Source organism: Neisseria sicca, assembly GCF_014054945.1.
GTDB classification, from domain to species: domain Bacteria; phylum Pseudomonadota; class Gammaproteobacteria; order Burkholderiales; family Neisseriaceae; genus Neisseria; species Neisseria sicca.
This window is the reverse complement of record NZ_CP059566.1, coordinates 2,700,786-2,758,456: the sequence shown is the minus strand read 5'-3', so window position 1 is coordinate 2,758,456 and position 57,671 is coordinate 2,700,786. Positions and strand designations below refer to the sequence as shown.

The following is a 57,671-nucleotide window of genomic DNA, read 5'->3' as shown; positions in this document are numbered from 1 at the left end:
CAGGGTGAGGATTTTGCCTTTGGGCGTCAGGATGTAGACTTCGTTGGGGAACAGGTCGACTTTGACGTGTTCGAGGAATTCGATGGCGTTCGCGCTGCTGGCTTGCAAATCAAGGATGTTTTTGAGCCATTGGTTGGTATGGAGGACGGCTTGATCGACGGTATTTTCGCCGGATTTGTATATCCAGTGGCCGGCAATGCCGCCTTCGGCTACGGCATCCATTTCACGCGTGCGGATTTGGACTTCAATGGGCAAGCCGTAAGGACCGACCAAGGTCGTGTGCAGGCTTTGGTAGCCGTTGCTTTTCGGGATGGCGATATAGTCTTTGAAGCGGCCGGGTTTGGGTTGATAAAGATTGTGCAGCGCGCCGAGTGCGGCGTAACACGCGGGAATGCTGTTGACGATGACGCGGAAGCCGTAAATGTCCATGACTTCGGCAAAGCGCAATTTTTTCGCCAACATTTTTTGATGGATGCTGTACAGGTTTTTTTCCCTGCCTTTGATTTTGGCTTCGATGTTCGCGCCGACCAAACGCTGACTGAAGGCGCGCAAAACTTTGCCGACGACGTCGCGGCGGTTTTTGCGGCTGTTGTCCATCGCTTTTTTAAGGGTTTCGTAGCGGTTCGGGTGGAGGTTTTGAAACGATAAATCCTGAAGTTCTTGGTAGGCGTTGTTCAAGCCGATGCGGTTGGCGATTTGGGCGTAAATTTCGAGGGTTTCTTTGGCGATGCGGCGGCGTTTGTCGGGACGCATGGAGCCGAGCGTGCGCATATTGTGCAGGCGGTCGGCGAGTTTGACGACGATCACGCGCACGTCTTTGGTCATGGCGAGGATGAGCTTGCGGAAACTTTCCGCCTGATGCTCGGCATGATCTTCAAATTTGAGTTTTTCGAGTTTGGAAAGCCCGTCCACCATCTCGGAGATGGTTTCGCCGAATTCTGCCGCCATTTCGATTTTGGATACGCCCGTGTCTTCGAGTACGTCGTGCATCACGCCCGCGCACAAGCCTTGTATGTCCATGTGCCACAATGCAAGTTGCGTGGCGACGGCAAGGGGGTGGGTAATGTAGGGTTCGCCGCTTTTACGGGTTTGTCCGTCATGGGCGTGAAAGGCGTAGGCGACGGCTTTTTCAAGCTCGGCCTGTTCGGATGGGCTGAGATAGGAGGCGGTACGGAACAAAAGTTCGCGGGCTTCGGCAGTCAGCGCGTCGTAGGGGGCAGTGGGCTGGGGGGCGGGCATTTCAGACGGCCTTCGGTGTGTGTTTTGTTTTGAGCCGTCAGACTGTATCGGTCGGATGTCGCGCCGATACAATCCGCGCGGCGGTTGGGCAGATTTTGCCTGCCGGTATTATTTGTTGCGGGTCAGCAGTTCGGTACCGATTTGACCGGCGGCGATTTCGCGCAGGGCGGTAACGGTCGGTTTGTTGTTGCGGATGTCGTCAACCATAGGAGCGTTGCCGTTTTCAAGCTGGCGCGCGCGGCGGGCGGCGACGAGGGTCAGGTCGAAATGATTGGGGATTTTGCCTGTGCAGTCTTCAGTGGTGATACGGGCCATGTTTGCTTTCTTTCTATTAATTTGTGATGGAATGTAAATGCGTATTTTCGCTGTTTTTCAGGAATTTTCCAACAGGTTTGAGATAAATCCTTGCTGGGAAGATTTTTTCAGACGACCTGCTTTGATGATGTGAAGCAGATCGGCTTCTGCCCTATCCAAATCATCATTGACGACAATATAGTCAAACAGGACGGATTGTTCGATTTCGTGACGCGCTTTGGAGAGGCGGGTTTGGATGACTTCCTCGCTGTCGGTGCCGCGTCCGATAAGGCGTTCGGCAAGAACTTCGAACGAAGGCGGCAGGATAAAGATGCTGCTGGCTTCGGGCAGCGATTTGCGTACCTGCGCCGCACCTTGCACGTCAATTTCCAAAATCACATCGTAACCCTCTTCGCTAAGGGAATTGACCCCCGCGATGCTGGTTCCGTAATAGTTGCCGAAAACGTTTGCGTGTTCGAGGAAGGCTTTTTGTTTGATTAAAGACTCAAACTCCTCTTTGGGAACAAAATGATAATGCACGCCGTGCTGCTCGCCTTCGCGCGGCTGGCGGGTGGTGTGCGATACGGAGACGCGCAAATCGGCGTTGTTTTTCAAAAGACGGGAAACCAGCGTGGTCTTGCCCGTGCCGGAAGCGGCGGAGATGATGAAAATATTGCCTTTTTTATGGGGTTTCATGATGTCGGTACCGATGGGATTATCTGTTGATTGTAGCATACGGGGCGTGTAATTTCATGTTCAGACGACCCTTACACACATTCCCAAACGCCTCTTTTATCAGCAGGCAACGGCTTAACGGCGATACCCGACCTCCGGCAGGAAACCCACGTCTTTCTAAACTCTTGCTATAATTGCCCGCTATACACAAATAAGCCTGCAAAGACACACCATGAGCCACACTCCGCTACTCGATACCGTCGACAGCCCGCAAGATTTGCGCCGTCTGGATAAAAAACAGTTGCCCCAAGTCGCCGCCGAGCTGCGGGAGTTTCTGCTGGATTCGATAGGCAAAACCGGCGGGCATTTCGCCAGCAATCTGGGCGCGGTCGAGCTGACCATCGCCCTGCACTATGTGTACGACACGCCCGAAGACAAGCTGGTTTGGGATGTCGGCCATCAAAGCTATCCGCACAAAATCCTCACCGGCCGCAAAAACCAGATGCACACCATGCGCCGCTACGGCGGTTTGGCGGGTTTCCCCAAACGCAGCGAGTCCGAATACGACGCGTTCGGCGTAGGGCATTCCTCCACCTCCATCGGCGCGGCTTTGGGCATGGCGGCGGCAGACAAACTCTTGGGCAGCGACCGCCGCAGCGTCGCCATTATCGGCGACGGTGCGATGACGGCGGGGCAGGCTTTTGAAGCCTTGAACTGCGCGGGCGATATGGACGTGAACCTGCTGGTCATCCTCAACGACAACGAAATGTCGATTTCCCCCAACGTCGGTGCGCTGCCGAAATACCTCGCCAGCAACGTCGTGCGCGATATGCGCGGCGTGTTGAGCACCATCAAGGCGCAATCGAGCAAGGTTTTGGACAAGCTGCCCGGCGCGATGGAGCTTGCCCAAAAAGTCGAGCACAAAATCAAAACGCTGGCGGGCGAAGCCGAACACGCCAAGCAGTCGCTGTCTTTGTTTGAAAACTTCGGTTTCCGCTACACCGGCCCCGTTGACGGCCACAACGTCGAGCATCTGGTTGACGTATTGAAAGATTTGCGCGGCCGCAAAGGCCCGCAACTGCTGCACGTCATCACCAAAAAGGGCAACGGCTACAAACTCGCCGAAAACGACCCCGTCAAATACCACGCCGTCGCCAACCTGCCCAAAGACGTTTCAGACGACCTCAAAACCGCAATGTCGTCTGAAAAAGAAAACAAACCCGCCGCCAAACCGACCTATACGCAAGTGTTCGGCAAATGGCTGTGCGACCAGGCGGCGGCAGATTCCCGATTGGCGGCGATTACCCCCGCCATGCGCGAGGGCAGCGGACTGGTCGAATTCGAACAACAATTCCCCGACCGCTATTTCGATGTCGGCATCGCCGAGCAGCATGCCGTGACCTTTGCCGGCGGCTTGGCTTGCGAAGGCATGAAGCCCGTCGTCGCCATTTATTCCACCTTCCTCCAGCGCGCCTACGACCAACTGGTGCACGACATCGCCCTGCAAAACCTGCCTGTTTTGTTTGCCGTCGACCGTGCGGGCATCGTCGGTGCGGACGGCCCGACCCATGCCGGTTTGTACGATTTGAGCTTCTTGCGCTGCGTGCCGAACATGATTGTTGCCGCGCCGAGCGATGAAAACGAATGCCGCCTGCTGCTTTCGACCTGCTATCAGGCAGACGCCCCCGCCGCCGTCCGCTATCCGCGCGGCACGGGAACAGGCTCGCCCGTTTCAGACGACCTCGAAACCGTAGCCATCGGCAAAGGTATCGTCCGCCGCCAAGGCGAGAAAACCGCATTCATCGCCTTCGGCAGCATGGTCGCCCCCGCATTGGCGGTTGCCGAAAAACTGAACGCCACCGTCGCCGATATGCGCTTCGTCAAACCGATAGACGAGGAACTCATCGTCCGCCTCGCCCAAAGCCACGACTACATCGTTACCGCCGAAGAAAACGCCGAACAAGGCGGCGCAGGCAGCGCGGTGCTGGAAGTGTTGGCGAAACACGGCATCTGCAAACCCGTTTTGCTTTTGGGCGTTGCCGATACTGTAACCGAACACGGCGATCCGAAAAAACTTTTGGACGATTTGGGTTTGAGTGCCGACGCGATGGAAAAACGCATACGCGGATGGCTGTCGGCGGCTTGAGCTGAAGCTGCAATAAATATAGTGGATTAACTTTAAATCAGGACAAGGCGACGAAGCCGCAGACAGTACAGATAGTACGGAACCGATTCACTTGGTGCTTCAGCACCTTAGAGAATCGTTCTCTTTGAGCTAAGGCGAGGCAACGCCATACTGGTTTAAAGTTAATCCACTATAAATAACGCCGCCGGTGCAAGCAATGAATAAAGGTCGTCTGAAAACGGATTTTCAGACGACCTTCAATGTATGAACCCCTACCCTTTTGAAAGGCGTTTCAGTGCCAGACTCAAAGCATTACCGCCAAACGAAAAACCGCCCAGCCCGCGACCAATAGTCCGGCGCACAAACGGATGGCTCTGCGTTGTAAAAGTGTTTTCAATTGCGCTGCAAAAATCCCCATTGCCAACAAATTCGGCAACGTTCCCAGCGCAAAAGCCAACATATACAGCCCGCCCTGCACCGCATTACCGCTGCCTAAAGCATACAATGAGGCGCTGTACACCAAGCCGCAAGGCAGCCAGCCCCACAACATGCCTACGCCGAAACAAGCCGGAACGGATTTAATCGGCAGCAGTCGGTTCAAAATCGGATTCAAACGTTTCCATATCGGTCTGCCTATGCGCTCAATCTGCGTAGCCGCCGTAGAAAGACCCGCCAGATACAGCCCCAACAGCAACAGCAAAATATTCGCCGCAATATACAGACCGTTTTGCAGCCAGCGCGTATCATCCAAAGAAATACCGATTTGTCCGACCAGCCCGACAATCAAACCTATCAATACATAGCTGCTGATGCGTCCCAAATTCAATAGGACAATCAGTCCCAGCCGATTAAGATGCGGTGGAAGCTGCAACGCAAACGCACTACTCAACCCGCCGCACATTCCGACACAATGCGTACCGCCGAAAAAGCCGAGTAGAAACAGAGTGAAAAAGGTGATGTCGTAATTCATTATTGGAAAGGCGATGTGTCGATAGAAGTATGATTTGTCAGAAAAACGGAGAACGATATAATGAAAGCCATATCTTTAAATATTTTCAAGAAGTTGCCATCTTGATTTTCGCGTTGATTTTAAACCCATCCATGACTATCTGTCCGCTTTTGCACTGGCTTTCTTGTGATACCGATTTTATCGATGACTTCAGCCATCTTTCATTTTCTGCCCAACAAAATTACCCAGTCTGACTGTCCACTTATATAAATAATTCCAAATCTCAAAAGGTCGTCTGAAACGCTAGATGAAGCATTTTCAGACGACCTTTTTCCATTCGAATCAAACACGGATGTCGGGTACTTTATTGAACAGACGATAGAAATTGTCGCTAGTGTAAGCGGCAAGCGTTTCTACGGGTTCGCCGCGCAGTTTCGCCACAAACTCGGCGGTGTAACGGACATAGGAAGGTTCGTTAGGCTTACCGCGTTTGGGGACCGGGGCGAGGAAGGGGGAGTCGGTTTCGACCAGCATTCTGTCCGCGGGGACGTATTTGGCTGCTTCCTGAATTTGCGGGGCATTTTTGAAGGTAACAATGCCGGAGAAGGAAATGTACAGCCCCAAATCCAAAGCGGCTTTGGCAAAAGCGGTATCTTCGGTGAAGCAGTGGATAACGCCGGAATTGGTTTGACCTTCTTTCAGAATCGCCAAAGTATCGGCGGCGGCATCGCGGGTGTGGACAATCACGGGCAAACCGCTTTCGTTGGCGGCTTGGATGTGTTCGGCGAAGCGGCGGTGCTGCCATGCCAAATCGCCTTTGCACCAGTAATAATCCAAACCCGTTTCGCCTATGCCGACGACTTTCGGGTGTTTTGCCGCTTCGACCATTTCAGCGACGGTAAATTCTTCGGCTTCTTGGCTGTCGGGGTGGATGCCTATGGTGCAGTAAACCTGCTCATTGGCTTGGGCAATGTCGAAGACTTCGGCGAAACTCTGTTTGCTCACGCTGATGGCAAGCGCCTGCTTGACGCTTTGTTCTTCCATGTTGGCGAACACTTCAGGCAGGCGATTGCTTAAGCCTTCGAAATTGAGGTGGCAGTGCGAATCGATTAAATGCATGATTTTAAAGCGTGAAGGTAACGCGGTCGCTGCGCAGTTTCGGTCCCAGCTCGCCTTCAATCAGGGTTTTCGCCTGAAGGCAGCTTTCGTGTTCGGAAAATGCCAGCCCGACGCCTTTGGGACGGTGTGCCGAAGTACGGGCGGGATTGATCCAGACGACTTTGGTAGGCAGGAAGCGTTTGGGGTAATCGGCGATTTCAACGGCGAGCAGGATGTCTTCGCCCAATGAAAATACGTCTTCGGTCGGAACAAAAAGTCCGCCGTGTTCGAGGAACGGCATATAGCAGTTGTAGAGCAGGGTCGGGTCTTTAAGCTGCAACGCCATCATTTTCGCCGGAATGTCTTTATTGTTGTTTACCATTTTGTTTTACCTTATCTGATTATTTGTTTTGCCAAAATTCGAGATATTCAGTCAGCAGATACTCAAGCTGCATTTTAACACTCAAGGTGTGGTATCCGTAAGGGCTGAGTGCGTTCAGACGACCCGTCAGCGCAAACAGGCGGCGCGGATCGGTTTTGGAAGCCGTCTGCGACAATGCCTGCGCGTAATCGGGATAATAAAGCGGCGGCATTTGTTGTTGCGCCAAGCCGACATCCAACAGCCATTTCTGCATCCAATCGATGAAGACTGCCAACGGCTGCTTGTGTTTGTCAAACGCAGCGGCATAGTCGAGTATCGTCAACAGTCGCGGGGCGGCAAGCAAAGTGAGCAATTCTTCGCGCAAGTCATCCATTTCAGGCGCATGGGCAAACAAAGGCGCACCGCTGTGAAAAGCCAGCAGCGATTCCGCATCGTCTACACCTTCTTCGCGAAGATACGCCAAAGCTTCGTCGCGCGAAGGTGCGGGCAAAACCATCTGGCGGCAACGGCTTTTAATGGTCGGAAGAAGCTTGTCGCGCGCATGCGTAACCATCAAAAAAACAACATGTTGCGGCGGTTCTTCCAAAGCCTTAAGCAAGCCGTTTGCCGCCTGCACGTTCATACTTTCAGCGGGATGCACCAATACCACCCGCAATCCGCCGCGCACAGCCGTCAGATAAATGTTTTCCACAATATCGCGCACGGCATCGATTTTAATCTGCAACAATTTTCGCCCGACCGCACCGTCTTCGGGGATTTCAGGAGTGAGTTCGTAAAAATCGGGATGGCTGTTTTGCAAAAACAAATGACACGAAGCGCATACGCCGCAAGGCTGATGATCTTCCCGAGGCGATTCGCACAGCAAAGCTTGTGCCACAAACCGTGCAAACGCTGTCTTACCGGTGTTTTCCTTGCCGGTAAACAGCCAAGCGTTCGGACGGTTTTCCCAATGGCCGGCAAGCTGCCGCCACTGGTTTTGATGCCACGGATAAATCATATCGGGAAGTACAAGCGTTTGAACAAAAGCGTGATTATACAGGGAAATGTTAGAGGCCGTCTGAAACCGAGAATACAATTCGAAACGTTTATAACATCGTTTCTATCCTCTTTCCGCCTCTTCTCAGCCTTCTTGATTCTCCCTTCTTCCCCAAAGGCTCCCTACCCCTATTCCACTAACAAATCCACCTTAACGGACGTGAACGCGCTATTTGGTGGAGACGTAGTCGGCATAGTGCGCCAGCAAGGCAGTCGTTTCCAATAACGAACCTTCTCACTGCACACACTAAGGCAGTATTGCAGCCCGCCACCTTTTCAGACGACCTTTCCACATAGGTCTCCCCATACATCCTGATCTGACGGCCGAATGAAGCGGGACAGACATGGCAGCCTTACCCGCCCGATACAAAGACCGTCCGACTCCGGACTGGATTCGGACGGCCTTTTCATTACCGGGTCTGCAGCTGCGCACATTCCCTATTCGGGAGGGCGCACCCGGGTTTATTTTTTAGCGGCGGGGGTGGCGGCTTTGTTTTGAGCGGCCGGGGCGACGGTTGCTTCCGCCTTCAGTTTGGAGAAGATGCCCTCACCGATACCTTTGACGTTTTTCAACTCCTCGACCGATTTGAAGGCACCATGTTGTTGACGGTAGTCCACGATGGCTTTGGCTTTGGCAGGGCCGATACCGGGCAGGGCTTCCAACTCGGACGGGGAAGCGGTATTGATGTTGACGGCGGCCAGCGACAGCGAAGCGGTCAGCAGGGAGAGGGCGGCAAAGAGGAATTTTTTCATAAGAAGATACTCCATAGTTTGTGAATGCGGATGATGCCTGTGTGTGCGGCACCGTAAAATAGTTGGCTATCATATCCGTCTTACCGTTTCCGTTCAAACGATACCTGAAGATTTCTTGGTTTACTATCTCTTTATGTATTGATTCTGCAACATCCCTATTCTACCCGCACCCTCCCTATCCGTCACATTTACCTGCTGCGCTATCGTCGCACCCGCCTATCTCCACTCGTGAGCAGTCAGCCATAGCAAGAAGGCAAGGAACGGCAATGACGAGTTTCAAGTAAAGGTATGAATAAAATATGGGGTAAAAGTAAAAGCCCCCGACATCTGTCAGGGGCTTAGAATAGGTGTTTGGCAGTGACCTACTTTCGCATGGAAGAACCACACTATCATCGGCGCTGAGTCGTTTCACGGTCCTGTTCGGGATGGGAAGGCGTGGGACCAACTCGCTATGGCCGCCAAACTTAAACTGTACAAATCGGCAAAGCCTTAATCAATATATTTGGTGATGACTGAATCAGTCAGTAAGCTTTTTATTTGAAGTTCTTCAAATGATAGAGTCAAGCCTCACGAGCAATTAGTATGGGTTAGCTTCACGCGTTACCGCGCTTCCACACCCCACCTATCAACGTCCTGGTCTCGAACGACTCTTTAGTGCGGTTAAACCGCAAGGGAAGTCTCATCTTCAGGCGAGTTTCGCGCTTAGATGCTTTCAGCGCTTATCTCTTCCGAACTTAGCTACCCGGCTATGCAACTGGCGTTACAACCGGTACACCAGAGGTTCGTCCACTCCGGTCCTCTCGTACTAGGAGCAGCCCCCGTCAAACTTCCAACGCCCACTGCAGATAGGGACCAAACTGTCTCACGACGTTTTAAACCCAGCTCACGTACCACTTTAAATGGCGAACAGCCATACCCTTGGGACCGACTACAGCCCCAGGATGTGATGAGCCGACATCGAGGTGCCAAACTCCGCCGTCGATATGAACTCTTGGGCGGAATCAGCCTGTTATCCCCGGAGTACCTTTTATCCGTTGAGCGATGGCCCTTCCATACAGAACCACCGGATCACTATGTCCTGCTTTCGCACCTGCTCGACTTGTCGGTCTCGCAGTTAAGCTACCTTTTGCCATTGCACTATCAGTCCGATTTCCGACCGGACCTAGGTAACCTTCGAACTCCTCCGTTACTCTTTGGGAGGAGACCGCCCCAGTCAAACTGCCTACCATGCACGGTCCCCGACCCGGATTACGGGTCTGGGTTAGAACCTCAAAGACACCAGGGTGGTATTTCAAGGACGGCTCCACAGAGACTGGCGTCTCTGCTTCAAAGCCTCCCACCTATCCTACACAAGTGACTTCAAAGTCCAATGCAAAGCTACAGTAAAGGTTCACGGGGTCTTTCCGTCTAGCAGCGGGTAGATTGCATCTTCACAACCACTTCAACTTCGCTGAGTCTCGGGAGGAGACAGTGTGGCCATCGTTACGCCATTCGTGCGGGTCGGAACTTACCCGACAAGGAATTTCGCTACCTTAGGACCGTTATAGTTACGGCCGCCGTTTACTGGGGCTTCGATCCGATGCTCTCACATCTTCAATTAACCTTCCAGCACCGGGCAGGCGTCACACCCTATACGTCCACTTTCGTGTTAGCAGAGTGCTGTGTTTTTAATAAACAGTCGCAGCCACCTATTCTCTGCGACCCTCCGAGGCTTACGGAGCAAGTCCTTAACCTTAGAGGGCATACCTTCTCCCGAAGTTACGGTATCAATTTGCCGAGTTCCTTCTCCCGAGTTCTCTCAAGCGCCTTAGAATTCTCATCCTGCCCACCTGTGTCGGTTTGCGGTACGGTTCGATTCAAACTGAAGCTTAGTGGCTTTTCCTGGAAGCGTGGTATCGGTTACTTCATGTCCGTAGACACTCGTCGTCACTTCTCGGTGTTAAGAAGACCCGGATTTGCCTAAGTCTTCCACCTACCGGCTTAAACAAGCTATTCCAACAGCTTGCTAACCTAACCTTCTCCGTCCCCACATCGCATTTGAATCAAGTACAGGAATATTAACCTGTTTCCCATCGACTACGCATTTCTGCCTCGCCTTAGGGGCCGACTCACCCTACGCCGATGAACGTTGCGTAGGAAACCTTGGGCTTTCGGCGAGCGGGCTTTTCACCCGCTTTATCGCTACTCATGTCAACATTCGCACTTCTGATACCTCCAGCACACTTTACAATGCACCTTCATCGGCCTACAGAACGCTCCCCTACCATGCTAGTAAACTAGCATCCGCAGCTTCGGTTATAGATTTGAGCCCCGTTACATCTTCCGCGCAGGACGACTCGACCAGTGAGCTATTACGCTTTCTTTAAATGATGGCTGCTTCTAAGCCAACATCCTGGCTGTCTGGGCCTTCCCACTTCGTTTACCACTTAATCTATCATTTGGGACCTTAGCTGGCGGTCTGGGTTGTTTCCCTCTTGACAACGGACGTTAGCACCCGCTGTCTGTCTCCCGAGGAACCACTTGATGGTATTCTTAGTTTGCCATGGGTTGGTAAGTTGCAATAACCCCCTAGCCATAACAGTGCTTTACCCCCATCAGTGTCTTGCTCGAGGCACTACCTAAATAGTTTTCGGGGAGAACCAGCTATCTCCGAGTTTGTTTAGCCTTTCACCCCTATCCACAGCTCATCCCCGCATTTTGCAACATGCGTGGGTTCGGTCCTCCAGTACCTGTTACGGCACCTTCAACCTGGCCATGGATAGATCACTCGGTTTCGGGTCTACACCCAGCAACTGTTCGCCCTATTAAGACTCGGTTTCCCTACGCCTCCCCTACTCGGTTAAGCTCGCTACTGAATGTAAGTCGTTGACCCATTATACAAAAGGTACGCAGTCACACCACAAGGGTGCTTCCACTGTTTGTATGCATCAGGTTTCAGGTTCTATTTCACTCCCCTCCCGGGGTTCTTTTCGCCTTTCCCTCACGGTACTGGTTCACTATCGGTCGATGATGAGTATTTAGCCTTGGAGGATGGTCCCCCCATATTCAGACAGGATTTCACGTGTCCCGCCCTACTTTTCGTACGCTTAGTACCACCGTTGAGATTTCGAATACGGGACTATCACCCACTATGGTCAAGCTTCCCAGCTTGTTCTTCTATCTCGACAGTTATCACGTACAGGCTCCTCCGCGTTCGCTCGCCACTACTTGCGGAATCTCGGTTGATTTCTTTTCCTCCGGGTACTTAGATGGTTCAGTTCTCCGGGTTCGCTTCTCTAAGTCTATGTATTCAACTTAGGATACTGCACAGAATGCAGTGGGTTTCCCCATTCGGACATCGCGGGATCATAGCTTTATTGCCAGCTCCCCCACGCTTTTCGCAGGCTTACACGTCCTTCGTCGCCTATCATCGCCAAGGCATCCACCTGATGCACTTATTCACTTGACTCTATCATTTCAAGAACTTCTCTGACTTTGCCTGACATTCCGTTGACTAGAACATCAAACTTGAATTTCCTACTCTGATAAAGCTTACTGCTTGTTGTGTCTTAATCCCGCCTTTTGTCTTTCGGGATTAAGTCGATACAATCATCACCCAAATACTGCACCTGTTTTTCTTTTCCTATCCAGGAGACAACTGACCGTTTGCAATCGGTCAATCATCAAAAACAGACACATTGTCTTTGTTTGTTGATTTCGGCTTTCCAATTTGTTAAAGATCGATGCGTTCAATATTGCTATTTACTTCGCAAATCAAAATGAGCTGATTATTATAGCAGCCTTTCTTTTTCCGTCAAACTGATTCGTCAGCAGACTTCTCTTTGGAAAAAAAGAAAGCAGTTACACTGCCTTTTTAACTCGCTTTGATTTGGAAAGTATTGGTGGAGGCAAACGGGATCGAACCGATGACCCCCTGCTTGCAAAGCAGGTGCTCTACCAACTGAGCTATGCCCCCCGTTCTTGGTGGGTCTGGGAGGACTTGAACCTCCGACCCCACGCTTATCAAGCGTGTGCTCTAACCAGCTGAGCTACAAACCCGGATTCTCTTCTTAAGCGAACCTTGTCTTCACTCAAGCATTTTTCCGCATCTTCTACAGTTTACCGATAAGTGTGAATGCAACAACCTCTTCTTTCTCTAGAAAGGAGGTGATCCAGCCGCAGGTTCCCCTACGGCTACCTTGTTACGACTTCACCCCAGTCATGAAGCATACCGTGGTAAGCGGGCTCCTTGCGGTTACCCTACCTACTTCTGGTATCCCCCACTCCCATGGTGTGACGGGCGGTGTGTACAAGACCCGGGAACGTATTCACCGCAGTATGCTGACCTGCGATTACTAGCGATTCCGACTTCATGCACTCGAGTTGCAGAGTGCAATCCGGACTACGATCGGTTTTGTGAGATTGGCTCCACCTCGCGGCTTGGCTACCCTCTGTACCGACCATTGTATGACGTGTGAAGCCCTGGTCATAAGGGCCATGAGGACTTGACGTCATCCCCACCTTCCTCCGGCTTGTCACCGGCAGTCTCATTAGAGTGCCCAACTTAATGATGGCAACTAATGACAAGGGTTGCGCTCGTTGCGGGACTTAACCCAACATCTCACGACACGAGCTGACGACAGCCATGCAGCACCTGTGTTACGGCTCCCGAAGGCACCCCTCCGTCTCTGGAGGGTTCCGTACATGTCAAGACCAGGTAAGGTTCTTCGCGTTGCATCGAATTAATCCACATCATCCACCGCTTGTGCGGGTCCCCGTCAATTCCTTTGAGTTTTAATCTTGCGACCGTACTCCCCAGGCGGTCGATTTCACGCGTTAGCTTCGCTACTAAGCAGTCATGCTGCCCAACAGCTAATCGACATCGTTTAGGGCGTGGACTACCAGGGTATCTAATCCTGTTTGCTACCCACGCTTTCGGGCATGAACGTCAGTGTTATCCCAGGAGGCTGCCTTCGCCATCGGTATTCCTCCACATCTCTACGCATTTCACTGCTACACGTGGAATTCTACCTCCCTCTGACACACTCTAGTCACCCAGTTCAGAACGCAGTTCCCAAGTTGAGCCCGGGGATTTCACATCCTGCTTAAGTAACCGTCTGCGCCCGCTTTACGCCCAGTAATTCCGATTAACGCTCGCACCCTACGTATTACCGCGGCTGCTGGCACGTAGTTAGCCGGTGCTTATTCTTCAGGTACCGTCATCAGACAGGGGTATTAACCCCGCCCTTTTCTTCCCTGACAAAAGTCCTTTACAACCCGAAGGCCTTCTTCAGACACGCGGCATGGCTGGATCAGGCTTGCGCCCATTGTCCAAAATTCCCCACTGCTGCCTCCCGTAGGAGTCTGGGCCGTGTCTCAGTCCCAGTGTGGCGGATCATCCTCTCAGACCCGCTACTGATCGTCGCCTTGGTAGGCCTTTACCCCACCAACTAGCTAATCAGATATCGGCCGCTCAAACAGCGCAAGGCCAAATGGTCCCCTGCTTTCTTCCTCAGAAGATATGCGGTATTAGCTAATCTTTCGATTAGTTATCCCCCACTGCTCGGTACGTTCCGATATGTTACTCACCCGTTCGCCACTCGCCACCCAAGAAGCAAGCTTCTCTGTGCTGCCGTCCGACTTGCATGTGTAAAGCATGCCGCCAGCGTTCAATCTGAGCCAGGATCAAACTCTTATGTTCAATCTCTAACTTTTTAACTTCTGGTCTGCTTCAAAGAAACCAACAGGACAATGTCTAAAACATCATCTTGTCTGTCTTTCAAACAGTGTGAGGCTGTCGCACTCACACTTATCGGTAATCTGTTTTGTTAAAGAGCGAAAACGAATTATAAAGCATTTCATCTCATTGTCAATCAAAACTTTTCTTAAAACCTCGAAAAATCAGACCAACTGTGATATACTTACCTGTTCGTTCAATCACCGCCGAAGCAGCGAAGAACCGAACTATACCCCCCTCCTCAAAAACCGTCAACTCCCAAACAACAAAAAATCCCACAAAACTAAACAACAACCTGAAATACAAAGACTTTTATTTCAAAATATTCTCAAACCAAACTCAATCAACAGCAAAGGTCGTCTGAAATCCCTTTCAGACGACCTTTATCATAAATATCCGAAACAATTTCAAATATACCGAGCTTCAACTCACAACCTAAAGCCATCCACCCATAAGTCCCTGTTACTTTTTTGAACAGTATCCATGTTAGTATTATGACTTATTTGATTCAAATTGGATTGGGTTGCTGTAATGAGTAAACACATTCTTTTAGGGATAAGCGGTGGTATTGCGGCTTATAAATCATGTGAGTTGGTCCGATTACTAAAAAAACAAGGACATTCTGTAACGGTGGCAATGAGTCGTGCTGCTACTGAATTCGTTACCCCCCTTACGTTTCAAGCATTAAGCGGAAATCCTGTTCTAGTCGATACGCACGATGGCCACTCAACTAGAGGAATGAGTCATATTGATTTAACCCGAGAAGCGGATGTTTTTTTAATTGCTCCCGCTACTGCCAATACGGTTGCCAAGATTGCCAACGGTATTGCTGATAATCTGCTGACCAATTTGGCAGCAGCACGAAAATGCTCCATGGCAGTCGCTCCGGCGATGAATGTGGAGATGTGGAACAATCCTGCCAATCAGAGGAATATCCAACAACTGATTTCAGACGACATCACGGTTTTTCAGCCATCCTATGGCGAACAGGCTTGCGGTGAAATCGGGATAGGGAGAATGCCTGAAGCGATTGAACTTGCCGATTTGATTCATGATTTATGGACGCCGAAAATACTTGCCGGCAAAAAAATCTTAATCACTGCCGGCGCGACCTTGGAAATGATTGACCCGGTCCGTGGAATTACGAATATTTCCAGCGGTCAGATGGGCATTGCCCTAGCCCGTGCATGCAGAATGGCCGGCGCACAAGTTACGTTGATTTATGGACAGTTACAGACTCCCCTGCCGACCGGTCTCTATCATATGGAACAGGCTATTAGCGCCAAAGAAATGTACGATGCCGTTCATAAATATATTGAAGATCAGGATGTTTTTATTTCCGTAGCCGCTGTGGCTGACTATAAGGTAAAAAACAGCAGCCCGCACAAATTGAAAAAAGAAAATTCAAAAGATACCCCAACCCTTGAATTGGAAACTAATCCTGATATTTTGGCATCTGTAGCCGCCTTACCCAAACCGCCTTTTTGCATTGGATTTGCCGCAGAAAGTGAAAAAGTTTTGGAATATGCTCGGGCAAAACGTTTACGCAAAGGCATTCCGATGCTGATTGCCAATAATGTTTCTCAGGCAATGGGAAAATCTACCAATCAGATTACTATTATTACGGATGACGAGGAACTATCTTTCCCTGAGAAAGAGAAATTACAGGTAGCAGAAGAAATTGTTCAATCTCTTGCTCGTCATCTGGACAAACTAAACCTGTAAGTAATCAGGTTAACCTTAACTATCTTCTACAACAGCAAAGGTCGTCTGAAAATTTTCAGACGACCTTTGTGATATTTAATGCCCTGCTGATGAACTCCCATTAAACGGCGGCTTGGCAAACCAAATTATGGAAATCATGACGATGAACAAGATACTGCCAGCCAGGAAAATCTCATTTGATCCCATAATGAAGCCTTGCTGCGTAATGGCATCGGAAATATTTTTCAAAACCTGCTGTTCGTTCAGCCCCCGATTCGTCATTTCATGAACTGTTTGCACAGTCAAACTCGAATATGGATTAATCTGTTCACTCAGTTGCGTATGATGCAAAGCTTCTCTCCGCTCCCACATGGTACTGACTATGGATACACCCACACCACCCATGAAGACGCGCAAGAAATTAGACAGGCTACTTGCTGATGCAATCTGATCGGATTTAATATGGGACAATGTAATGCTGGTCAACGGAAGGAAAAACATGGACACACCCAAGCCTTGCCAGAATTGGGGCCAAACAACATTGCTCATATTCATTCCGGCATAAAAATCAGTGCGCCAATAGAAAGTAAAAGCAAACGTCAAGAAACTTGCGGTAACAAGAAGACGCATATCAATGCGGTTGCCGAATCTACCTATAATCGGGGACAACAAGATAGGAAGAAAGCCCACCGGTGCAGCCGCCAAGCCCGCCCATGTTGCGGTATAGCCAAGATTAGACTGCAACACCAGCGGCAACAGCGTGAGCGTACCCATGTAAACCATAAAGCCCAATGAAGTTGCCAGTACGCCTATCGTAAAATTTCTGTTGCTAAACAAAGAAAAATCGACAATCGGGTATTTCTCGCCAAGCTCCCAAACCACAAAATACGTCAGACATACCAATGCAACAATGCCTAACACAATAATCTCTCCAGAGGCAAACCAGTCCAACTCTTTACCTCTATCAAGCATCATTTGCAGCGCACCGACGCCAACCACCATCAAGACCAAACCGATGTAATCTATCGGCGTCTTAACTACTTCCGTTTCCCTATCTCTCAATTGCTGCCACACAATAAGTGCAGAAATAATACCGATAGGGATATTGATAAAGAAAATCCAACCCCAATGCCAATTATCCGAAATCCAACCGCCGAAAATAGGACCTAAAACGGGCGCGACGACAACGGTCATTGCCCACAATGCCAAAGCCAATGTCCGTTTTTCAGGAGGATACGATGCCATTAATAGACTTTGCGACAGCGGAATCAACGGTCCGGCTACAAAGCCTTGTAACACCCTGAAGATCACCAAAGCCTGAAGATTGGGTGCAATGCCGCACAACCACGACAGCAAAACAAATCCCACTACAGAGGCGATAAACAGTTTCACTTCGCCAAACCGTTTTGCCATAAATCCGGTTAGCGGTACTGAAATCGCATTCGCCACGGCAAATGAGGTAATAACCCAAGTACCCTGAGTAGTCGCCGCCCCCAAGTCCCCGGCAATTACCGGTACTGCAACGTTGGCAATCGTGGTATCCAAGACTTCCATAAAAACGGCAAGGCTGAGCGCTAACGTAACCAGCACCAGCCTAACACCCTGCAATGGCGGATAATTCATATTTCTTCGCTATTATTCATTCAATATATTGCACAGTGATTGCGCTTAGATACACATCCCTTTTCAGACGACCTCTTTGATGAATATTCACATCATCGCAAACCGAAAGCAAAGCTCTACCTTGCATCTATCTCCATCACAAATTTGCTTCCTCATGCGCTTCGATATCTATTCGCTATCAAATTCTCAAATTCAGCAATTCAACGCATGAAAGGTCGTCTGAAAACATTTTTACTTAGCGTATTTCTCAAAAATCTTATCGATCAACGCATCGGCGGCAGCCCAATCTACGCCTTCAGTTTCCGGGGATGCTACATTTTTATCAGCGGCAGCCGTCATGTTTTTTCCTGAGCCGGCACCTGAAATATCAACCTTTACCTTCATAGATAAACCGACACGAAGCGGATTAGCCTGCAACTCTTTCGCATCCAAACTGATGCGGACCGGAACACGTTGCACAACCTTAATCCAGTTCCCCGTCGCATTTTGCGGCGGTAAAAGGGAGAATGCACTGCCCGTACCCGCTGACAAACCCATCACCCTGCCATGATAGACCACTTTATTTCCATATAAATCAGCAGTCATTTCAACGGGTTGACCAATTTTCATTTGACGCAGTTGCGATTCTTTAAAGTTAGCATCCACCCAAAGATTGCTCAAAGGAACCACAGCCATCATTGGGGAACCTTGGGCAATACGCTGCCCAACTTGAACATTTCGTTTGGCAATCTGTCCATTCATCGGCGCGCGAATTTGGGTGCGTTGCAGATTCAGCCATGCATCCTTAATATGGCTGATGGCTGTTTGCACCGCAGGTTGTTGACGCAGAGGGATATTATTACCTAAAACTGCTTGTGCAGAAGTCTCTTCCGCTTCCACTGCCTTCAAAGCCGCTTGCGCCTGAACCACCGCAGCACGGGCATGACTCAACTCTTCACCTGAAATCGCATCCGTTCCCGATAAAGCTTCACGTCGGCGCAAATCTGCCTGAGCCTTTGCCAATTCGGCTTTTCGCAAAAGAACCTGCGCTTTTGCTTTTGAGTTAACCGCAGTTTGTTGTTTATTCTGACGAATTGCCTGAATCAATTCATTTTGAGCACGCTCGTAAGCCAGCTGGAAATCGCTGTCGTCCAACGCAACCAAGACATCCCCTTTTTTGACCACATCAGTATCGTCATACATCACTTTCCTTACCGTACCGGTGACCTGAGGGGTAATTTGCACCAGATGACCTGCAACATAGGCATCTTCCGTCTCTTCCTCATATTGCCAGAATAAGAAATACGCAAGAGCCACACCGACTGCAATCAAAATAAAAAGCAGTGTAATAACTGCCAGATTACGCCCGCGTTTACGCCCCACCCTTGAACTTTTTGTCCCTGAATTGCGTAATTGTTCATTATTTTCTAGATTCGCATCCATGATTTCATTTTAACCTGGGTAATTACAGACTATTTTCCTTATGCACCCCATCCCACTAATATCTCATTGATTTTAATAGAATAGACAATACTGAAAAATACATACAGAGGTGCATTCTATAGCCGCATCGTTACTCAATCAAGTAACAATCATATTTAAAAACCATTTAGATATCCCCTTTTACCATTAGGCGCAAACAATCATTTCAAAGTCATCCAAGCAATACCGATTCCTGACAACCAAAAAGCAATTGGCGACATTCTGAATACATACATTTAAACGTTAAATGCATATCCAAAATATCGCCAATTGACTTGATTAAAAGGAAAGGGGTCGTCTGAAAACCTTCTATTGCGATTTAAACCCACCACCCAACTGGGCATTCAGATTGCTCCATGCAATCAACCGTTCAGATTGATACTGCACCAATTGCATTTTCACTTGCAACATATCATCTTGTTTTTGTAATGCGCTGAGACCATTATCCAATCCCGCCCCCACTCTACCCTGAGCATTTTTAACCGACTTTTCGGATATTTTCAGCATTTTATCCCAAGTAGACTGTTTGCTTTGCAGGCTTTGGTAATCTACAACAGCATCCGCAGCAGAACGCATCGCATTTAAAACCGTTTGATCGTACACGGCCACCTGCTCATTATATTCTGCGCGTTTGCCTGCCAATTTTGACTGCAATGCCCCAGACGTAAAAATAGGAAGATTGATAGCAGGAACAATACCCAGCATGCCTGATGTTTTACCCCTTACCACATTGAACGCATCAATATGTCCAAGACCCGCCAAGGCTTTTAACTCAATATTGGGATAAAACTCTGCTTCGGTGGATTTAACCGTATGCAGCTTAGATTCCAATAATGATTTTTGTGCCGCGATATCCGGTCGGGCAGCTAACAAATCCGCATGGATTCTATTCACAGGCACAACAGGAACCACCCCCATCCTACCGGGTTCTTGTTCGGAAAGTGCTCTCGGCACGTTACCGCTCAATACTGCCAAGGCATGTCGGACTTTGGCAATCTGTTGTTCCAATGACGTTTTTTCCAACTGAAGTTGCTGACTTGCCAATTCAAGCGGGTACAATGATTGTGCGGGCATCAGGTTTGCATGGATTCTGCGTGAGACCAATTGCTGCATTTTCTCTGACAGATTGATACGTTCCTGCACAAGAGCCTGACGCTCGCTCAAAGCCTGCCAAATAAAATATTGCTTGGCTACCGCATTCGCCAGCTCAATCCGTGCCTGATGGGCTTCATACAGAATTGCCTGACGGCGTCCCAAAACTGCTGCAATCTGCTCACGGTTTTTTCCCCAAAAATCGAATGTCCAACTTCCCTGTACTGCCGCGTTTGCCAACAATAATGTATGGTCGGTATCGATACGGGAAGATGCGGGCTTGGGTGCAACATACATCCCAACCCCGCGCGCGGACATACCGATTTGCGTTTTGCCGGCGGCTTCGGTTATTCCCAGCTGCGCTTGTGCTTGCTCGAAACGCGCCTTGGCAATACGCAAATCCGTTGATGTCTGGATAGCTTGTGCAACCAGTTGATTCAGTTTGTTATCTTTTAATTGCAACCACCATCCGTCTTGAATGAGGGATGCCGACTTACCATCGGGCAAAGAATACACCGTTGGTTCTTCCAACGGTGCTTGTTTACCAAACTGCGCACAAGCTGCAAGTACAGATACTGCGATAATACAGATGCCCCGTTTGGCAATATTTGATTTCATGGCAGACTCCGTTTTTTTACTTTTATCCCTGCCACAATTCTTACTGCATCAGATCAGCTGTCCAAACGGTTCAACAGCTTGCCCAACAGATTTTGCAACTGGGTATAATCCTCATTGGTGAAATCTTCCCAAGCTTCACCGCTCTTACTGGAAATCTGCGGCCATACTTGTTGGATAAAAGACTCACCTTCCTGTGTCAATTTTAACACAATCTGGCGGCGGTCTTGCTGGTTGATATGACGACCTACCCATCCCCGTTCTACCATCTCATCGGAAAGACGGGTCGCACTGGTACGTGTCAAATCCATCAAGTCGCTCAAACGCGAAGGAAGGATTTCGCTTTTAGGGCTGACGTAAACCGCCATTAAAGCGAACCATAAATTCTCGTTGATACCGAAAGTTTTCAAATTTTCATTGAGATGACTGCTTAAACGCTCGGTTGTTACCCGTAACAGACGTCCTGTTCTTACCTGTTGTTCTGAAAATTCAGGCAAACGGTCGGAAAGTTGGCGCAGCGCGTTGACCAAGTCGGTTTGTGAAAAACTCATTATAAATATCCTCTTCTTAAATTTATTGGCTGTTTCTGCTGCAAATCAGAATAAAATGACAATCTCATTTGCTTCAAAATACCAAATACTTATTCAATGCCGCTATACTAATTCAACTGATTATTTTCCGAATGAAAATCTGACAATCGGTCCAAGAAGATAACAAGTGGCGTTTTTTATGCATAAGTCATCTAATTTGTATGTAATTCCGAATTCTTACTCTACAAAATCAGTATTCAGAAAGGATAGATTTGTGGTTACCGACAACTTAATTTATTGTTTATATTGAAAACCCCATAATTTATTAGAGAGATGGCGCTTCTCCTTAGTTCTATAACTCAAAACATGACTTTTGAGATACTACTGAAAACACTTCAAAAAAATTTTAACTTTTACGATTAATGCAAAAAAATTAACTAGAAAAATCATAAATTTAAAAATCAGTTTAAATTCAATCCGCATTGCTTTGCAAAGGCATTACCGCCACATCAAAACATACGCACCCACCTATCATTTTTTCGCATTTCCAGCCCAGCGTTCAACCGCTAAATAATTATCAAAAAAATCACAAACATAGTTCCCCTTATATTACAATCCGCCTTTCGTGGTTCGAAAACCTCCCACATTAAAAAACTAAGGAAACCCTCATGTCCCGCAATACCGAAGAGCTGCAAGGCATCTCTCTTTTGGGCAATCAAAAAACCCAATATCCGACCGGCTACGCTCCCGAAATTCTCGAAGCATTCGACAACAAACATCCCGACAACGACTATTTCGTTAAATTCGTCTGCCCCGAATTCACCAGCCTCTGCCCCATGACCGGGCAGCCCGACTTTGCCACCATCTACATCCGCTACATCCCGCACATCAAAATGGTGGAAAGCAAATCCCTGAAACTCTACCTATTCAGCTTCCGCAACCACGGCGATTTCCATGAAGACTGCGTCAACATCATCATGAAAGACCTGATTGCCCTGATGGATCCGAAATACATCGAAGTTTTCGGCGAATTCACACCGCGCGGCGGCATCGCCATTCATCCCTTTGCCAATTACGGCAAGGCAGGTACCGAGTTCGAAGCATTGGCACGCAAACGCCTGTTCGAACACGACAGCCAATAATCCATCCCCTTTTACGCATTTTCAGACGACCTTTTTCATGAGAAGGTCGTCTGAAAGCCTTTCCGAAAGATTTCCATGTACGAATTTACAACAGCGCAACAACAGAAGGCGCTCTTCTGGCTGGTGCTTTTCCATATCCTCATCATTGCCGCCAGCAACTATCTGGTGCAGTTCCCCTTCCAAATTTTCGGCATCCACACCACTTGGGGCGCGTTTTCCTTTCCCTTCATTTTCCTTGCCACCGACCTGACCGTCCGCATTTTCGGTTCGCACTTGGCACGGCGGATTATCTTTTGGGTCATGTTCCCCGCTCTTTTGCTTTCCTACATCTTTTCCGTTTTGTTCCACGACGGCAGCTGGACAGGCTTAGGCGCGCTGTCCGAATTCAACACCTTTGTCGGACGCATCGCCTTAGCCAGCTTTGCCGCTTACGCACTCGGACAAATCCTTGATATTTTTGTGTTCAACAAATTACGTCGTCTGAAAGCGTGGTGGATCGCCCCAACCGCATCAACCGTCATCGGCAACGCCCTGGATACATTGGTATTTTTCGCCATTGCCTTTTACGCCAGCAGCGATGAATTTATGGCGGCAAACTGGCAGGGCATCGCTTTTGTCGATTATCTGTTCAAACTCACCATCTGCACCCTCTTCTTCCTGCCGGCCTACGGCGTGATTTTGAATATCTTGACGAAGAAGCTGACGACACTGCACACCCAACATCCTCAAAAGCAGATGCTGCCGGCACAAGAATCTTGATGCAGTCCGACAGAACGATTTACGATTCCCGTTCATAGAAAACACAAAGAGGTCGTCTGAAAATTTTCAGACGACCTCTTTGTGTTTTATGGCCTCGCCAACAGGAATCGAACCTGTATTTTACGCTTAGGAGGCATACGTTCTATCCGTTGAACTATGGCGAGCGTGTTAAACTTTTCCTGCAATAAACGATAATAATCCTGCGGCAATCAGCGGACCGACCGGAATGCCGCCCATAAACGCCACACCGATAACCGTACCAATCAAAAGACCTGTTACTAAAACAGGCTGTTCGCTCATCAGCGGTATGCCGCGTCCTGCCAGCCAAGCGACAAGGATGCCGATTAATACGGCAGCAATCATTTTAAAATTGACAAATTCCGACAAGGGCGGAATCTGAACCTTTCCTGAAACCAGCGGGCTTAAGACCCCGATTGTCAGCAAAATAATCCCAAAATGCAAGCCGTGTTTTTCCATGAAAGGAATATATTGCGACAAAGCAGTCTGTTGCATTAAAAGCAAAATTGCTGCGGAAATCGTAATCGAGTTGTTGTTGCTGACGACGCCGAGAAAAATCAGCGTCACCAAAAACATCGGGACGAAATTGAAATTCATCGGATTTAAGAAACCCGTGCCAATGATTCCTCGGCCAACTGAATCATCGCCTGCTTGACTTCGCTATCGGGCAATACTGCCAAAGAAGCCACAGCTTGCTCAACGGCTTTTCGTGCTTCGGAAATCGAATAAGTCAGCGCATCGGAATGGACAACATAATCATGGATTTTTTGGAAACTGCTGCGATCCGCATTTTCCAGAGCGTGGCGCACATCGTCCGCCACTTGTTTCGAACCGTTGCGCATCAGATAAATCAGCGGCAAAGTCGGTTTGCCTTCTGCCAAATCGTCGCCGACGTTTTTACCGATTTCTTCGGTTTCTCCCGAATAATCCAAAACATCATCAATAATTTGGAACGCTGTACCGACATACATGCCGTAGTCTTTCAACGCCTGCTCATGCTCGGGGGCGGCATTGCCCAAAATCGCGCCAACCTGCGCGGCCGCTTCAAACAATTTGGCCGTTTTATATTGAATCACTTGAACATATTGCGCTTCAGTAATATCGGTATTGCCGATGTTCATCAGCTGCATGACCTCACCTTCAGCAATAATATTGGTTGCATCCGCCATGACTTCCAAAATGCGCATACTGCCGGAATCAACCATCAATTGGAAAGCGCGTGTATATAAGAAGTCGCCGACCAACACCGCCGCTGCGTTGCCGAACAGATTATTCGCCGTTTCGCGTCCGCGGCGCAAATCGCTTTCATCGACCACATCGTCATGCAGCAAGGTCGAAGTGTGGATAAATTCCACCATTGCCGCCAAAGCATACAACTTATCTCCATCATAACCGACCGACTTAGCTGCCAAGATCGTCATAATCGGACGCAGACGCTTACCGCCGGCACTGATAATATAAGTACCGATTTGCGAAATCAGCGCAACATCAGACTGAACCGCTTGGTTGATCACCTCATTGACCCGTGAAAGGTCTTCAGGCAGATGGCGTTGGAAATAAGGCAGGTTTTCGAGCATAACACATTCTCAGTCGGCAAAATGAAGCAGGCTTGCCGTATAAATAAATGGGTTGGGTATAAGGCGGAAATAATATTGCCGCATAAAAAATATCGGCAATCCAACGCGCGATTATAGCAGCAAAGCCCGTTTGACACATCTTTCAGACGACCCTGACCCCACAAACGAAATAAACTTTGACAAAACAGGCAAATAGCAATAAAATGCCACGTTTCGCACAATGGTGTGCGGGATATTAACCATAATTCTCATGGAGTTGAGTATGTACGCGGTCGTAAAAACCGGCGGCAAACAATATAAAGTTGCCGTTGGCGAAAAATTGAAAGTAGAACAGATACCAGCCGAACTCGACAGCCAAATCGAACTGACCGAAGTTTTGATGATTGCTGACGGCGAATCTGTAAAAGTTGGCGCTCCTTTTATCGAAGGCGCAAAAGTAACAGCTAAAGTAGTAGCCCATGGTCGCGGCGAAAAAGTACGCATTTTCAAAATGCGCCGCCGTAAACACTACCAAAAACGCCAAGGCCATCGCCAAAATTTCACCCAAATCGAAATCGTGGCAATCGCCTAATTTTTGAAACTTAGGAGTATTACAAATGGCAAGTAAAAAAGCAGGCGGCAGCACCCGCAACGGTCGCGATTCAGAAGCCAAACGCTTGGGCGTAAAAGCCTACGGCAACGAACTGATTCCGGCAGGTTCAATCATCGTCCGCCAACGCGGTACCAAATTCCATGCCGGCGACAACGTAGGCATGGGCAAAGACCACACTTTGTTCGCCAAAGTTGACGGTTATGTTGAATTCAAAACCAAAGGCGCACTGAACCGTAAAACGGTCAGCATCCGTCCTTACACCGGTTCTGAAGAATAATCCGAGTTTATCGTGATATTGAGAAAGCCGTATTTCTTAGGAAATACGGCTTTTTTTGTTTGTATGGGTTGGCAATGATTTTGCCATCGCCGATTCAATCTTAAACAGCACAAACAACAAAGCGACACACAATACAACAGACACAATAGGAAACTACGCTGTACTGCTTATAGTGGATTAACTTTAAACCAGTATGGCGTTGCTTCGCCTTAGCTCAAAGAGAACGATTCTCTAAGGTGCTGAAGCACCAAGTGAATCGGTTCCGTACTATCTGTACTGTCTGCGGCTTCGTCGCCTTGTCCTGATTTAAATTTAATCCACTATACTACAAAATTTCAGACGACCCCTTTGCCCTCATGATAATCTTATCCTTCCCATACTCTGGCGTAAGAAAAAAGCAAACCCATATAGCCGCTACTTATTGTTTTTAAAATATGGCATGATACGCAACACATTGCCGCCATTGACTTACATTAAGCTCAGCGTAAAAAATCATTCACGATATAAATACTTGAATTACTCAATCGATACTTTTGCTATAATCAATTACTCAATGCAGATTACCCTTATCTCATTCAAACACAGTAAACTTAAGGTCGTCTGAAATTATCCGTCCCCCTTTAACAAAAAGGATGCCTCATGAGCTTACACAGCGATATTCTTGTCGTCGGCGCAGGACCTGCCGGGTTGAGTTTTGCCGCAGAACTGGCCGGCAGCGGTTTGAAAATCACCCTGATTGAAAAAAGCCCTTTAGAAATTTTACAAAACCCTCCTTATGACGGGCGTGAAATCGCATTGACCCACCTGTCCCGCGAAATTATGCAACGCTTGGGCATGTGGGATTTGATTCCGAAAGACGAAATTTACCCCTTGCGCGATGCAAAAGTCTTGAACGGGCAGTCCGATTACCAACTCCACTTCCCGCAACCGACCCAAGCGCGCGGCGAACCTGCCGACTGCTTAGGTTATCTGATTTCAAACCACAATATCCGCAAAGCTGCTTATGAAGTCGTATCCAAACTGGAAAACGTTACCATTCTGACCGGTACGGGCGTCAAAGAAGTCAAAACCTCCGAAGACGAAGCCCAAGTCATCTTGGAAAACGGCGAAGTTTTGAGCGGCCGCCTACTCTTGGCAGCAGACAGCCGCTTTTCCCAAACCCGCCGACAACTGGGCATTTCCTCCGATATGCACGATTACAGCCGCACCATGTTTGTCTGCCGCATGAAACATACCCTGTCCAACCAGCATACCGCTTACGAATGTTTCCACTACGGCCGCACCATCGCCCTGCTGCCTTTGGAAGAACACCTGACCAACACAGTCATTACCGTCGATAGCGACAAAGCAGACACCATCAAAAAAATGTCTCCCGAAGAATTAGCTGCCAGCGTCAAAGAGCAGCTCAAAGGCCGTTTGGGCGACATGGAATTGGTCAGCACCATTCACAACTATCCCTTGGTCGGCATGATTGCCCAACGCTTCTATGGCAAACGCAGCGCCTTAATCGGCGACGCCGCCGTAGGCATGCACCCTGTTACCGCGCACGGTTTCAACTTAGGTCTATCCAGCGCGGACCTCTTGGCAAAACTGGTTCTCGAAGCGGAACAACGCGGTCAAGACATCGGCGCCGCCAGCCTGCTGGAAAAATACAGCACCAAGCATATGCTCCATGCCCAGCCGATTTACCACGGCACCAATATGCTGCTCAAACTCTTTACCAATGAAACCGCGCCCGCCAAAATCTTGCGCGGCTTGGTATTGCGTGCCAGCAACAACTTCCCGCCGCTGAAAAAACTGATTACCAAACAACTGACCGGCTAATCCGTTTAAACACATCAAAAGGTCGTCTGAAACACTTTTCAGACGACCTTTTAACTATCCAATCAAATAAAGTGGATTAAATTTAAATCAGAACAAGGCGACGAAGCCGCAGACAGTACAGACAGTACGGAACCGATTCACTTGGTGCTTCAGCACCTTAGAGAATCGTTCTCTTTGAGCTAAGGCGAGGCAACGCCGTACCGGTTTAAAGTTAATCCACTATAACAAACTTCCCATGCCGTAAAACACACACCCGCTCATACGCCTGAGTTCTGCTGTTTCAGACGACCTCCAAGATTGCTATGATATAGTGGCTTGACTTTAAACCGGTACGACATTGCCTCGCTTTATCCTGATTTAAAGTGAATCCACTATCCCACTCCCGTCATCCTTCCAAACGGAATCCAAAATGTCCGACAACCGCCTCGACACCGCCCGCCGCCATTCCCTGTTCCTCGCCCGCCAGCTCGACAACGGCAAACTCAAGCCCGAAATTTTCCTGCCCATGTTGGACAAGGTTTTGACTGAAGCGGATTTCCAAGTCTTTGCCGACTGGGACAAAATCCGCGCGGAAGAAAACGAGGAAGAGTTGGCGCGGCAGTTGCGCGAGTTGCGCCGTTATGTGGTGTCGCAGATTATCGTGCGCGATATAAACCGTATCAGCGATTTGAACGAAGTGACCCGCACGATTACGCTGTTTGCCGATTTTGCCGTCAATACCGCGCTGGATTTCGCCTACGCTTATTATCAGGACATGTACGGCACGCCAATCGGGCGTTATACGAAATCGCCGCAGCATTTGAGCGTGGTGGCGATGGGCAAGGCGGGCGGCTATGAGTTGAACGTGTCTTCCGACATCGATTTGATTTTCGTCTATCCCGAATCGGGCGACACCGACGGCAGGCGCGAACGGGGCAATCAGGAATTTTTCACCAAAGTCGGGCAGAAACTGATTGCGCTGCTGAACGACATTACCGCCGACGGGCAGGTGTTCCGCGTCGATATGCGGCTGCGGCCGGACGGCGATTCGGGCGCGCTGGTATTGAGCGAAACCGCGCTGGAGCAATACCTGATCACGCAGGGGCGCGAATGGGAACGCTATGCGTGGTGCAAAGGCCGCGTGGTTACGCCGTATCCGAACGACATCAAATCGCTGGTGCGCCCCTTCGTGTTCCGCAAATATCTGGATTACAGCGCGTATGAAGCGATGCGCAACCTGCACCGCCAAATCCGCAGCGAAGTCAGCAAAAAAGGCATGGCGGACAACATCAAACTCGGCGCGGGCGGCATCCGCGAAGTCGAATTTATCGCCCAGATTTTCCAGATGATACGCGGCGGGCAAATGCGCGCGCTGCAACTGAAAGGCACGCAGGAAACGCTGAAGAAACTTGCCGAGCTGGGCATCATGCCGTCTGAAAACGTCGAAACCCTGCTTGCCGCCTACCGCTTCCTGCGCGACGTCGAACACCGCCTGCAATACTGGGACGATCAGCAAACCCAAACCCTGCCCTCCTCGCCCGAACTGCAGCAACTGCTTGCCGAAAGCATGGGCTTCGACAGCTACGCCGCCTTTTCAGACGACCTCAACGTTCATCGGAACAAGGTCAATCAGTTGTTCAACGAAATTTTGAGCGAACCCGAAGAGCAAACACAGGACAACAGCGAATGGCAGTGGGCATGGCAGGACAAATCCGACGAAGAAGAGCGGCAAGGCCGTCTGAAAGAACACGGGTTCGATGCCGAAACCGTCGCCGCAAGGCTCGACCAAATCCGCCACGGCCATAAATACCGCCATCTTTCCGCACACGCCCAGCCGCGTTTTGACGCGATTGTGCCGCTGTTCGTACAGGCGGCGACAGCGCAACCCAATCCGACCGATACGCTGATGCGGCTGTTTGACTTCCTCGAAAACATCAGCCGCCGCTCCGCCTATCTCGCCTTCCTCAACGAACATCCGCAAACCTTGGCGCAACTCGCGCAGATTATGAGCCAAAGCTCATGGGTGGCGGCGTATCTGAGCAAATATCCGATTTTGCTGGACGAACTCATCAGCGCGCAGCTTTTGGATACCGCATTTGACTGGCAAGCGCTTGCCACCGCCCTTTCAGACGACCTCAAAGCCTGCGGCGGCGACACCGAAGCGCAAATGGACACCCTGCGCCGCTTCCAGCACGCCCAAGTCTTCCGCCTCGCCGTCCAAGACCTCGCCGGACTGTGGACGGTAGAATCCCTCTCCGACCAACTCTCCGCCCTCGCCGACACCATACTCGCCGCCGCCCTGCCGTGCGCGTGGGCGGATATGCCGAAAAAACACCGCGACGCCCCGCAATTCGCCGTCGTCGGTTACGGCAAACTCGGCGGCAAAGAACTCGGCTACGCCTCCGACCTCGACCTCGTCTACCTCTACGACGATCCCCATCCCGACGCAGGCGACGTGTACAGCCGCCTCGCCCGCCGCCTGACCAACTGGCTTTCCGCCGCCACCGGCGCAGGCAGCCTCTACGAAACCGACCTGCGCCTGCGCCCCAACGGCGACGCCGGCTTCCTTGCCCACAGCATCGCCGCCTTCGAAAAATACCAGCGCGAAAACGCCTGGACGTGGGAACACCAGTCCCTCACCCGCGCCCGCTTCATCTGCGGCACACCCGAAATTCAGACGGCCTTCGACCGCATCCGCACCGAAATCCTCACCGCCGAGCGCGACCAAACCGCCTTGGCAGGCGAAATCATCGAAATGCGCGAAAAAATGTTTCCCACCCATCCGCCGGTTGACAGCAACGTAAAATACGCGCGCGGCGGCGTGGTCGACGTCGAATTTATCGTCCAATACCTCATCCTTGCCCATGCCCGAAAATATCCGCAACTCCTCGACAACTACGGCAACATCGCCCTCTTGAACATCGCCGCCGACTGCGGCCTCATCGACAAAACCCTCGCCGAACAAAGCCGCACCGCCTACCGCTTCTACCGCCAGCAGCAGCACAACACCAAACTGCGCGACGCGGAAAAAACCGAAGTAACCGACGAATTGCTGGCACATTACGGCAATGTCAGGAAATTGTGGCGGGAAGTGTTCGGCGAGGAAGTGAAGCTTGGATAAAGCGGATGTTACGAAGGGGATTAAGTCACTAACCGCATAGCGTGGCTTCTACCTACGAATCACTGCAAACCCGTAGCGTGGGCTTTGCCCACGAGCCACACCCAAAATTTCAGACGACCTCTTTTTCCCGCCATTTTTGTGAGCAAGGCCCACGCTACAATGTATACCGACGAGGCAAAGGTCGTCTGAAAACGGGAGGAGCAATTTTGCCGAAACCTCCGCCGTCATTCCTATCTTTGTAGAAATGAAAGTAGTGAAAAATTGGCATGATCAGCCTTATGGGATAATCATGCCAAATATTGTTTCTTTTTATTAAGACATATAGGTATAATTGCACGAGAAATTAATCATTAAAAAGTATATCTTTTATATTAGATGATTAATTCTTAATTAAAAAATACTCTTTGGGAAATGTATTATGACTACATCAAACAAACCATCTTTGTATCAACAATTAAAAGAATCTCCTCTACAGACTGATATTGGAGAATTTTCTTTTTCAAGTGAACAACTAGGTAATGGAGGGAATTCTACAGTTTTCTTATTTGAAAGAAATGGAAAAAAATATGCTATTAAGTTCTTAACTGTTAATGGCGATGAGCGAAAATTAAAAAGGTTTATAGATGAGTATTTTACGTTTGCTCAATGTCCGTCTCATGAAAACATCTTGCCTCAGTATCATTTTGATAAGGTAAAAATAAATGATGATTTTTACTATATCATTATTTCTAAAAAATTTGATTGCTCCCTAAAAAAATTTAAGGAAATTGTTTTAGACAATATTGAAGATAAACAAGAGAAAATTAAAAATATTGAATTGATATTTAATTTGCTCTGTAAAGGCATTCATCATTTACATCATAACTCAATCATACACAGGGATTTGAAGCCTGAAAATATTTATATCAATATGAAGGAAAATAAAATTGAAGATTTGGTTATAGGGGATTTTGGAATTGCTCATTTCGATCCCGAATTATACGATAGATTGTCTGAGACAAGAGGTGGGGAAAGGCTAGCTAATTATAAATTTAGTGCTCCTGAACAATCAGTCCCTGGAGGAGAAACAACTTTCGCTAGTGATATTTTTGCAGTAGGTCAAATCATACAATGGTTGATAACAGGGGATACACATGAAGGTAGCAAAAGAATGAGGGCTTTACCTGATCATCCATTTTTTGATGCAATCATTGATAAATGTTTAGCCAGTAGGCAGGAGGATAGATTCCAATCTATCGATGAGATCAATGAAGAAATTAGAAATTTAGATGGTGATAGAGAAAGATTTTTACGGGAGCAGAGTTTTGAAAAGAGAGTTTGGGATGCTATCTATGATTTGGACAAGATTATCAGACAAACATGTACTACTATACGAAGAATAGAAACTTTAGAGAATCCAAAGTTAATTGAAGAATTTTTAACTAATTTTAATGGAATTAATACAAGAGAAAATTTTTGGTGTATGAATCAAGATGGGGGCGATAATTATGCCGAAAATTGGAATAAAAAAGATGAGTTATGGATAATGGGGAATTTTAAAGATGGTTTTGGAGTAGAGTGTAAAATTGATAAGATACATGTTTACAGAGGAAATACTCCGTATAAAAACTTTTTCATTATACAAACCGCCCCAATTCCCAAATTTGAATATTTGGATATTAATGGTAATCCTATTCAAAGAAGTGAGCCTGAGTACTATAAAGATCGTGCCTATTTTTTTGAGGGTAAGTGTATTGATCCTAGAGAAGCTGACAACGGATATTATCGCGATAGTACAGGAGTATCCATAGAGTTGACGAGAGAAAATCATTATGAATTGGAAAGGATTTTAATTAAATATGGATTCATGGTAGCTCCTATTGAAACTCCAATAAACAAAATACATCCGTATACAATAGCAAGTGATTTCATAAAAGCTGTTATTGAAAATGATGGGTTAACTGAAAAATTGGTTGATTCATTTGAGGAAAAAACTCGCAGTGGTTATGGTTGGGCAATTAAGGAGAGTTTATAAATTTATAAGTTTTTATTTTTGAATAAGGATCGTTTAAAAACCTAAATCGTTTTTTTAGACGACCTTTGTTTTGAAACGGTTATTTTCCGTTCGGTTTTATGACATCCTTCGGTTTAAAGGTTTTTCAAACGGCTTTCGCGGGCAAAGCCCATGCTACGGAGCGGCGGTGCGTCGATACTGTCTTGCCAATCGGGTTCGATTGTTTAATCTGTCGCAGCCAATGTAGGTTGGGTTTAGACCCAACAAAAGCCGTTGAATCTTCTGCGTTGTTGGGTTTTCAACCCAACCTACCCGAAAGGTCGTCTGAAAACGTTTTCAGACGACCTTTCTGATGCTTTGTTATTTTAAAACCGCACAATTTTTTGTGCGGTTTGTCATGGTCAGTATTTGAAATCAGTATTTGAAGTTTTCGCCGAGATAGACGGAGCGGACTTGTTCGTTGTTGACCAAGTCGTCCGGCTTGCCGGAGGCGAGGACGGTGCCGTCGCTGATGATGTAGGCTCTGTCGCAGATGCTGAGGGTTTCGCGTACGTTGTGGTCGGTAATGAGTACGCCGATGCCGCGCGATTTGAGGAAGTCGATGATTTTTTGGATGTCGATGACGGCAATGGGGTCTACGCCGGCGAAGGGTTCGTCCAAGAGGATGAAGCGCGGCTGCATGGCGAGTACGCGGGCGATTTCGACGCGTCGGCGTTCGCCGCCGGATAGGGAGGGGGCGGGGTTGTGGCGCAGGTGTCCGATGTTGAGGTCGGCGAGCAGTTTTTCTACTTCGCTGTCGATGCGGCTTTTGTCTTTGGTGCTGATTTCTAAAATGGCGCGGATGTTTTGTTCGACGGTCATTTTGCGGAAAATCGAGGCTTCTTGGGGCAGATAGCCGACGCCGAGGCGGGCGCGTTCGTGTATGGGCAGGTGGCGCAGTTCTTGTCCGTCTAGGGTAACGCTGCCAGCGTCGGCGGCGATGAGTCCGACGATCATGTAGAAGCTGGTGGTTTTGCCTGCGCCGTTGGGGCCGAGCAGACCGATGACTTCGCCGCTTTCGATTTCGAGGGAGAAGCTTTTGACGACTTGGCGTTTTTTGAAACTTTTTTGCAGGTTTTGAACGACGAGGCGGCTGGTGTTTTCGCTCATAAATGACTCTTGGTTCGGAGGTCGTCTGAAAAGGTGTTTTGGGAACTTGCTATGTTGGTTTTCAGACGACCTTTTGTGTTGTCAGATATTGGTTATTTGGTTTTTTGGGTGCTGGACGGCTGGATGACGACGCTGACCCTGCCGGATTTGGCGGCGGATTTGGCACCTGTTTTGGAGCTGCCGTTGATGGTATAGACTTCGGTTTTGGTGTTGTAGGTGATGACTGCGCCTTCGGCAACGTCGCCGCCGCGTTGGACTTTGGCGTTGCCGGTCAGGGTAACGAGGTTGATGGCGGAGGAGTAGGTTACGTTGTTTGCTTGTCCGTTAACCGTGCCTTTGTTGTCGTCGAGCGTCTGGCTGAAGCGGACTGGCGAGCCGCTGGCTTTCATAAACTGTTCGCCTTTGTCGTTGCGGGAGACGTTGACGCTGCCGGCGCGGATGTTGAGCGTGCCTTGTTTGATGATGACGTTGCCGGTGAAGGTGGTGCTTTGGTTGTTTTGGTCGAGCGAGCCTTGGTCGGCTTCAATCTGTATCGGCTGCTTGCTGTCGCTTTGCAGGGCGTAGGCGGGGGCGGTGGCGAAAAATGCGGTTAAAACACATGCCTTACATATTTTTTGTATCATAAATCGTGGCTTTCACTCTGGATGGGAAGTTCAACAAACCTTTTTTGTGGTCATACGTCAGACCTTCGGCGCTGCCGCTCGATTCGCCGTATTGAAAGGTAACGGGCGTGTCGGTTTTGGCGTATTGCGATTCGGTATCGACGTGCAGAAGCTCGGTTTTAACGACGCCCGCCTGCCGCTTGGCATCGGCGGCTTTGGTCAGGACGACGTTGTGTTTGAACAGGAGTTGTTTGGTTTGGGTGTTGTACACGGCTTCGTCGCTGCCGACTTCGTAAAGCCGGCTGCCTTCTTGGAAGAAGACGAGGTGCGGTAGCTCGAAATGGACGTCGGTGCTTTCGGGAAACTGTTTTGCTCCTCTTGCGCTCAGATGCTCTTTCAGACGACCTTGTTCGTCAAACCGCCGCCCGTCTATGCCGTCCATCGTATATTGCGGCTGGTTGGGGTTGAGTTTGACTTCTTCAATGTCGATTTCGCTGATGCGTCCCAGCCATGCCGACAATCCGCCGAGCGCGACCGCCAGCACCAAAGGGAATGTGATTCCGTACCGCCATCTTACTTTCATTTGATGTACTCGTTCAAAGCTGCGCCCAGCGTACCTTTCGCGCGCATAATCAGGTCGCACACTTCGCGCACCGCGCCTGCGCCGCCTGCGTGTTTTGTAATATAGGCGGCGTGTTGCAGCGTAAACCAATGCGCATCGGGAACGGCAACCGGCAATCCGCAGCGCACCATCACCGGCAAATCGACCACATCGTCGCCGACAAAGGCGCACTCGGCTTCTTCTACGCCCGCCTGCGCGCGCAATTCTTCATAGGCGGCGCGTTTGTCCGAAATGCCTTTGAAGTAGTAATTTATGCCCAACTGTTTGACGCGGATGCCGACAGAGGGCGCGTCCCGACCTGTGATAACCGCAGTCTGCACGCCGCTTGCCTGAAGCATCTTCAAGCCGTGTCCGTCCAGGGTGTGGAACGATTTGATTTCTTCGCCGTTGTCGCGGATAAAGATGCGGCCATCGGTCAAAACGCCGTCCACATCCAATATCAGCAGCTTAATATGCGCCGCGCGCTGTTGCAGCTCGGGGTCTAAGGTTTGCATAGTGTTTCCTTGCGGATTGCCAAGTTTCAGACGACCTATTCTAACATAAAGGTCGTCTGAAAAAGGTTAGCCCGCCTTTACACAATCCGCGCCATCAGTAAATCGTGCATATTCAGCGCGCCGGTCAACACGCCGTCGGCATCGGTTACCAAAAGCCCGTTCACATGGTTTGCCTGCATGACTTTCAGGGCTTCGGTGGCGAGGCGTTCGGCGGGGATGGTTTTGGGGGAAGGATGCATGATTTCATCGACGGTCAGCCCGTCAAAGCGGTCGCGCTGTTGGAACAGGCGGCGCAAATCGCCGTCGGTAAACACGCCTTTCAGACGACCTTGTTCGTCCGTTACCGCCAGCATACCCAAGCCTTTTTCGCTCATACTGACGATGGCCTCTTTTAAGGGCGTACCGAGTCGGACGGCGGGCAGGGCGTCGTCTTTGTGCATAATGTCCGCAACGCGTAGAAGCAGGCGTTTGCCGAGGCTGCCGGCGGGGTGGCTCAAGGCGAAGTCGTCGGGCGTGAACGCGCGGGCGCGCAGCAGAACGACTGCCAACGCGTCGCCCAAAGCCATAACGGCGGTGGTGCTGGTGGTCGGGGCAAGTCCCAGCGGGCAGGCTTCTTTGGAAACTGATGCTGTAATGTGGATGTCGGCATGGCGCGCCATGGTCGAGTCCGGGCGGGCGGTGATGCAAATTAGGGTGATGTTTTTGCGTTTGAGCGCAGGAATGATGGCGGCGATTTCGTCGCTTTCGCCGGAATTGGAAATCGCGACGACGACATCGTTGTCCACAATCATACCCAAATCGCCGTGTGCCGCCTCCGCAGGATGGACGAAAAACGCGGGGGTGCCGGTTGAAGCCATGGTCGCCGCTATTTTGCGCCCGATATGTCCCGACTTGCCCATGCCCGTGATGACGACCCTGCCTTTACAGTGCAACAGCGCGTCTGCCGCGCGGACGAATTGTTCGTCCAATTCCGCCGCAATTTCGCGCAAGCCTTCCGCTTCGGTGTGCAACACTTCGCGCGCCCAATCGAGATATTGACCGTTCCCTGCCATAATTTCATGCCTTTTTGTGTTCGTTTTATATCGTTTTGGACATCATTAAATGCCCTAATAATCTATCCAAATTTTCCGAATAGGGGTAGCATTACCGCCTGCTTCACAAATAACCTATATTTAAAGGAATCAGAGATGACTATTTTATCGGACGTTAAAGCATTAGGACAACAAATCTGGCTGGACAACCTTTCCCGCTCGCTCGTGCAAAGCGGCGAATTGGCGCAAATGTTGAAACAAGGCGTGTGCGGCGTCACTTCCAATCCCGCCATCTTCCAAAAAGCCTTTGCCGGCGACGCGCTTTACGCCGATGAAGTCGCCGCCCTCAAGCAACAAGACCTCAGCCCCAAACAACGCTACGAAACCATGGCGATAGCCGACGTACAGGCAGCCTGCGACGTTTGCCTTGCCGAACACGAATCCACCGGCGGCAAGACCGGTTTCGTCAGCCTCGAAGTTTCCCCCGAGCTTGCCAAAGACGCACAAGGCACGGTAGAAGAAGCCCGCCGCCTCCATGCCGCCATCGCGCGTAAAAACGCTATGATTAAAGTCCCCGCCACCGACGCAGGCATCGAAGCACTCGAGACCCTCATCGCCGACGGGATCAGCGTGAACCTGACCCTGCTGTTCTCACGCGCCCAAACCCTCAAAGCCTACGCAGCCTACGCGCGCGGCATCGCCAAACGTTTAGCAGCCGGACAAAGCGTTGCCCATATCCAAGCCGTCGCCAGCTTCTTCATCTCCCGCGTGGACGGCGCGCTTGACGCCACGCTGCCCGACCACCTCAAAGGCAAAATCGCCATCGCCCTTGCCAAAGCCGCCTACCAAGACTGGGCGCAATACTTCGGCAGCCCCGAATTTGCCGCGCTGGAAGCCAAAGGCGCAAACCGCGTGCAGCTCTTATGGGCATCCACAGGCGTCAAAAACCCCGCCTATCCCGACACGCTCTACGTTGACAGCCTGATCGGCGCGCACACCGTCAACACCGTTCCCGACGCCACCCTCAAAGCCTTCATCGACCACGGCACAGCCAAAGCCACGCTGACCGAAGGAATCGACGAAGCACAAGCGCAGCTTGCCGAAACCGCCGCGCTCGGCATAGACGTAGAAACCCTCGCCAACCGCTTGCAGGAAGACGGTTTGAAACAGTTTGAAGAAGCCTTCGACAAACTGCTCGCCCCGCTGGCTTGATGGTCAAAACCCAAGCTAGCCTTAGCAACCCGGTTTCTAAGCTTCACCGATAAAACAGACCCCAAAGGTCGTCTGAAAACCTCAATTCGAGATTTTCAGACGACCTTTTGCCGTTTCCATCATCTATATATAGATTCAAATCAAGACCAAGTATAGTGACTTAACTTTAAACCAGTACGGCGTTGCCTAGCCTTAGCTCAAAGAGAACGATTCTCTAAGGTGCTGAAGCACCAAGTGAATCGGTTCCGTACTATCTGTACTGTCTGCGGCTTCGTCGCCTTGTCCTGATTTGAATTTAATCCACTATATCATTATCGCCATCAGCTAATGCAGGCAGAATCTGCCAAAAATAATGTGCAAAATCGAAAAAAGGCAGGGCGGGTATCCCTATCGATTATCCCCTTTTTAAAAGAGGCTTCGAACGCTGAAAAAAATCATTCAAAATTAAATTAATTTCCATAAATTTCTATTATGAATTACCGATTATCCTAATTAAATACCGAATATCAAAATACCATATTAAAAATATCAGACAAATCAATATACTAAAAATATCTAAATTTCAAAAATACCGTTTATCTAAATAACCATACCGTTTGTCAAAATATTCAAATATTATTAAAAACGGCTTTCAAAAGTGACGAAACACGGCACGTGACACAAAACGTCTTCTTCGCTTCCCCCAAAAAAATCAAAAAATGACAAAACACGTCATATCGCAGAAACAATCCTACGTCATAAAAAAGCCAAAATCTGCCCGAAAAATCCTTCAAAACAAATTTAAACCTATTAAAAACATAAAATTACAAAATATTTTCACAAAAAATCTAAAAAAATCCAGACTTGGCACATTCCCTGCTTGATACATTACGTCCGGCAAGGGAAACGAAGCAACAAAGCCCAAACCGGGAAGCTGTATATTCCTTCTACTTGATGGTTTTACTCATAAACAAGCAGAGCCAAACACATTACGGATTTTTTAACAACAAACATTTTTTTATTCACAACACTTTTTAAACTGGAGTTTATTAAATGAAAGCAATCCAAAAAGGTTTCACCCTGATCGAATTGATGATCGTCGTAGCAATTATCGGTATCCTGGCTGCAATCGCCCTGCCTATGTACGGCGACTACACCGCCCGCGCACAAGCGACTGAAGGCTACGAACTCCTGGGTGGTATGAAAACGCCTTTGGTTGAGGCAGTGGCTGCAACTAGTAACGATGTAGCTTGTAACGGTACTGCTGCTACTGGTACTGCTGCTGCTACTGACCCGGCTTGGTTTAAGTCTGCTGTCCTTTCTGGCAAATATGTTGCTGGTGTAAAAGCGGAACATGCTGGTCAAGATGATGCAGCTACTTGTACGCTGACTGCTACTTTTAAAGCAGCATCAGCCGGTGTCAACGATAAAGTGGCTGGAAAAACCATTTCTATGAAATTGACTCCTGCAACAGGAGCATGGGAATGCGATACTACCTTGGGTGATAACGTAGCACCTGCTGCTTGCCGCAAAAAATCTTAATCCGTAAACTCGGATTGAACAGAAAAGCCCGTATTCAAACGGGCTTTTCTACAATCATTGTCAAATAACTCAAATCGGTTAAATCGATTACTTCCCAAACACACTTCATCAAAGGCTGTCGTATGAAACAACAAGGTTTTACCATCACCGAACTGATGATTGTCGTCGCCATTCTCGGCATACTTGCCGCTATCGCCCTACCATTGTTCGGCAACTATACCGCCAAAGCGCAGGCAACTGAAGGGCATGAAATCCTTGCCGGTCTGAAAAGCCCACTGGTCGAGGCTATTTCTACCGAGGGTATTAATGCCTGTGATACCACCAAACCTTGGTTTACCTCCAGCGTGCATACGGGCAATTTCGTCAATGACGTCGCTCTGAAAAAGACTGAAACCCAATGCCTGCTGACCGTTACTTTCAAAAGCAGTGGCGTAAACGACAAAATCACCAATAAAAAAATTAATATCCGCTATACCGTAGGATCGGGAGTATGGGAATGCGGTACAAATGTGGACAAAGAATTACGCACCGCTTCATGCCAAGGCGACCTGCTGTCGCTGTAATTAAAGGCGTAGGTCGGATACTTGTATCCGACAAAAAAGCCGATGTCCACACATTGCGAAAATTCGGGAATGATTGAAATGTCGAATTCGAGAATCCGACCTACATGGATTGTTCGGTTTCAACGTAGGTCGGATACTTGTATCCGACAAAAAAGCCGATGTTCACGCCTTGAGAAAATTCAGGAATGATTGAAATATCGGATTCAAGCATCCGACCTACATGGATTGTTCGGTTTCGATGTAGGTCGGATACTTGTATCCGACAAAAAAACGATGTCCACACATTGCGAAAATTCGGGAATGATTGAAATGTCGGATTCGAGAATCTGACCTACATGGATTGTTCGGTTTCAACGTAGGTCGGATACTTGTATCCGACAAAAAAACGATGTCCACACCTTGAGAAAATTCGGGAATGATTGGAATGTTGGATTCGAGAATCCGACCTACATGGATTGTTCGGTTTCGATGTAGGTCGGATACTTGTATCCGACAAAAATCTTTCTGAAAAACAAAAACTTAATTGAAAAAGGGAATTCATGCGATACCGACGCTTTTATCAAACGGGCGGTACTTACTTTTTTACGGTGGTTGCTGATAAACGACAAAAAATCCTGACTGATGAAACGGTGCGTTCGGCCTTGCGGCAGGCGGTAATGACGGTTCGGGAGCGGTATCCGTTTGAAATTGAGGCATGGGTGCTGATGCCCGACCATCTTCATACGATTTGGTGTCTTCCTGAAAATGATGCAGCTTATTCGGAACGTTGGCGGCAAATTAAACGGTACAGCCAATATTTGATTGGAGGGGAATGTCGGCTTTGGCAAAAAAGGTTTTGGGAACATACCATTCGTGATGAAACGGACTTTATCCATCATTTCAATTACCTACATTTTAATCCCGTAAAGCATGGCTATGTCGGTCAGGTTTCCGATTGGCCGTTTTCTACTTTTCACCGTTATGTGAAACAGGGGATTTACCCAAAGCACTGGGGTGGAAGCAATGTGGATTTCAGCATTAAATATGATGAGTAAGTCGGATACTCGTATCTGACAAACGTTTTATGTTTTACCGCTTTTGATTATGGCAGAAATGTTTGAAAATGTCGGATTCAAGAATCCGACCTACATCTGGATTTCCGCATGCGCGGGAATGACGGCGGAGGTTTCGGCAAAAATTGCTCCTCCCGTTTTCAGACGGCCTTTACCCCATCGGTGTACATTGTAGCGTGGGCTTTGCCCACGATAATGTTGGCTAAAAGAGGCCGTCTGAAATTTTGAGTTTGATTCGTGGGTAAAGCCCACGCTACGGGTTTCTATTCTCTCCTGCTACGGTTTTTTTTGCCCGTAGGTCGGATTCTCGAATCCGACACTTCCAATAGCGGTTTTTCGGAAACGACAGACGCGTCAAATGTTTTTGTCGGATACAAGTATCCGACCTACATCTGGATTCCCGCCTGCGCGGGAATGACGGCGGAGGTTTCGGCAAAATTGCTCCTCCCGTTTTCAGACGGCCTTTTGCCTCGTCGGTATACATTGTAGCGTGGGCTTTGCCCACGATAATATTGGGTAAAAGAGGCCGTCTGAAATTTTGAGTTTGATTCGTGGGCAAAGCCCACGCTACGGGTTTCAGACGACCTCTGCCATCTCCCTTTTACATCTCTTCCAATTTCGCAAATTTGGTATCCAGCTCTTTCACGCCCTGTTTGCCGAAGTTGATGGTCAGTCGGGCGGATTCGCCTTTGTCTACGGCATCGATAATCACGCCTGTACCGAATTTGGCGTGGCGGACGTTTTGTCCGATGCGGAAGCCTGCGTAGGTTTGCGGCTGTTTGTAGTCGTCGATGATTTTGTCTTTGGGCGCGGCGGTTTGGCGCGGGCTGCCGCCGTAGCTGTCGTAGGCGGTCTTTTTGACGGACAGGTAATGCAATACTTCGGGTGGGATTTCTTCGACGAAGCGGGAGACGATGCCGAATTGGGTTTGCCCGTGCAGCATTCGTTGTTGCGCCATGGTGATGTAGAGGCGTTTCTTGGCGCGGGTGATGGCGACGTACATGAGGCGGCGTTCTTCTTCGAGGCCGCCGCGTTCGGCAAGGCTCATTTCGCTGGGGAAGCGGCCTTCTTCCATGCCGGTGAGGAAGACGGCGTTAAATTCCAAGCCTTTGGCGGCGTGAACGGTCATGAGCTGGACGGCTTTTTCGCCCGCGCCTGCTTGGTTTTCGCCGGACTCGAGGGCGGCATTGCTTAGGAAGGCGAGGATGGGGAAGGCGGGGTCGTCTGAAATGTTGTCGGGCAGGATTTCGAAGTTGCTGTCTTCGGGTTTGAACTCGATGGCGGCGTTGACGAGTTCGTCGAGGTTGTCGAGGCGGTCTTGGTTGTCGCCTTTTTGGGTTCGGTAGTGTTCGGTCAGGCCGCTGTCTTTGAGGATGCCGACGATGATTTCGGACAGGGGCATTTGTCCGACTTGGTTGCGCAGGGCTTCAATGAGGCGGACGAAGGCGGCGATTTTGGTGGCTTTTGCGCCGGCATTGCAAGCTGCCTGCCAGAGGGTGATGCCTTGTTCGTTTGAGGCCGTCTGAAGGTTTTCGACGGTACGCGCGCCGATGCCGCGCGGCGGGAAGTTAATGACGCGCAAGAGGGCGTTGTCGTCGTCGGGATTGACGGCGAGGCGTAGGTAGGCAAGTGCGTGTTTGATTTCTTGGCGTTCGTAAAAACGCAGTCCGCCGTAGATTTTGTAGGGGATGCCGCTGCGGAACAGGCTTTGTTCGATGACGCGCGATTGGGCGTTGCTGCGGTAGAGGACGGCGATTTCGTCCAAATCCCAGCCTTCGCGTTCGAGGGCTTTGGTTTCGTCCACGATGAATTGGGCTTCTTCGAGGTCGGTAAAGGCGGAGTAGTAGCGGATTTTGTCGCCTGCTTCGGCGTCGGTGCGCAGGTTTTTGCCGAGGCGTTCGTCGTTGTTTTCGATAACGGCGTTGGCGGCGGCGAGGATGTTGCCGACGGAGCGGTAGTTTTGTTCGAGTTTGACGGGCGCGTCGATGTGGAATTCTTCCATCAGCGCGGTCATGTTGCCGACGTTCGCGCCGCGGAAGCGGTAGATGCTTTGGTCGTCGTCGCCGACGGCAAACACTGCCGCGTTGCCGCCCGCCATGAGTTTCAGCCAGGCGTATTGCAGTTTGTTGGTGTCTTGGAATTCGTCGACCAGAATGTGATTAAAGCGGTTTTGGTAGTGCTGGCGCAGGATTTCGTTGCTTTGCAGCATTTCGTAGCTGCGGAGCATGAGTTCGGCGAAATCGACCACGCCTTCGCGTTGGCAGATTTTGTCGTATTCGGCGTAGCATTCAATCATGCGGCTTGTGTGCGGGTCGGGCGCGCTCAACACGGAAGCGCGCAAACCGGATTCTTTTTGCGCGTTGATAAAGCCTTGCAGCGAACGCGGCGCGATGATTTCTTCGGCGATGTTGAGACTTTTGAGCAGGCGTTTGATGAGGGAAAGCTGGTCGCTGCTGTCGAGGATTTGAAAGGAAGACGGCAGGCCGGCATCGCGGTGGTGCAGCCGTAGAAAGCGGTGGCAGAGACCGTGGAACGTGCCGAGCCACATGGCGCGGACGTTGATGGGAATCATCGCGCCGAGTCGGGTTTGCATTTCTTTGGCAGCTTTGTTGGTAAACGTTACCGCCATAATGCTGTGTACGCTTGCCTGACCGGTTTGCAAAAGCCATGCGATGCGCGTGGTCAGTACGCGCGTTTTGCCGCTGCCCGCGCCCGCCAGCACAAGGGCGGATTGCGGCGGCCAGGTTACTGCGGAAAGTTGTTCGGGGTTTAAGCCTTGCAGCAGATTGGGGGCGGATTGGTCGGGAAACATGGGAAGAGGCCGTCTGAAAAATGGGAATACGGTATTTTAATGGAAACGGCAAAGGTCGTCTGAAAAGATGTTTCAGACGACCCTTCTCTTCATTGCCAGCCATCCGTTTACCATCATCAGACTCAACCCCAACCAGATAAATCCATAGCTGATTAATGCCCCGCTCTCCAAAGGTTCGCCCAGCCACGCAATCGAAATGATAAACAGCAAGACCGGTTCCAAATAGCTCAACATACCGAATACGGCAATGGGTAATAATTGGCTTGCTTTTAAATTCAAATGCATGGCGACCGCGCTATTGATACCCAGCAGTACGATAAAGCCGATAAGTTTTGGGGTAGACGCAATCAAATTAATGGTATCGGTTTGCGTCAGAATATAAAACAAGGCACAAGGTGCAATCACGAGCAAATCAAACGTCAGCCCTATCAATGCCGGCACGCCCAGTTTGCGGCGCACCAAATAATAGATGGGATATGTTCCGAATACCCATACCGTCGCCCATGAAAATGCGCCGGATCGTACCAACTCCCATGCCACGCCCAAACATGCCGATACGACCGCTACTATTTGCAGACGGTTAAGCGTTTCCTTAAACCAAATCCTGCCACACGCCAGCATCGCCAATGGGAACAGGAAATAGCCCATTGCCACATTCACGCCTTCGCCATTGACCGGTGACCATACAAACAGCCAAAGCTGACTTGCGAAAACAGGCGTGGGTAACATAATCAAAAACCAACGTTTCCAATTCCTGCCCGTTTCACGAACAAACTGCCCTGCCGCCTTCCAGCCATCGCTCATGCCCATCAATACGCATATGGCCACCAACATTGCAACCATGCGCCAAGCGAAAACTTCCGTCCCGGTCATCGGACGCATCCAAGTTCCGTACAGAAACAGCATGGAAAACAATAAATTGGAAGCCAACGCCGCCACAAGCCCCTTTGAGAAATCCGTCATATTCAGACGACCCTGCAAAAACCTCATTGTATCAATGGGGAATGTGAAAAGAAATTTCATATTTTCGACATTTGAAGAAATAGAAAAACTTAACGCGAATCCTGCCGTCTCAACTTACTATCTCTCAGCCGTCCGCCCTCTTTCAACCAGTCTCAAAAATGCATAGGCAATTCAAGAGATGCAACAAATAAAAAAAGCCCTGCATTGCAGGGCTTTTTGAGATTCCAAAAACGAATTAACGTTTGGAGAATTGTTTTGCGCGACGTGCTTTGCGCAGACCTGGTTTTTTACGTTCAACTTCACGGGCATCGCGAGTCACGAAACCGGCTTGAGACAAGGCAGGTTTCAACGCAGCGTCGAAGTCGATCAGGGCGCGGGTAATGCCGTGACGGATAGCACCGGATTGACCGGTTTCACCGCCGCCGATAACGTTGACTTTGATGTCGAACGCTTCAGCGTTTTCAGTCAGAACCAAAGGTTGGCGAACAACCATGCGGCTGGTTTCGCGGGCGAAGAATTCGTCAACGGGACGACCGTTTACGATGATTTGGCCGGTACCTTTAGTCAGGAATACACGAGCCACTGAACTTTTGCGGCGGCCTGTGCCGTAGTAGTATTTACCGTTCATGTCGTGTCCTTATTTCAATTCCAAAACTTTGGGTTGTTGTGCGGCATGGGCGTGTTCTGCACCAGCATACACTTTCAGTTTTTTGATCATGGCGTAACCCAATGGACCTTTAGGCAACATGCCTTTTACGGCTTGTTCCAAAGCGCGACCCGGGAATTGCTCTTGCATTTCACGGAAAGTACGCTCGTAGATACCGCCGGGGAAACCGGAGTGACGGAAGTATTTTTTGTCTTCGAATTTGGCACCGGTTACACGCAGTTTGTCCGCGTTGATGACGATGATGTAGTCGCCAGTGTCAACGTGGGGGGTGTATTCAGGTTTGTGCTTGCCACGCAGACGGTGTGCGACTTCGGCTGCAACGCGACCCAGAACTTTGTCTTGGGCGTCGATAACAAACCATTCGCGCTTCACCTCGTGGGGTTTCGCTGAAAAGGTTTTCATAGTGGAAATCCAGATAGATATAGAAAGTTGTGAATTTTAAAGATGGGATTGGCTTTTGTCAATCGGATTGGGGTCGTCTGAAAGTGTTTTTTCTATGATGGCGTTTTTATGCATTGGGAAATGTTGTTTTTAGGTTGGAAAACATTGCTGTTGATTCAAAATATCGGGATATGTTTTTTGATTTTAAGTTTGGTTTTTCAGACGACGTCGAAGCCGATGATAAATGAAAGCCATGCCGCAATCGGGCATGGCTTGATATGGGAATCCCCGCGAGAGCCGTTTTGGCTGAATCCGCTTGAACCTTGTTGACAAGGCGGTCACCTCGGGCAGTTTCGGGTGCATCTAAGGATAGACGCTCGCGCCCACTGCAACTCCCGGCAACCTTAAGCGAACTTATTGGTTCAAAGGAATATATGCCTTCGCGGACACCGCAGGGAAAAAGAAAAATCAGTTTTGTTCCAACCGCGCCAAAGCTTTTTGGCAAGCGTTGTTCATGTCGGTTATTTTACGCTCAAATTCACCTATTGCCAAATCGTCTTTGAGTGTGATTTTAAGGAGGTCGTGGACGACGTTGAGCGCGGTCATAATGGCGATTTTATCGCTGCCGACAATGCGTCCGCTCTCTTTGATGGCGGCACTTTTTTTGTTGAGCATATCAACAGCTTGGAGCAGGGTATCTTTTTCTTCGCTCGGGGTGTTGATGGTGAAATTGACATTCATGATGTCGAGGCTGACTTGTTCGATACTCATGGCGTGTCCTTATGATTGCGTTTCTTGCGGCAGGCGGGCAATGAGCCGGCGGATTTTTTCTGCAGTCTGCTCTAATGCGCTGCGGTATTGTTCTTTTTCGGCGGTAAGGTTGTCGATTTTGCCTTGTAGGTCTTCTTTGAGTCTGCCGACTTGTACGAGCAGCGCTTCGCTCAATTCGTCAACGGCAGCTTCGTGTTCGCGCTTTTGTTGTTCATGCTCGAGCTTGAGGCGGTCGATTTCTTCGTTAAGGCGGCGGTTTTCACCAACAAGGGTTTCAAATTTTTGGGTCAGCTGGTAAACGCTGACTTCCAAGGTGTCGAGTGATTGATTCATGTATAGGCTTCCGTATTGCCGCATGGTGGCAGGCGGTCAGGATATTAGGATGATGATGCAGGGATGTCAATCGCTACCGAATGTTGAGGTCGTCTGAAACTTTTTGGCTTGATGTTTTCAGACGACCTTTGCCGTTCGGTCTTACTCAAAGCGCGCGCTGCGCTCCATGAGTCTTTCTGCAACTTGCTGCGGGGTCATTTCCTTGCGGATGAGTTGCAGCAGGGTTTGGGTAATGGGCATATCGATTTGGTATTTCACAGCGGTGTTAAACACTTCTTCGATGGTGCTGACGCCCTCGGAAACATGGCCGATTTCCACCAACACTTGATGCAGTTCTTTGCCTTCTGCCAAACCCAAACCGACACGGCGGTTGCGCGAAAGTGCGCCGGTACAGGTCAGGATAAGGTCGCCGATGCCGGCAAGCCCCATCATGGTTTTGGGCTGCGCACCCATAGCCATGGCAAGACGGGTGATTTCGGCGAGACCGCGCGTCACCAGCGCCGCACGCGCATTGAGCCCGTATTCGAGACCGTCGGAAAGACCGGTGGCGATTGCCATAACGTTTTTGACGGCACCGCCGACAGCCACGCCGATAACGTCCGTGCTGCCGTAAAGGCGCATTACGTTGGTGTTGAGTTGCGGCACCAATTCCTCGATCCATTCCTGATTTTCTGAGGCGACAACCACGGCGCAAGGCAGTTGTTTGGCGAGTTCTTGGGCAAAGCTCGGACCTGACAGCACGCCGATTTTTTTGTTCTCAGGCAATACTTCTTTCAATACTTGGAAGGTCAACAGCCCTGTGTCTTGTTCAAAGCCTTTGCAGGCAGCAAGGACGGGGATATGGTCGGCATTGTGTTGTTTGAGGAGTTCCGCGCTGCTTCTCAAACCTGCGACAGAAGTTACGACAAGGACGAGCCCGCTGTCTTTGAGCGCATCACCCAAATCGGCATAAACGGTTAAGGATTCAGGGAAAGGGAAACCGGGCAGGCCGCGTTTGTTTTCACGTTCTGCCTGCAATGTACGGACTTGTTCGGGATTGCGTGTCCAAAGGGCGACTTCGTTGCCGTGGCTGGCAAAGTGCAGAGCAAGGGCTGTACCCCAAGAACCTGCGCCGATGACGGTGATTTTCATTGTGTGTCTTCCAACGGTAAATTGTCGTTTAATTTAAACCAATCGGCTTGGCAGTGCAAGCGATAGAGGCCTATTCAACATGAAAACCGCATGAAAATGCAGAAGCTATCACATATATTGCTTATTTCTATTGAAAATCCAATATTGATTTACCGCAAAGGGCAAACCCCGCCCGCTGTTTATACTTCGCGGACAAAAAAGCCGGACATATCAAACGGACGCAAACAAAGCGGAATGTCATTCCCCATTTTCGCCCGCCATTCATCACGGCAATCAACGGAAACGGTGCTTACTCATAATAATATCCACTACAAAAAGGAACACGCCATGAACCACCGCAACACCCGACTGCTCCTGTCGCTTGCTGTTTTATCCGCATTGGCCGCCTGTGGCGGACAGGAAAGCAAAGAACAAAAACCTGCTTCCGCACCGACCGAAGCCTCTGCCGTTCAGACGACCCCTGACGCAGCTTCAGCTGCCTCAGCAGCGTCCCAAGCTGCCGTTGACAGCAATGCTTCACCTGAAGACCAAGAGCTGCTCAAACGCGCGCAAGGCATCTTCAAACCGCTGCCGAGTGCCGAAGAAATGCAGAAACTGCGCCCGTTTACCGAAGAACAGGTCAAACTCGGCCATCAATTATGGTATGAGCCGCGCCTCTCCAAAGGCAACACCGTAAGCTGCAACTCCTGCCACAACCTTGCCACCGCAGGCGTGGACAACCTGCCGACCAGCCAAGGCCATAAAGGACAGTTCGGCGGACGCAACTCCCCGACCGCTTTAAACGCCGCCCTACTCGGCATGCAGTTCTGGGACGGACGCGCGGCCGACGTTGAAGAACAAGCCGGCGGACCGTTGGTGAACCCTGTGGAAATGGCAAACGACTCGTAAGAAGCAGCCGCTGCCAAAATTGCCAAAATCCCCGAATATCAAGAACTGTTTAAAACCGCCTTCCCTGAAGACGGCGCAGTTTCCTTCAAAAACATCACCACTGCACTGGGCGCATTCGAACGCACCCTGTTGACGCCGACCAAATGGGATGACTACCTCAAAGGCAACGTCAACGCCCTGAACGAACAAGAGCGCAAAGGCGTGCGCGCCTTTATGGACAACGGCTGTATCGCCTGCCACAGCGGCGTCAACCTTGGCGGCGCAACCTTCCAAAAATTCGGTTTGGTTGAAGGCCCGTACTGGAAATTCATCGAAGATCCGAAACACGACAAAGGCCGTGCCGACGTAACCAAAAAAGCCGAAGACGAATTCTTCTTCCGCGTCCCGGGCTTGCGTAACGTCGCCAAAACTTATCCATATTTCCACAACGGCAGCGTTTGGGAATTGGACAAAGCCGTTACCATCATGGGTAAAGCACAACTGGGCAAAGACTTATCTAAAGAAGACACCGACAACATCGTTGCCTTCCTGAAAACCCTGTCCGGCAATGTTTCCGACACCGCCCGTACCATGCCCGAACTGCCTTTGTCTGCACCGATGGAATCCCATCCGAACAATAAATAAGCAGTAAATGAAGGAAGGTCGTCTGAAAATTCAGGTTCAACAAAGTCCAAAGCTTTAGAGAACAGGATTTCAGACGACCTTTAATGCCGTTTCATGATCCCAAATCATTCGATGTCCGCATCCCTTTTCCCACAAATGACACGTCGGACAAAAATCAGTTTCATCTGCAATGAAACGCACGCCGTTCAAACAATACATCCTGAATACAATCAACCATATGATTTATTTAAATTTTTATAAAAGCCATCAACAAACGAATCTCCAACCCACATTATCAATATCCGGATACCTATCTTCAAACATGCCTCGTCAGTTGACGGCGGCAAGGCAAAATGTTGAAATACACATCTAGGATAAAAAATAAAAAGCGTTGACCAAACGCCTATAAACACACCACAAAATCCGTTCAGACGACCCTTCTTCGCCTCCTTACCAAACCAAACGTCGTCTGAAATCACATAGTGGATGAACAAGAAGCAGTTGACAGCGTAATGTAAGCCAAGCCGCACCGCTTCAAGTCCAATCCACCATAAAACCAATCAACATACATTGCACCATGACCTTACTCGGCCTCAAACTCAGGCAGACCCAACAACTCAACCAACGTCTGCAACAATCCCTGCGCATCCTGCAAATGTCCGGCATCGAACTCGAACGCGAGGTCGAAGACTGGTTGCAGGACAATCCCCTGCTCGAACGTCCCGAAACCGACGAATTTGCCGACGCAGAGTTCAATCACGGCACCACCATGCCGCGCAGCAACCACCTCGGCGGCGACGATGCCGAAGACGCATGGCTCAACATTGCCAAAGAAGAAGATTTCAACCAATACCTGCACGCCCAAGTGTGCGAACACCCTCTTTCCGACAAAGAAGCCGCCTACGTCCATATCCTTATCGACTTCCTGGACGACCAAGGCTATTTCACCGACAGCATCCAAGACGTTATCGACAACACGCCCTTGGAATGGATGCTGGACGAAGACGAACTGCAAAACGCCCTCGACCTTTTGCAGACCTTCGACCCGCCCGGCGTTGCCGCCGCCGACCTGACCGAATCCCTGATGCTCCAACTCATGCGCCTGCCCGCCAGCCCCGCGCGTCAGGCGGCCGCCCACCTCATCCAAAGTTCGCTGCACGATTTGGGCAAAAACCGCAAACAAAACATCATCCGCTTCCGCAAACTCTTTCCCGAAATCGACAGCGAAACCATAGAAGCCGCACTCGACATCATCGCCACGCTCAACCCCTACCCCGCCTACGGTTTCGCCTCCTCCGAACCGACCGCTTACATCCAGCCCGACGTTTGGGTCAAAGAAGGCAAAGACGGCTGGAAAGTCATCGGCAACGAAGCCGCCTGGCCCAAGCTGCAACTCAACCGCGAATACTGCGAACTGATGAAATCCGCAGAAGACGGTGCACCCGAGTGGAAAGAAAAAATCAACGAAGCCAAGCAGCGCATCGACTCTCTCGAACTGCGCAAAAGCACCGTCATCCGCCTTGCCGAATACATCGTCAAAAATCAGGAAGACTTCTTCATCTTCGGCGAAATCGGGCTCGCGCCCATGCTCATGAAAGACGCAGCCGCCGAATTGGGGCTTGCCGAAAGCACCATTTCGCGCGCCGCCAACCAAAAATATTTGTCTTGCCCGCGCGGACTATTTGCGTTACGCTATTTCTTCACACAGGCAGTCAATTCCGAAGGCGACAAAGAAGGCCTGAGCCAAGGCGCGATTAAAGCCGTTTTGGGGCAGATTATCGAAAACGAAGACAGCAGCAAACCCCATTCCGACGAAACCCTTGTCCGCCTCCTCAAACAACAGGGCATAGACATCGCCCGCCGCACCGTCGCCAAATACAGGGAATCGCTCGACGTCCCGCCGGCACACAAACGCAAACTTACCGAATGACAGTTTTAAACCGCAGTTTTCCCGTTCCGTTTCTGACGGACTGAACCCCACCGAAGGAGCTGTATTATGAATCTGAAAATCACCGGTCTGAATTTCGACGTTACCGAGGCCATCAAAAACTACGTTTCCGAAAAATTGGAACGCATCAACCGCCACGCAGCCAACGCCATTTCCGTTACCATCACCCTTTCTGTGGAAAAACTCAATCAACAGGCTGAAGCAGACATCCATCTGGCGGGCAAAGACCTCCACGTCGAGGCCGTTGAACAAGACATGTACGCCGCCATTGATGTTCTGATGGACAAGCTCGACCGTGCGGTGCTGAAACATAAAGAAAAAAGCGGCGATGTCCGCAACACGGTAAAACCTGCCGCAGAATAGTTCACAATCCTAAAGGTCGTCTGAAAACCTATTTTCAGACGACCTTTACATTAAATTTCCTTTTGCGGTACCAACCCGCACATCACCCCATTTCATCAACCCGCTTCTGAGTTTCTTACCCATAGTGGATTGAATTTAATAGAACACGGCAAAGCCGCCCCATTCCATTAAAACCCATCCACATATGACCCAAAATCCAACACATCCCACCTCAATGCCTTATCCCGCCACCCGCCCACTTGCATGAAAACGGAATGAAAGATAACATTCCCCTCCTTGCAGCTGGGATAAAATATATGTTGCAATCGCCGGGCAGTCGGGTAAAGGTGCAAAATGATTCTACACAGCGTCACCGCTTTAACATTCAGCACATTTTAAAACATTAGAAATTAAAACCGCCCGCTGCCGACCTATTCATTTACTTTCATTCAGGTAGTTTATTCATGGATCAAAATAACACTCCACACCCTAATGTACCCAACGACACTGCTGTCATGACCGTCAAGGATTGGATCATCACATTCCTGATACTCGCCATTCCTATCGTAGGCCTTGTCATGATATTTGTCTGGGCATTTGGGGACGGTAACAAAAACCGCAAACACTTCATGCAAGCTTATTTGTGGCTTATGCTGGTTTGTTTCATTATCATGATTCCGCTAGTATTTTTTGTAATGACACGCTTTCCTGCCGCAGTAATGCAGCAACAAAATTTTGGGCAGCCTACATATGAAGCACCAATGAACAACATGCCTTCTGAAAAATTTGATACCAACAGTCTTCCCGAGCAAGAACCATCTGCCGACGACATGTCGGAACAAGAAAACGAGGCCGCCTCAGAAGTTTCTGAAGAAGTTCCCGAAAACGCTGAAGCTGCCCAATAATCAGAATTTACCCTGGCAAGTCAAAAGGTCGTCTGAAACAGATTTCAGACGACCTTTTAGCATGAATCAATACTGACTAATATAGTGGATTAACTTTAAACCAGTACGGCGTTGCCTCGCCTTGCCGTACTATCTGTACTGTCTGCGGCTTCGTCGCCTTGTCCTGATTTAAAGTTAATCCACTACAATACCGCCGTCCGCCCTTCCCATACGGGACAACGCTATAAACTGTAAAGATGGCACAGCGGGACAAAACAAGCCTGTATACTGCATTTTCACACATACATTCCTCACAACACACAAGGAGACGAGAGATATGGGTTGGATCAGCACCATCATTATTGGATTTGTAATCGGCGTATTGGCAAAATTCCTGCACCCGGGCAAAGAAAACTTAGGCTTCATCATGACCACCCTGCTAGGCATAGGCGGCTCCGCGTTGGCCGGTTTTGTCGGACAACAAGTAGGTTGGTATCGCGTCGGCGAACCGGCAGGATGGATTGCCTCCACCGTATTTGCCGTCATTATTTTAGCTATTTATACGCGCCAGATTAAAAGCCGTTAAACCTCATAATAAGTGATAAACTTTGATATCGTAGCTCAACGATTCAAATACAGACAGGCTGTTTATTAAGGAATGCCTCATCTACCGATGCAAGGCTGCAAGCCGCAGACGACGCCCGCAAGCCAATCTTGTAGCCGCACATGCGGATTCCTTTCTATTCAGCCTGTTTTATGCAGACACCACATGAAACGACTCTTACCTTATCTAAAATCCCTTATCCAAGCCCTCCTCCTCTTTATTCTGATTTCCGTAGCCGTTGACTGGTGGCGCAAACCCAATCAACCGATGCAAGCCTCATCAGATTCCCTCCGTGTTATCAATGGAAGCAGCACTTCGCTCGAAACACTCAGCAAGGAACGTGTTGCCGTTGTCTATTTTTGGGGAACATGGTGCCATATCTGCTCATACACATCCCCGACAATCGATCGCCTACATCAAAACGGTATTCCTACGCTCGGTGTCGCCGTACATTCCGGCTCCGATACAGAGATTCAATCCTATATGAAGGAACATCAACTGCAATTCCCGACAATTAACGATTCAGACGACCAATTGGCAGCCAACTGGAAAATTGCCGTCACACCGACCATCATTTTGATTAAAAACGGAAAAATGATACATCACACCTCAGGATTGAGCAGCTATTGGGGATTGCGCAGCAGAATCTGGCTGATGAACCTCTTCTACTGACCAAACCCCTATGCACCTGAAAGACAGTGCGAAAGAGCGCATCGACGCGCTGGCTCAGATTTTCGGCAAACAGGCGGAGGCGGAGGCGGACAAATTGAAAGCGGAAATCAACGCTTCGTTTGAAGCGGCCAAGGCCGCCGACTCCTCCATCAAGGAAAAAGGCAACCACGGCCAGCCCGTTACGTTCGAATACATTAAAAAAACCAATCCCGACTGGTTGTTTGTGCTGAACCGTTCTGCCGCCATCGGCGAGGAAGGCAAGGCGGCCAAAGACGTTTTGGACAATCCGCTGGTGGCCGAAACGACGGCTTGAAAAAAGGGACAGGTGGTCTACCTGCCGCCGGAAACCTACCTTGCCGCAGGCGGCGCCCAGAAATTGCTGAATGCGTCCAAACAGGTAACGGAAGCGTTTAACGCCGCCAAATAAACCGACAGCGTGAAATATAACGATGCAAGGCATGGCGGCAGTGGGATTTCAGACGGCCTGTGCGCCGCAACGGCGGTCTTGTCCCTTTTCCGCCGCTCGGAAAGAGTAAATTACCGAATATGGCCGTTACTGTTTTTTAGATATTTCACTATACTGTTTCAGACGGCCCCGTCCTGCTTTTGAGGCCGTCTGAAAATGTTTTCACACTGGAGAAACTGCTCATGAAACTCTACCGCTACCTCACCGGACCGGACGACGCCTCGTTCTGCCGCCGCGTTACCGAAGCCCTGCAAAACGGCTGGGAGCTGTACGGCAACCCCACCCTCACGTTCGACGGCGAACACATTATCTGCGGGCAGGCCGTCGTTAAGGAAAGCGACGGTGGCTACGACCCGGAAAAACCGCTGTCGGAATACTGACCGGACGCGCCGTCGGTTTTCGTTTTTGTTTTTCAGGCGGCCCCGATGACCGTTTGAGGCCGTCTGAAACCCGTCCCCACCGAACCTATGTCTCCGAAATCTTCTTATTTCAACCTGTCGAACCTGCTGGCGCTGGCGGTACTCTTTATCGTCAGCCTCTCCGTCGGCGTTGCCGATTTCAGCTGGCAGCACGTCCTCTCGCTTAAAATCCTTAAAATATAAAGAACTCAAATACCATACGGCATATCCATCGCTTCAAAATATATTTGTTTTTTAAAGAAACGAATTACCCAAAAAATCCGTACTTGATGATTTTGTTGAGATTGCGCAGAAAATAGACTAAGATAGGATTATAAGAAAACTTGGGAACATTATTATCAAAACAAACTGTTTAGCGTATTCCCAACATACCCAAACAATGATGTTTTTGTTCCCATATATCCTTGCCGCTTCAATAGCAGCTTATAATGAAAAAACGCTTTTTGCATACCCGCCTCGCGCTTCAACGGTTTGATTTTTGATAACAATGGAGACTTATAATGCCCAACCAATCTAAACATGCATCTATCAATATTGGACTGATTCAAGCCCGAGAAGCGTTGATGACACAATTCCGCCCTATTTTGAACCAAGCCAATATTACCGACCAGCAATGGCGTATCATCCGCCTTCTGGCAGAAAACGGCACATTAGACTTTCAAGATCTCGCCAACCAAGCCTGCATCTTACGTCCCAGCCTGACCGGCATCCTGACCCGACTGGAAAAAGCAGGCTTGGCGGTACGCCTGAAACCCTCTAACGACCAGCGCCGCGTTTACCTGAAGCTGACCCAAGAAGGCGAAAAACTGTACGAAACCATAGGCGCACAAGTGGATGAACGCTATGACGCCATCGAAAAAATCTTATCCAAAGAAAAAATGCTCGAATTGAAAGAGCTTTTGCGCCAGCTCGCGCAAATTGAGCAGGCACTAAAATAAAAGAAACTGAATGACAGATTCCACACACACACTCAAGAGTCCATTCCGCGATGCTATGGCATCCTGTGCCGCAGGCGTCCATGTTATTACCACAGACGGACAGTCCGGACGTTACGGCATTACCATGACAGCCGTAGCGCCGATTACCGACGAGCCGCCTACCGTTATGTTATGTATCAACCGGCAGGCAGGCATCATTCCCATATTGCAGGCAAACCGAAACCTCTGTATCAACACCCTGTCAGAAAATCAGCAAGACGTCGCCGAACACTTCGCAGGACTCACCAACCTTTCCCCCGAAGAACGCTTCGAATACCACATTTGGCATAGAGGGCAAACCGGCCAACTCGAAGTTGAAGGCGCACTGACCCATTTACACGGTCACATTATTGATCAACACGAAATCGGCACACATTTCATCTTTTATGTCCGCATCGATGAAATCACCACTACCCACACCGACAACCCGGCGCTACTGTATTTCCGCCGACAATTCAAATCATTGGCCTAAACACAAGGTCGTCTGAAAACCCATCTTCGTTTTCAGACGACCTATTGATTCCGTATCCCCTCATCAACGACCAATCAATACACCGATAACCAAAGTATCATTCCCTTTGAATCCTGACGGCACAACACTGTATACTTTCACATCAAATGACTATAGTGGATTAACTTTAAATCAGGACAAGGCGACGAAGCCGCAGACAGTACAGAGATAGTACGGAACCGATTCACTTGGTGCTTCAGCACCTTAGAGAATCGTTCTCTTTGAGCTAAGGCGAGGCAACGCCGTACTGGTTTAAAGTTAAGCCACTATATAATCCCATCCCAAACAAGGACAGCCATGAAAGCAATGATACTGGCAGCAGGACGCGGAGAAAGGATGCGCCCCCTGACCGACCACACACCCAAACCACTTCTAAAAGTCGGCAGCGAACCACTCATCGGCTGGCATATACGTCGTCTGAAAAATGCAGGTTTCACCGAAATCGTCATCAATCACGCATGGCTAGGCGAACAAATCGAAGCCACACTTGGTAACGGCGCACAATACGGAGTCAGCATAGCCTACTCTCCCGAATCGACAGGCGGACTGGAGACCGCCGGCGGAATCGCCACCGCTCTACCCTTACTGGGCGACGCCCCTTTCCTTGTCATCAACGGAGATGTTTTGACCGATATCGACTTCAACGCCGCCCGACAGGCTGCCACATCCCTACAAACATCCAACCTACTGGCACATATTTGGTTGGTTCCCAATCCCCCGCACAATCCGGAGGGCGATTTTTCCATTTCCTCCGATGGACAGGTACACTCCAATAAAACCGAAGGAATCGCACTAACCTTCAGCGGCATAGGCATATACCACCCCGACCTTTTTCAAAATACACCACCCAACCAAATCGCCAAACTCGCGCCTCTATTGCGGGAAGCCATGAACCAACACCGCGTTACCGGCGAGCAACACAATGGATTATGGCTGGATGTCGGCACTACAGAACGACTCAAAATAGCAAATGAACTTGCCGCAAATTGGGATTAACATTCACTACCCAGCTCATTCATATTCATTGAGACATAATATAAAGTTCAGAAATTTAATTACATAAAATATCATGACCAACCTGATAATTCATTGTATAAAAACTCTATATTTTTAATAATATTTAAATTAATTTTGATGACTTTAGATACAGTTTTTATTGTAAGAAAATTTATTACAGCACTCACGCATTTTTCCTGAAATATGGATCCGTATCTTTCATTCCATACCTACCGTATTTCCTGTATTTAACACACCAAACATGAATCATCCTTCATTCAATTATCGTTCCCTATCAACCAGAGATACGCCATGAATATCGTAGCCATTCAAACTGCACTGGAAGCAGTAAAAATCCCCGGCACCGAGCGCACGCTCGGCAGTGAAAAAGCCGTCCAACTGTTGGAAGAACGCTCCGACGACCTCCATATCGGACTGAAATTCGGATTCCCCGTCGGCCATATCGCCGCCGACATCGCCAACA

49 protein-coding genes, 3 tRNA genes, 3 rRNA genes, 1 other RNA gene, 3 pseudogenes and 1 riboswitch (2 of these 60 cut by a window edge) are annotated in these 57,671 nt (G+C 49.4%); of the genes and pseudogenes, 26 read left to right on the top strand and 33 right to left on the bottom strand.

Features of this window, described 5'->3' with window-relative positions:
• The 3 genes from H3L95_RS13080 to gmk form a co-directional block, all read right to left on the bottom strand.
• A protein-coding gene (locus H3L95_RS13080) for a RelA/SpoT family protein (protein ID WP_003764533.1) crosses the window boundary here: on the bottom strand, positions 1-1,239 show its 5' portion. 918 nt of this gene lie to the left of the window's left edge; only the first 1,239 of its 2,157 coding nucleotides appear in the window; the start codon lies at positions 1,237-1,239; its stop codon lies beyond the left edge, outside the window.
• Between the two features lie 108 nt (positions 1,240-1,347).
• A complete protein-coding gene (rpoZ, locus tag H3L95_RS13075) occupies positions 1,348-1,554 on the bottom strand; it encodes a DNA-directed RNA polymerase subunit omega (protein WP_003740638.1) in 207 nt (68 codons plus the stop codon).
• A 57-nt stretch (positions 1,555-1,611) separates the two neighbouring features.
• Positions 1,612-2,229, bottom strand: a complete 618-nt coding sequence (gene gmk, locus H3L95_RS13070) for a guanylate kinase (protein WP_009312424.1) — start codon at positions 2,227-2,229, stop codon at positions 1,612-1,614.
• Between the two features lie 211 nt (positions 2,230-2,440).
• On the opposite strand from gmk, the gene dxs reads away from it, so the two are divergent.
• Positions 2,441-4,354, top strand: a complete 1,914-nt coding sequence (gene dxs, locus H3L95_RS13065; RefSeq protein ID WP_040668941.1) for a 1-deoxy-D-xylulose-5-phosphate synthase — start codon at positions 2,441-2,443, stop codon at positions 4,352-4,354.
• Between the two features lie 283 nt (positions 4,355-4,637).
• Here dxs and H3L95_RS13060 read toward each other — a convergent pair whose 3' ends face one another.
• The 10 genes from H3L95_RS13060 to H3L95_RS13015 all read right to left on the bottom strand — a co-directional run bounded on the left by H3L95_RS13060 (position 4,638) and on the right by H3L95_RS13015 (position 14,230).
• The gene (locus tag H3L95_RS13060; protein ID WP_003760741.1) at positions 4,638-5,303 is read right to left on the bottom strand and encodes a sulfite exporter TauE/SafE family protein; all 666 of its coding nucleotides are present in this window, start codon (positions 5,301-5,303) and stop codon (positions 4,638-4,640) included.
• 321 nt (positions 5,304-5,624) lie between these two features.
• Complete coding sequence (locus H3L95_RS13055) at positions 5,625-6,401, bottom strand: TatD family hydrolase (RefSeq protein ID WP_003760736.1); 777 nt, start codon at positions 6,399-6,401, stop codon at positions 5,625-5,627.
• A gap of 4 nt (positions 6,402-6,405) precedes the next feature.
• Positions 6,406-6,762, bottom strand: a complete 357-nt coding sequence (locus tag H3L95_RS13050) for a PilZ domain-containing protein (protein ID WP_003760734.1) — start codon at positions 6,760-6,762, stop codon at positions 6,406-6,408.
• 19 nt (positions 6,763-6,781) lie between these two features.
• Positions 6,782-7,759 carry a DNA polymerase III subunit delta' gene (locus H3L95_RS13045; protein WP_003760733.1) on the bottom strand — a complete coding sequence of 326 codons (978 nt, stop codon included), beginning with the start codon at positions 7,757-7,759 and terminating at the stop codon, positions 6,782-6,784.
• A gap of 500 nt (positions 7,760-8,259) precedes the next feature.
• Positions 8,260-8,550, bottom strand: a complete 291-nt coding sequence (locus H3L95_RS13040; protein WP_009313167.1) for a ComEA family DNA-binding protein — start codon at positions 8,548-8,550, stop codon at positions 8,260-8,262.
• Positions 8,551-8,899: 349 nt separating this feature from the next.
• Positions 8,900-9,013, bottom strand: a 5S ribosomal RNA gene (rrf, locus tag H3L95_RS13035).
• Positions 9,014-9,106: 93 nt separating this feature from the next.
• Positions 9,107-11,998: ribosomal RNA gene (locus H3L95_RS13030) — 23S ribosomal RNA — on the bottom strand.
• A 431-nt stretch (positions 11,999-12,429) separates the two neighbouring features.
• Positions 12,430-12,505, bottom strand: a tRNA-Ala gene (locus tag H3L95_RS13025).
• 6 nt (positions 12,506-12,511) lie between these two features.
• Positions 12,512-12,588, bottom strand: a tRNA-Ile gene (locus tag H3L95_RS13020).
• 101 nt (positions 12,589-12,689) lie between these two features.
• Positions 12,690-14,230: ribosomal RNA gene (locus H3L95_RS13015) — 16S ribosomal RNA — on the bottom strand.
• Together the 16S, 23S and 5S rRNA genes with 2 tRNA genes alongside form the textbook arrangement of a ribosomal RNA operon.
• Positions 14,231-14,797: 567 nt before the next feature.
• Here H3L95_RS13015 and coaBC point away from each other — a divergent pair.
• Positions 14,798-15,991 (top strand): bifunctional phosphopantothenoylcysteine decarboxylase/phosphopantothenate--cysteine ligase CoaBC, encoded by a 1,194-nt coding sequence (coaBC, locus tag H3L95_RS13010; protein ID WP_182096175.1) that lies wholly within the window; start codon positions 14,798-14,800, stop codon positions 15,989-15,991.
• A gap of 75 nt (positions 15,992-16,066) precedes the next feature.
• Here the strand turns inward: coaBC and H3L95_RS13005 are convergent, their stop codons facing one another.
• The 4 genes from H3L95_RS13005 to H3L95_RS12990 form a co-directional block, all read right to left on the bottom strand.
• Positions 16,067-17,593 (bottom strand): DHA2 family efflux MFS transporter permease subunit, encoded by a 1,527-nt coding sequence (locus tag H3L95_RS13005; RefSeq protein ID WP_003757023.1) that lies wholly within the window; start codon positions 17,591-17,593, stop codon positions 16,067-16,069.
• Positions 17,594-17,824: 231 nt separating this feature from the next.
• Entirely contained in the window at positions 17,825-19,015 is a 1,191-nt protein-coding gene (locus H3L95_RS13000; RefSeq protein ID WP_003757026.1) for an HlyD family secretion protein, read from the bottom strand.
• Between the two features lie 348 nt (positions 19,016-19,363).
• The gene (locus H3L95_RS12995; RefSeq protein ID WP_003757028.1) at positions 19,364-20,764 is read right to left on the bottom strand and encodes an efflux transporter outer membrane subunit; all 1,401 of its coding nucleotides are present in this window, start codon (positions 20,762-20,764) and stop codon (positions 19,364-19,366) included.
• Positions 20,765-20,817: 53 nt separating this feature from the next.
• Positions 20,818-21,312 carry a MarR family transcriptional regulator gene (locus H3L95_RS12990; RefSeq protein WP_003757030.1) on the bottom strand — a complete coding sequence of 165 codons (495 nt, stop codon included), beginning with the start codon at positions 21,310-21,312 and terminating at the stop codon, positions 20,818-20,820.
• A gap of 598 nt (positions 21,313-21,910) precedes the next feature.
• Positions 21,911-21,955: riboswitch (PreQ1 riboswitch) on the top strand.
• Between the two features lie 4 nt (positions 21,956-21,959).
• On the opposite strand from H3L95_RS12990, the gene queF reads away from it, so the two are divergent.
• Together queF and H3L95_RS12980 are read left to right on the top strand one after the other, a co-directional pair.
• Complete coding sequence (queF, locus tag H3L95_RS12985; protein WP_016686771.1) at positions 21,960-22,433, top strand: preQ(1) synthase; 474 nt, start codon at positions 21,960-21,962, stop codon at positions 22,431-22,433.
• A 75-nt stretch (positions 22,434-22,508) separates the two neighbouring features.
• On the top strand, positions 22,509-23,192 hold the full coding sequence (locus H3L95_RS12980; protein WP_003757035.1) for a 7-cyano-7-deazaguanine/7-aminomethyl-7-deazaguanine transporter: 684 nt from the start codon (positions 22,509-22,511) through the stop codon (positions 23,190-23,192).
• Positions 23,193-23,281: 89 nt separating this feature from the next.
• On the opposite strand, the gene H3L95_RS12975 is transcribed toward H3L95_RS12980, so the two are convergent.
• The 3 genes from H3L95_RS12975 to H3L95_RS12965 form a co-directional block, all read right to left on the bottom strand.
• Positions 23,282-23,356, bottom strand: a tRNA-Arg gene (locus tag H3L95_RS12975).
• A 4-nt stretch (positions 23,357-23,360) separates the two neighbouring features.
• Complete coding sequence (locus H3L95_RS12970; protein WP_003757037.1) at positions 23,361-23,807, bottom strand: DUF441 domain-containing protein; 447 nt, start codon at positions 23,805-23,807, stop codon at positions 23,361-23,363.
• Between the two features lie 5 nt (positions 23,808-23,812).
• Positions 23,813-24,787 (bottom strand): polyprenyl synthetase family protein, encoded by a 975-nt coding sequence (locus H3L95_RS12965; RefSeq protein WP_003757038.1) that lies wholly within the window; start codon positions 24,785-24,787, stop codon positions 23,813-23,815.
• 262 nt (positions 24,788-25,049) lie between these two features.
• Here H3L95_RS12965 and rplU point away from each other — a divergent pair, with 262 nt between their 5' ends.
• The 5 genes from rplU to H3L95_RS12940 all read left to right on the top strand — a co-directional run bounded on the left by rplU (position 25,050) and on the right by H3L95_RS12940 (position 32,594).
• Positions 25,050-25,358, top strand: a complete 309-nt coding sequence (gene rplU, locus H3L95_RS12960) for a 50S ribosomal protein L21 (RefSeq protein WP_003763980.1) — start codon at positions 25,050-25,052, stop codon at positions 25,356-25,358.
• Between the two features lie 25 nt (positions 25,359-25,383).
• Positions 25,384-25,656, top strand: coding sequence for a 50S ribosomal protein L27 (rpmA, locus tag H3L95_RS12955; protein ID WP_002212328.1), 273 nt, complete (start codon positions 25,384-25,386; stop codon positions 25,654-25,656).
• Between the two features lie 639 nt (positions 25,657-26,295).
• On the top strand, positions 26,296-27,480 hold the full coding sequence (gene ubiM / locus H3L95_RS12950) for a 5-demethoxyubiquinol-8 5-hydroxylase UbiM (RefSeq protein ID WP_003757044.1): 1,185 nt from the start codon (positions 26,296-26,298) through the stop codon (positions 27,478-27,480).
• A gap of 409 nt (positions 27,481-27,889) precedes the next feature.
• The gene (gene glnE, locus H3L95_RS12945) at positions 27,890-30,580 is read left to right on the top strand and encodes a bifunctional [glutamate--ammonia ligase]-adenylyl-L-tyrosine phosphorylase/[glutamate--ammonia-ligase] adenylyltransferase (RefSeq protein ID WP_003757046.1); all 2,691 of its coding nucleotides are present in this window, start codon (positions 27,890-27,892) and stop codon (positions 30,578-30,580) included.
• Between the two features lie 418 nt (positions 30,581-30,998).
• Positions 30,999-32,594, top strand: a complete 1,596-nt coding sequence (locus H3L95_RS12940; RefSeq protein ID WP_003757051.1) for a protein kinase domain-containing protein — start codon at positions 30,999-31,001, stop codon at positions 32,592-32,594.
• A 393-nt stretch (positions 32,595-32,987) separates the two neighbouring features.
• On the opposite strand, the gene lptB is transcribed toward H3L95_RS12940, so the two are convergent.
• From lptB to H3L95_RS12915, 5 genes are all read right to left on the bottom strand, one after another.
• On the bottom strand, positions 32,988-33,722 hold the full coding sequence (gene lptB, locus H3L95_RS12935; protein WP_003757055.1) for an LPS export ABC transporter ATP-binding protein: 735 nt from the start codon (positions 33,720-33,722) through the stop codon (positions 32,988-32,990).
• Between the two features lie 92 nt (positions 33,723-33,814).
• Positions 33,815-34,345 carry a lipopolysaccharide transport periplasmic protein LptA gene (gene lptA, locus H3L95_RS12930; protein WP_003743816.1) on the bottom strand — a complete coding sequence of 177 codons (531 nt, stop codon included), beginning with the start codon at positions 34,343-34,345 and terminating at the stop codon, positions 33,815-33,817.
• Positions 34,326-34,907 (bottom strand): LPS export ABC transporter periplasmic protein LptC, encoded by a 582-nt coding sequence (lptC, locus tag H3L95_RS12925; RefSeq protein WP_003757057.1) that lies wholly within the window; start codon positions 34,905-34,907, stop codon positions 34,326-34,328. The genes lptA and lptC overlap by 20 nt, the downstream gene beginning before the upstream one ends.
• Positions 34,904-35,440: a KdsC family phosphatase gene (locus H3L95_RS12920; protein ID WP_003757058.1), complete on the bottom strand. Its 537-nt coding sequence runs from the start codon at positions 35,438-35,440 to the stop codon at positions 34,904-34,906. Before H3L95_RS12920 ends, lptC begins: the two co-directional genes overlap by 4 nt.
• Positions 35,441-35,517: 77 nt before the next feature.
• Complete coding sequence (locus H3L95_RS12915; protein WP_003757060.1) at positions 35,518-36,492, bottom strand: KpsF/GutQ family sugar-phosphate isomerase; 975 nt, start codon at positions 36,490-36,492, stop codon at positions 35,518-35,520.
• Positions 36,493-36,627: 135 nt separating this feature from the next.
• Here H3L95_RS12915 and tal point away from each other — a divergent pair, with 135 nt between their 5' ends.
• The 4 genes from tal (at position 36,628) to H3L95_RS12895 (ending at position 40,801) form a co-directional block, all read left to right on the top strand.
• Complete coding sequence (gene tal / locus H3L95_RS12910) at positions 36,628-37,683, top strand: transaldolase (RefSeq protein WP_003757062.1); 1,056 nt, start codon at positions 36,628-36,630, stop codon at positions 37,681-37,683.
• A 1,032-nt stretch (positions 37,684-38,715) separates the two neighbouring features.
• The gene (locus H3L95_RS12905; protein WP_003757071.1) at positions 38,716-39,204 is read left to right on the top strand and encodes a pilin; all 489 of its coding nucleotides are present in this window, start codon (positions 38,716-38,718) and stop codon (positions 39,202-39,204) included.
• Positions 39,205-39,326: 122 nt separating this feature from the next.
• Positions 39,327-39,767, top strand: a complete 441-nt coding sequence (locus H3L95_RS12900) for a pilin (protein WP_003757073.1) — start codon at positions 39,327-39,329, stop codon at positions 39,765-39,767.
• A gap of 539 nt (positions 39,768-40,306) precedes the next feature.
• Positions 40,307-40,801: an REP-associated tyrosine transposase gene (locus H3L95_RS12895; RefSeq protein WP_003757077.1), complete on the top strand. Its 495-nt coding sequence runs from the start codon at positions 40,307-40,309 to the stop codon at positions 40,799-40,801.
• 619 nt (positions 40,802-41,420) lie between these two features.
• Here the strand turns inward: H3L95_RS12895 and uvrD are convergent.
• The 8 genes from uvrD to H3L95_RS12855 all read right to left on the bottom strand — a co-directional run bounded on the left by uvrD (position 41,421) and on the right by H3L95_RS12855 (position 47,877).
• Complete coding sequence (uvrD, locus tag H3L95_RS12890) at positions 41,421-43,631, bottom strand: DNA helicase II (protein WP_003757081.1); 2,211 nt, start codon at positions 43,629-43,631, stop codon at positions 41,421-41,423.
• Positions 43,632-43,703: 72 nt separating this feature from the next.
• The gene (gene rarD / locus H3L95_RS12885; protein ID WP_040668246.1) at positions 43,704-44,594 is read right to left on the bottom strand and encodes an EamA family transporter RarD; all 891 of its coding nucleotides are present in this window, start codon (positions 44,592-44,594) and stop codon (positions 43,704-43,706) included.
• A gap of 235 nt (positions 44,595-44,829) precedes the next feature.
• Positions 44,830-45,222, bottom strand: a complete 393-nt coding sequence (gene rpsI / locus H3L95_RS12880) for a 30S ribosomal protein S9 (protein WP_003744048.1) — start codon at positions 45,220-45,222, stop codon at positions 44,830-44,832.
• A 9-nt stretch (positions 45,223-45,231) separates the two neighbouring features.
• Positions 45,232-45,663, bottom strand: coding sequence for a 50S ribosomal protein L13 (rplM, locus tag H3L95_RS12875; RefSeq protein WP_003744049.1), 432 nt, complete (start codon positions 45,661-45,663; stop codon positions 45,232-45,234).
• Positions 45,664-45,923: 260 nt separating this feature from the next.
• A non-coding RNA gene (gene ssrS, locus H3L95_RS12870) (6S RNA) lies at positions 45,924-46,103 on the bottom strand.
• A gap of 7 nt (positions 46,104-46,110) precedes the next feature.
• Entirely contained in the window at positions 46,111-46,413 is a 303-nt protein-coding gene (locus H3L95_RS12865; RefSeq protein WP_003744050.1) for a cell division protein ZapA, read from the bottom strand.
• Positions 46,414-46,422: 9 nt separating this feature from the next.
• Entirely contained in the window at positions 46,423-46,746 is a 324-nt protein-coding gene (locus tag H3L95_RS12860; RefSeq protein ID WP_040668222.1) for a hypothetical protein, read from the bottom strand.
• 141 nt (positions 46,747-46,887) lie between these two features.
• Positions 46,888-47,877: an NAD(P)H-dependent glycerol-3-phosphate dehydrogenase gene (locus tag H3L95_RS12855; RefSeq protein WP_003757087.1), complete on the bottom strand. Its 990-nt coding sequence runs from the start codon at positions 47,875-47,877 to the stop codon at positions 46,888-46,890.
• Between the two features lie 327 nt (positions 47,878-48,204).
• On the opposite strand from H3L95_RS12855, the pseudogene H3L95_RS12850 reads away from it, so the two are divergent.
• From H3L95_RS12850 to apbC, 13 genes and pseudogenes are all read left to right on the top strand, one after another.
• A pseudogene (locus H3L95_RS12850) lies at positions 48,205-49,389 on the top strand (cytochrome-c peroxidase).
• A gap of 556 nt (positions 49,390-49,945) precedes the next feature.
• Positions 49,946-51,298: an RNA polymerase factor sigma-54 gene (rpoN, locus tag H3L95_RS12845; RefSeq protein ID WP_003757096.1), complete on the top strand. Its 1,353-nt coding sequence runs from the start codon at positions 49,946-49,948 to the stop codon at positions 51,296-51,298.
• Between the two features lie 66 nt (positions 51,299-51,364).
• Positions 51,365-51,679 carry a ribosome hibernation-promoting factor, HPF/YfiA family gene (gene hpf, locus H3L95_RS12840; RefSeq protein ID WP_003757098.1) on the top strand — a complete coding sequence of 105 codons (315 nt, stop codon included), beginning with the start codon at positions 51,365-51,367 and terminating at the stop codon, positions 51,677-51,679.
• 443 nt (positions 51,680-52,122) lie between these two features.
• Positions 52,123-52,563 carry a hypothetical protein gene (locus H3L95_RS12835; RefSeq protein ID WP_003757100.1) on the top strand — a complete coding sequence of 147 codons (441 nt, stop codon included), beginning with the start codon at positions 52,123-52,125 and terminating at the stop codon, positions 52,561-52,563.
• A gap of 316 nt (positions 52,564-52,879) precedes the next feature.
• Positions 52,880-53,128 (top strand): GlsB/YeaQ/YmgE family stress response membrane protein, encoded by a 249-nt coding sequence (locus H3L95_RS12830; RefSeq protein ID WP_003757105.1) that lies wholly within the window; start codon positions 52,880-52,882, stop codon positions 53,126-53,128.
• 183 nt (positions 53,129-53,311) lie between these two features.
• Positions 53,312-53,818 carry a protein disulfide oxidoreductase gene (locus H3L95_RS12825; protein WP_182096174.1) on the top strand — a complete coding sequence of 169 codons (507 nt, stop codon included), beginning with the start codon at positions 53,312-53,314 and terminating at the stop codon, positions 53,816-53,818.
• Between the two features lie 13 nt (positions 53,819-53,831).
• Positions 53,832-54,245, top strand: a pseudogene (locus H3L95_RS12820) (ABC transporter substrate-binding protein); the annotation flags it as partial.
• Between the two features lie 221 nt (positions 54,246-54,466).
• Positions 54,467-54,664 carry a DUF1737 domain-containing protein gene (locus tag H3L95_RS12815; RefSeq protein WP_003767583.1) on the top strand — a complete coding sequence of 66 codons (198 nt, stop codon included), beginning with the start codon at positions 54,467-54,469 and terminating at the stop codon, positions 54,662-54,664.
• An 87-nt stretch (positions 54,665-54,751) separates the two neighbouring features.
• Positions 54,752-54,868, top strand: a pseudogene (locus tag H3L95_RS12810) (iron ABC transporter); the annotation flags it as partial.
• Positions 54,869-55,203: 335 nt separating this feature from the next.
• Complete coding sequence (hpaR, locus tag H3L95_RS12805) at positions 55,204-55,641, top strand: homoprotocatechuate degradation operon regulator HpaR (protein WP_003757119.1); 438 nt, start codon at positions 55,204-55,206, stop codon at positions 55,639-55,641.
• Positions 55,642-55,651: 10 nt separating this feature from the next.
• Complete coding sequence (gene hpaC / locus H3L95_RS12800) at positions 55,652-56,152, top strand: 4-hydroxyphenylacetate 3-monooxygenase, reductase component (protein WP_003757120.1); 501 nt, start codon at positions 55,652-55,654, stop codon at positions 56,150-56,152.
• Between the two features lie 336 nt (positions 56,153-56,488).
• A complete protein-coding gene (gene murU / locus H3L95_RS12795) occupies positions 56,489-57,187 on the top strand; it encodes an N-acetylmuramate alpha-1-phosphate uridylyltransferase MurU (RefSeq protein ID WP_003757121.1) in 699 nt (232 codons plus the stop codon).
• Positions 57,188-57,499: 312 nt separating this feature from the next.
• Positions 57,500-57,671 carry the 5' end (the start) of an iron-sulfur cluster carrier protein ApbC gene (apbC, locus tag H3L95_RS12790; RefSeq protein ID WP_003757122.1) on the top strand. Its footprint extends 908 nt past the window's final position, so the window shows 172 of its 1,080 coding nt (coding positions 1-172); it begins with the start codon at positions 57,500-57,502; its stop codon lies beyond the right edge, outside the window.

Coding starts and splice junctions, on each gene's coding strand:
- H3L95_RS12940 (WP_003757051.1), top strand. CDS start 30,999: ATGACTACATCAAACAAACCATCTTTGTATCAACAATTAAAAGAATCT.
- H3L95_RS13040 (WP_009313167.1), bottom strand. CDS start 8,550: ATGAAAAAATTCCTCTTTGCCGCCCTCTCCCTGCTGACCGCTTCGCTG.
- uvrD (WP_003757081.1), bottom strand. CDS start 43,631: ATGTTTCCCGACCAATCCGCCCCCAATCTGCTGCAAGGCTTAAACCCC.
- H3L95_RS12860 (WP_040668222.1), bottom strand. CDS start 46,746: ATGAATCAATCACTCGACACCTTGGAAGTCAGCGTTTACCAGCTGACC.
- rpsI (WP_003744048.1), bottom strand. CDS start 45,222: ATGAACGGTAAATACTACTACGGCACAGGCCGCCGCAAAAGTTCAGTG.
- H3L95_RS13005 (WP_003757023.1), bottom strand. CDS start 17,593: ATGAATTATCCGCCATTGCAGGGTGTTAGGCTGGTGCTGGTTACGTTA.
- H3L95_RS12830 (WP_003757105.1), top strand. CDS start 52,880: ATGGGTTGGATCAGCACCATCATTATTGGATTTGTAATCGGCGTATTG.
- hpaR (WP_003757119.1), top strand. CDS start 55,204: ATGCCCAACCAATCTAAACATGCATCTATCAATATTGGACTGATTCAA.
- rplM (WP_003744049.1), bottom strand. CDS start 45,663: ATGAAAACCTTTTCAGCGAAACCCCACGAGGTGAAGCGCGAATGGTTT.
- H3L95_RS12825 (WP_182096174.1), top strand. CDS start 53,312: ATGAAACGACTCTTACCTTATCTAAAATCCCTTATCCAAGCCCTCCTC.
- H3L95_RS12995 (WP_003757028.1), bottom strand. CDS start 20,764: ATGAAATCAAATATTGCCAAACGGGGCATCTGTATTATCGCAGTATCT.
- H3L95_RS13055 (WP_003760736.1), bottom strand. CDS start 6,401: ATGCATTTAATCGATTCGCACTGCCACCTCAATTTCGAAGGCTTAAGC.
- hpaC (WP_003757120.1), top strand. CDS start 55,652: ATGACAGATTCCACACACACACTCAAGAGTCCATTCCGCGATGCTATG.
- H3L95_RS12815 (WP_003767583.1), top strand. CDS start 54,467: ATGAAACTCTACCGCTACCTCACCGGACCGGACGACGCCTCGTTCTGC.
- rplU (WP_003763980.1), top strand. CDS start 25,050: ATGTACGCGGTCGTAAAAACCGGCGGCAAACAATATAAAGTTGCCGTT.
- H3L95_RS13060 (WP_003760741.1), bottom strand. CDS start 5,303: ATGAATTACGACATCACCTTTTTCACTCTGTTTCTACTCGGCTTTTTC.
- H3L95_RS12970 (WP_003757037.1), bottom strand. CDS start 23,807: ATGAATTTCAATTTCGTCCCGATGTTTTTGGTGACGCTGATTTTTCTC.
- H3L95_RS13000 (WP_003757026.1), bottom strand. CDS start 19,015: ATGGATGCGAATCTAGAAAATAATGAACAATTACGCAATTCAGGGACA.
- murU (WP_003757121.1), top strand. CDS start 56,489: ATGAAAGCAATGATACTGGCAGCAGGACGCGGAGAAAGGATGCGCCCC.
- queF (WP_016686771.1), top strand. CDS start 21,960: ATGTCCCGCAATACCGAAGAGCTGCAAGGCATCTCTCTTTTGGGCAAT.
- lptA (WP_003743816.1), bottom strand. CDS start 34,345: ATGATACAAAAAATATGTAAGGCATGTGTTTTAACCGCATTTTTCGCC.
- dxs (WP_040668941.1), top strand. CDS start 2,441: ATGAGCCACACTCCGCTACTCGATACCGTCGACAGCCCGCAAGATTTG.
- gmk (WP_009312424.1), bottom strand. CDS start 2,229: ATGAAACCCCATAAAAAAGGCAATATTTTCATCATCTCCGCCGCTTCC.
- H3L95_RS12965 (WP_003757038.1), bottom strand. CDS start 24,787: ATGCTCGAAAACCTGCCTTATTTCCAACGCCATCTGCCTGAAGACCTT.
- lptC (WP_003757057.1), bottom strand. CDS start 34,907: ATGAAAGTAAGATGGCGGTACGGAATCACATTCCCTTTGGTGCTGGCG.
- rpmA (WP_002212328.1), top strand. CDS start 25,384: ATGGCAAGTAAAAAAGCAGGCGGCAGCACCCGCAACGGTCGCGATTCA.
- H3L95_RS12905 (WP_003757071.1), top strand. CDS start 38,716: ATGAAAGCAATCCAAAAAGGTTTCACCCTGATCGAATTGATGATCGTC.
- ubiM (WP_003757044.1), top strand. CDS start 26,296: ATGAGCTTACACAGCGATATTCTTGTCGTCGGCGCAGGACCTGCCGGG.
- H3L95_RS12900 (WP_003757073.1), top strand. CDS start 39,327: ATGAAACAACAAGGTTTTACCATCACCGAACTGATGATTGTCGTCGCC.
- lptB (WP_003757055.1), bottom strand. CDS start 33,722: ATGAGCGAAAACACCAGCCGCCTCGTCGTTCAAAACCTGCAAAAAAGT.
- H3L95_RS12920 (WP_003757058.1), bottom strand. CDS start 35,440: ATGCAAACCTTAGACCCCGAGCTGCAACAGCGCGCGGCGCATATTAAG.
- glnE (WP_003757046.1), top strand. CDS start 27,890: ATGTCCGACAACCGCCTCGACACCGCCCGCCGCCATTCCCTGTTCCTC.
- H3L95_RS12835 (WP_003757100.1), top strand. CDS start 52,123: ATGGATCAAAATAACACTCCACACCCTAATGTACCCAACGACACTGCT.
- hpf (WP_003757098.1), top strand. CDS start 51,365: ATGAATCTGAAAATCACCGGTCTGAATTTCGACGTTACCGAGGCCATC.
- rarD (WP_040668246.1), bottom strand. CDS start 44,594: ATGACGGATTTCTCAAAGGGGCTTGTGGCGGCGTTGGCTTCCAATTTA.
- tal (WP_003757062.1), top strand. CDS start 36,628: ATGACTATTTTATCGGACGTTAAAGCATTAGGACAACAAATCTGGCTG.
- coaBC (WP_182096175.1), top strand. CDS start 14,798: ATGAGTAAACACATTCTTTTAGGGATAAGCGGTGGTATTGCGGCTTAT.
- H3L95_RS12865 (WP_003744050.1), bottom strand. CDS start 46,413: ATGAGTATCGAACAAGTCAGCCTCGACATCATGAATGTCAATTTCACC.
- H3L95_RS13045 (WP_003760733.1), bottom strand. CDS start 7,759: ATGATTTATCCGTGGCATCAAAACCAGTGGCGGCAGCTTGCCGGCCAT.
- rpoN (WP_003757096.1), top strand. CDS start 49,946: ATGACCTTACTCGGCCTCAAACTCAGGCAGACCCAACAACTCAACCAA.
- H3L95_RS12980 (WP_003757035.1), top strand. CDS start 22,509: ATGTACGAATTTACAACAGCGCAACAACAGAAGGCGCTCTTCTGGCTG.
- rpoZ (WP_003740638.1), bottom strand. CDS start 1,554: ATGGCCCGTATCACCACTGAAGACTGCACAGGCAAAATCCCCAATCAT.
- H3L95_RS12855 (WP_003757087.1), bottom strand. CDS start 47,877: ATGAAAATCACCGTCATCGGCGCAGGTTCTTGGGGTACAGCCCTTGCT.
- H3L95_RS12915 (WP_003757060.1), bottom strand. CDS start 36,492: ATGGCAGGGAACGGTCAATATCTCGATTGGGCGCGCGAAGTGTTGCAC.
- H3L95_RS12895 (WP_003757077.1), top strand. CDS start 40,307: ATGCGATACCGACGCTTTTATCAAACGGGCGGTACTTACTTTTTTACG.
- H3L95_RS13050 (WP_003760734.1), bottom strand. CDS start 6,762: ATGGTAAACAACAATAAAGACATTCCGGCGAAAATGATGGCGTTGCAG.
- H3L95_RS12990 (WP_003757030.1), bottom strand. CDS start 21,312: ATGAGTTTTTCACAAACCGACTTGGTCAACGCGCTGCGCCAACTTTCC.